Source organism: Synechococcus sp. M16CYN (assembly GCF_040371545.1).
Classification (GTDB): domain Bacteria; phylum Cyanobacteriota; class Cyanobacteriia; order PCC-6307; family Cyanobiaceae; genus Parasynechococcus.
Map to the genome: position 1 here is coordinate 1,265,186 of NZ_AP029048.1, position 57,671 is coordinate 1,322,856.

At 44.8% G+C, this 57,671-nt stretch carries 55 protein-coding genes and 1 tRNA gene (2 of these 56 running past the window's edge); 27 read left to right on the top strand and 29 right to left on the bottom strand.

The window, feature by feature from the left end; all coding sequences use genetic code 11:
• Positions 1-82, top strand: the final stretch of a protein-coding gene (locus tag ABWV55_RS06100) for a 50S ribosomal protein L32 (RefSeq protein WP_353291252.1). Its footprint begins 95 nt before the window's first position; the window shows 82 of its 177 coding nt (coding positions 96-177); its start codon lies beyond the left edge, outside the window; it ends in the stop codon at positions 80-82.
• Here ABWV55_RS06100 and ABWV55_RS06105 read toward each other — a convergent pair.
• The 5 genes from ABWV55_RS06105 to ABWV55_RS06125 are packed head-to-tail and all read right to left on the bottom strand — an operon-like array spanning position 46 to position 2,442.
• A complete protein-coding gene (locus tag ABWV55_RS06105) occupies positions 46-1,020 on the bottom strand; it encodes a phosphoribulokinase (protein WP_353291253.1) in 975 nt (324 codons plus the stop codon). The two genes, ABWV55_RS06100 and ABWV55_RS06105, sit on opposite strands and share 37 nt — an antisense overlap.
• Positions 1,010-1,321 (bottom strand): DUF565 domain-containing protein, encoded by a 312-nt coding sequence (locus ABWV55_RS06110; RefSeq protein ID WP_353291254.1) that lies wholly within the window; start codon positions 1,319-1,321, stop codon positions 1,010-1,012. Before ABWV55_RS06110 ends, ABWV55_RS06105 begins: the two co-directional genes overlap by 11 nt.
• Positions 1,318-2,109, bottom strand: coding sequence for an HAD-IA family hydrolase (locus ABWV55_RS06115; protein WP_353291255.1), 792 nt, complete (start codon positions 2,107-2,109; stop codon positions 1,318-1,320). Before ABWV55_RS06115 ends, ABWV55_RS06110 begins: the two co-directional genes overlap by 4 nt.
• A 13-nt stretch (positions 2,110-2,122) precedes the next feature.
• Positions 2,123-2,296, bottom strand: coding sequence for a hypothetical protein (locus ABWV55_RS06120; protein WP_353291256.1), 174 nt, complete (start codon positions 2,294-2,296; stop codon positions 2,123-2,125).
• The gene (locus ABWV55_RS06125; protein ID WP_353291257.1) at positions 2,281-2,442 is read right to left on the bottom strand and encodes a hypothetical protein; all 162 of its coding nucleotides are present in this window, start codon (positions 2,440-2,442) and stop codon (positions 2,281-2,283) included. The genes ABWV55_RS06120 and ABWV55_RS06125 overlap by 16 nt, the downstream gene beginning before the upstream one ends.
• 920 nt (positions 2,443-3,362) lie before the next feature.
• Between ABWV55_RS06125 and ABWV55_RS06130 the strand changes: the two genes are divergently transcribed.
• A complete protein-coding gene (locus tag ABWV55_RS06130) occupies positions 3,363-3,509 on the top strand; it encodes a hypothetical protein (protein ID WP_353291258.1) in 147 nt (48 codons plus the stop codon).
• 319 nt (positions 3,510-3,828) lie between these two features.
• On the opposite strand, the gene ABWV55_RS06135 is transcribed toward ABWV55_RS06130, so the two are convergent.
• Positions 3,829-3,936, bottom strand: coding sequence for a photosystem II reaction center protein Ycf12 (locus tag ABWV55_RS06135; protein ID WP_353291259.1), 108 nt, complete (start codon positions 3,934-3,936; stop codon positions 3,829-3,831).
• Between the two features lie 108 nt (positions 3,937-4,044).
• Between ABWV55_RS06135 and ABWV55_RS06140 the strand changes: the two genes are divergently transcribed.
• The 11 genes from ABWV55_RS06140 to fmt all read left to right on the top strand — a co-directional run bounded on the left by ABWV55_RS06140 (position 4,045) and on the right by fmt (position 14,109).
• Positions 4,045-4,416 (top strand): YkgJ family cysteine cluster protein, encoded by a 372-nt coding sequence (locus tag ABWV55_RS06140; RefSeq protein WP_353291260.1) that lies wholly within the window; start codon positions 4,045-4,047, stop codon positions 4,414-4,416.
• Positions 4,413-4,751, top strand: a complete 339-nt coding sequence (locus tag ABWV55_RS06145) for a TMEM165/GDT1 family protein (protein WP_353291261.1) — start codon at positions 4,413-4,415, stop codon at positions 4,749-4,751. The genes ABWV55_RS06140 and ABWV55_RS06145 overlap by 4 nt, the downstream gene beginning before the upstream one ends.
• A 3-nt stretch (positions 4,752-4,754) precedes the next feature.
• Positions 4,755-5,072, top strand: a complete 318-nt coding sequence (locus ABWV55_RS06150; RefSeq protein WP_353292632.1) for a TMEM165/GDT1 family protein — start codon at positions 4,755-4,757, stop codon at positions 5,070-5,072.
• A 98-nt stretch (positions 5,073-5,170) separates the two neighbouring features.
• Positions 5,171-7,519 (top strand): RNB domain-containing ribonuclease, encoded by a 2,349-nt coding sequence (locus tag ABWV55_RS06155; protein WP_353291262.1) that lies wholly within the window; start codon positions 5,171-5,173, stop codon positions 7,517-7,519.
• A 12-nt stretch (positions 7,520-7,531) separates the two neighbouring features.
• On the top strand, positions 7,532-8,140 hold the full coding sequence (locus ABWV55_RS06160; protein WP_353291263.1) for a flavin prenyltransferase UbiX: 609 nt from the start codon (positions 7,532-7,534) through the stop codon (positions 8,138-8,140).
• Entirely contained in the window at positions 8,137-8,643 is a 507-nt protein-coding gene (locus tag ABWV55_RS06165) for a hypothetical protein (RefSeq protein ID WP_353291264.1), read from the top strand. The genes ABWV55_RS06160 and ABWV55_RS06165 overlap by 4 nt, the downstream gene beginning before the upstream one ends.
• Before the next feature lie 45 nt (positions 8,644-8,688).
• Positions 8,689-9,105, top strand: a complete 417-nt coding sequence (locus ABWV55_RS06170; protein ID WP_353291265.1) for a DUF2996 domain-containing protein — start codon at positions 8,689-8,691, stop codon at positions 9,103-9,105.
• Positions 9,106-9,174: 69 nt separating this feature from the next.
• Positions 9,175-10,254 carry a magnesium-protoporphyrin IX monomethyl ester (oxidative) cyclase gene (acsF, locus tag ABWV55_RS06175; RefSeq protein ID WP_353291266.1) on the top strand — a complete coding sequence of 360 codons (1,080 nt, stop codon included), beginning with the start codon at positions 9,175-9,177 and terminating at the stop codon, positions 10,252-10,254.
• A 40-nt stretch (positions 10,255-10,294) separates the two neighbouring features.
• Positions 10,295-11,707 (top strand): TldD/PmbA family protein, encoded by a 1,413-nt coding sequence (locus ABWV55_RS06180; RefSeq protein WP_353291267.1) that lies wholly within the window; start codon positions 10,295-10,297, stop codon positions 11,705-11,707.
• Positions 11,708-11,710: 3 nt separating this feature from the next.
• Entirely contained in the window at positions 11,711-13,078 is a 1,368-nt protein-coding gene (locus tag ABWV55_RS06185; protein ID WP_353291268.1) for a TldD/PmbA family protein, read from the top strand.
• Positions 13,079-13,098: 20 nt separating this feature from the next.
• The gene (fmt, locus tag ABWV55_RS06190) at positions 13,099-14,109 is read left to right on the top strand and encodes a methionyl-tRNA formyltransferase (protein WP_353291269.1); all 1,011 of its coding nucleotides are present in this window, start codon (positions 13,099-13,101) and stop codon (positions 14,107-14,109) included.
• Between the two features lie 763 nt (positions 14,110-14,872).
• On the opposite strand, the gene ABWV55_RS06195 is transcribed toward fmt, so the two are convergent.
• Entirely contained in the window at positions 14,873-15,613 is a 741-nt protein-coding gene (locus ABWV55_RS06195; protein WP_353291270.1) for a DUF475 domain-containing protein, read from the bottom strand.
• Between the two features lie 2,282 nt (positions 15,614-17,895).
• Here ABWV55_RS06195 and ABWV55_RS06200 point away from each other — a divergent pair.
• From ABWV55_RS06200 to ABWV55_RS06210, 3 genes are all read left to right on the top strand, one after another.
• The gene (locus ABWV55_RS06200; RefSeq protein ID WP_353291271.1) at positions 17,896-18,093 is read left to right on the top strand and encodes a chlorophyll a/b-binding protein; all 198 of its coding nucleotides are present in this window, start codon (positions 17,896-17,898) and stop codon (positions 18,091-18,093) included.
• An 804-nt stretch (positions 18,094-18,897) separates the two neighbouring features.
• Positions 18,898-22,476 (top strand): transcription-repair coupling factor, encoded by a 3,579-nt coding sequence (gene mfd, locus ABWV55_RS06205; protein WP_353291272.1) that lies wholly within the window; start codon positions 18,898-18,900, stop codon positions 22,474-22,476.
• A gap of 85 nt (positions 22,477-22,561) precedes the next feature.
• Positions 22,562-22,723: a hypothetical protein gene (locus ABWV55_RS06210; RefSeq protein ID WP_353291273.1), complete on the top strand. Its 162-nt coding sequence runs from the start codon at positions 22,562-22,564 to the stop codon at positions 22,721-22,723.
• Positions 22,724-22,803: 80 nt separating this feature from the next.
• On the opposite strand, the gene ABWV55_RS06215 is transcribed toward ABWV55_RS06210, so the two are convergent.
• The 4 genes from ABWV55_RS06215 to ABWV55_RS06230 are packed head-to-tail and all read right to left on the bottom strand — an operon-like array spanning position 22,804 to position 26,385.
• The gene (locus ABWV55_RS06215; RefSeq protein ID WP_353292633.1) at positions 22,804-24,168 is read right to left on the bottom strand and encodes a S41 family peptidase; all 1,365 of its coding nucleotides are present in this window, start codon (positions 24,166-24,168) and stop codon (positions 22,804-22,806) included.
• A gap of 36 nt (positions 24,169-24,204) precedes the next feature.
• Positions 24,205-25,401: a (E)-4-hydroxy-3-methylbut-2-enyl-diphosphate synthase gene (gene ispG, locus ABWV55_RS06220; RefSeq protein WP_353291274.1), complete on the bottom strand. Its 1,197-nt coding sequence runs from the start codon at positions 25,399-25,401 to the stop codon at positions 24,205-24,207.
• A gap of 22 nt (positions 25,402-25,423) precedes the next feature.
• Entirely contained in the window at positions 25,424-25,987 is a 564-nt protein-coding gene (locus ABWV55_RS06225) for a uracil-DNA glycosylase (RefSeq protein WP_353291275.1), read from the bottom strand.
• A complete protein-coding gene (locus ABWV55_RS06230) occupies positions 25,984-26,385 on the bottom strand; it encodes a VOC family protein (protein WP_353291276.1) in 402 nt (133 codons plus the stop codon). Before ABWV55_RS06230 ends, ABWV55_RS06225 begins: the two co-directional genes overlap by 4 nt.
• 82 nt (positions 26,386-26,467) lie before the next feature.
• On the opposite strand from ABWV55_RS06230, the gene ABWV55_RS06235 reads away from it, so the two are divergent.
• Both ABWV55_RS06235 and ABWV55_RS06240 read left to right on the top strand, forming a co-directional pair.
• Positions 26,468-27,646 (top strand): pyridoxal phosphate-dependent aminotransferase, encoded by a 1,179-nt coding sequence (locus ABWV55_RS06235; RefSeq protein ID WP_353292634.1) that lies wholly within the window; start codon positions 26,468-26,470, stop codon positions 27,644-27,646.
• A gap of 149 nt (positions 27,647-27,795) precedes the next feature.
• Positions 27,796-28,482 carry a GDSL-type esterase/lipase family protein gene (locus tag ABWV55_RS06240; protein WP_353291277.1) on the top strand — a complete coding sequence of 229 codons (687 nt, stop codon included), beginning with the start codon at positions 27,796-27,798 and terminating at the stop codon, positions 28,480-28,482.
• Between the two features lie 199 nt (positions 28,483-28,681).
• Here ABWV55_RS06240 and ABWV55_RS06245 read toward each other — a convergent pair whose 3' ends face one another.
• Positions 28,682-29,410, bottom strand: coding sequence for a DUF92 domain-containing protein (locus tag ABWV55_RS06245; RefSeq protein WP_353291278.1), 729 nt, complete (start codon positions 29,408-29,410; stop codon positions 28,682-28,684).
• 88 nt (positions 29,411-29,498) lie between these two features.
• Between ABWV55_RS06245 and ABWV55_RS06250 the strand changes: the two genes are divergently transcribed.
• Positions 29,499-29,936 carry a hypothetical protein gene (locus ABWV55_RS06250; RefSeq protein ID WP_353291279.1) on the top strand — a complete coding sequence of 146 codons (438 nt, stop codon included), beginning with the start codon at positions 29,499-29,501 and terminating at the stop codon, positions 29,934-29,936.
• Here ABWV55_RS06250 and ABWV55_RS06255 read toward each other — a convergent pair.
• Together ABWV55_RS06255 and ABWV55_RS06260 are read right to left on the bottom strand one after the other, a co-directional pair.
• Complete coding sequence (locus ABWV55_RS06255; protein ID WP_353291280.1) at positions 29,926-30,657, bottom strand: 16S rRNA (uracil(1498)-N(3))-methyltransferase; 732 nt, start codon at positions 30,655-30,657, stop codon at positions 29,926-29,928. The two genes, ABWV55_RS06250 and ABWV55_RS06255, sit on opposite strands and share 11 nt — an antisense overlap.
• Positions 30,650-31,099: a DUF3531 family protein gene (locus ABWV55_RS06260; RefSeq protein ID WP_353291281.1), complete on the bottom strand. Its 450-nt coding sequence runs from the start codon at positions 31,097-31,099 to the stop codon at positions 30,650-30,652. The genes ABWV55_RS06255 and ABWV55_RS06260 overlap by 8 nt, the downstream gene beginning before the upstream one ends.
• Positions 31,100-31,137: 38 nt before the next feature.
• On the opposite strand from ABWV55_RS06260, the gene ABWV55_RS06265 reads away from it, so the two are divergent.
• Complete coding sequence (locus tag ABWV55_RS06265) at positions 31,138-31,776, top strand: ABC transporter ATP-binding protein (protein ID WP_353291282.1); 639 nt, start codon at positions 31,138-31,140, stop codon at positions 31,774-31,776.
• 14 nt (positions 31,777-31,790) lie between these two features.
• Positions 31,791-32,711 carry an Hsp33 family molecular chaperone HslO gene (hslO, locus tag ABWV55_RS06270; RefSeq protein WP_353291283.1) on the top strand — a complete coding sequence of 307 codons (921 nt, stop codon included), beginning with the start codon at positions 31,791-31,793 and terminating at the stop codon, positions 32,709-32,711.
• Here the strand turns inward: hslO and ABWV55_RS06275 are convergent.
• The 4 genes from ABWV55_RS06275 to ABWV55_RS06290 form a co-directional block, all read right to left on the bottom strand.
• Positions 32,708-33,403 carry a CPP1-like family protein gene (locus ABWV55_RS06275; RefSeq protein WP_353291284.1) on the bottom strand — a complete coding sequence of 232 codons (696 nt, stop codon included), beginning with the start codon at positions 33,401-33,403 and terminating at the stop codon, positions 32,708-32,710. The two genes, hslO and ABWV55_RS06275, sit on opposite strands and share 4 nt — an antisense overlap.
• Before the next feature lie 44 nt (positions 33,404-33,447).
• On the bottom strand, positions 33,448-33,669 hold the full coding sequence (locus ABWV55_RS06280) for a hypothetical protein (protein WP_353291285.1): 222 nt from the start codon (positions 33,667-33,669) through the stop codon (positions 33,448-33,450).
• 123 nt (positions 33,670-33,792) lie between these two features.
• Positions 33,793-35,439: a peptide chain release factor 3 gene (locus ABWV55_RS06285; RefSeq protein WP_353291286.1), complete on the bottom strand. Its 1,647-nt coding sequence runs from the start codon at positions 35,437-35,439 to the stop codon at positions 33,793-33,795.
• Between the two features lie 9 nt (positions 35,440-35,448).
• The gene (locus tag ABWV55_RS06290) at positions 35,449-36,162 is read right to left on the bottom strand and encodes a class I SAM-dependent methyltransferase (protein ID WP_353291287.1); all 714 of its coding nucleotides are present in this window, start codon (positions 36,160-36,162) and stop codon (positions 35,449-35,451) included.
• A 24-nt stretch (positions 36,163-36,186) separates the two neighbouring features.
• Between ABWV55_RS06290 and nrdJ the strand changes: the two genes are divergently transcribed.
• Complete coding sequence (gene nrdJ, locus ABWV55_RS06295) at positions 36,187-38,574, top strand: ribonucleoside-triphosphate reductase, adenosylcobalamin-dependent (RefSeq protein ID WP_353291288.1); 2,388 nt, start codon at positions 36,187-36,189, stop codon at positions 38,572-38,574.
• A gap of 1,217 nt (positions 38,575-39,791) precedes the next feature.
• Positions 39,792-39,878, top strand: a tRNA-Ser gene (locus ABWV55_RS06300).
• A gap of 2,069 nt (positions 39,879-41,947) precedes the next feature.
• Here ABWV55_RS06300 and ABWV55_RS06305 read toward each other — a convergent pair.
• Both ABWV55_RS06305 and ABWV55_RS06310 read right to left on the bottom strand, forming a co-directional pair.
• A complete protein-coding gene (locus ABWV55_RS06305; RefSeq protein WP_353291289.1) occupies positions 41,948-42,157 on the bottom strand; it encodes a hypothetical protein in 210 nt (69 codons plus the stop codon).
• Positions 42,158-44,253: 2,096 nt separating this feature from the next.
• Positions 44,254-44,949, bottom strand: a complete 696-nt coding sequence (locus ABWV55_RS06310; RefSeq protein ID WP_353291290.1) for an SDR family NAD(P)-dependent oxidoreductase — start codon at positions 44,947-44,949, stop codon at positions 44,254-44,256.
• Between the two features lie 994 nt (positions 44,950-45,943).
• Here ABWV55_RS06310 and ABWV55_RS06315 point away from each other — a divergent pair.
• The gene (locus ABWV55_RS06315) at positions 45,944-46,795 is read left to right on the top strand and encodes an EamA family transporter (protein WP_353291291.1); all 852 of its coding nucleotides are present in this window, start codon (positions 45,944-45,946) and stop codon (positions 46,793-46,795) included.
• Here the strand turns inward: ABWV55_RS06315 and ABWV55_RS06320 are convergent.
• Together ABWV55_RS06320 and ABWV55_RS06325 are read right to left on the bottom strand one after the other, a co-directional pair.
• Complete coding sequence (locus tag ABWV55_RS06320; protein WP_353291292.1) at positions 46,732-47,814, bottom strand: GTP-binding protein; 1,083 nt, start codon at positions 47,812-47,814, stop codon at positions 46,732-46,734. The genes ABWV55_RS06315 and ABWV55_RS06320 overlap by 64 nt on opposite strands.
• A 12-nt stretch (positions 47,815-47,826) precedes the next feature.
• The gene (locus ABWV55_RS06325) at positions 47,827-48,312 is read right to left on the bottom strand and encodes a pentapeptide repeat-containing protein (RefSeq protein ID WP_353292635.1); all 486 of its coding nucleotides are present in this window, start codon (positions 48,310-48,312) and stop codon (positions 47,827-47,829) included.
• A gap of 83 nt (positions 48,313-48,395) precedes the next feature.
• On the opposite strand from ABWV55_RS06325, the gene ABWV55_RS06330 reads away from it, so the two are divergent.
• Genes ABWV55_RS06330 through ilvD form a run of 3 tightly spaced genes read left to right on the top strand, consistent with a single transcriptional unit; the run spans position 48,396 to position 51,036 of the window.
• A complete protein-coding gene (locus ABWV55_RS06330) occupies positions 48,396-48,998 on the top strand; it encodes a uracil phosphoribosyltransferase (RefSeq protein WP_353291293.1) in 603 nt (200 codons plus the stop codon).
• A gap of 39 nt (positions 48,999-49,037) precedes the next feature.
• On the top strand, positions 49,038-49,316 hold the full coding sequence (locus ABWV55_RS06335; protein ID WP_353291294.1) for a hypothetical protein: 279 nt from the start codon (positions 49,038-49,040) through the stop codon (positions 49,314-49,316).
• Between the two features lie 46 nt (positions 49,317-49,362).
• Positions 49,363-51,036, top strand: a complete 1,674-nt coding sequence (gene ilvD / locus ABWV55_RS06340) for a dihydroxy-acid dehydratase (protein WP_353292636.1) — start codon at positions 49,363-49,365, stop codon at positions 51,034-51,036.
• Here the strand turns inward: ilvD and ABWV55_RS06345 are convergent, their stop codons facing one another.
• The 7 genes from ABWV55_RS06345 to glpX all read right to left on the bottom strand — a co-directional run.
• On the bottom strand, positions 51,037-51,402 hold the full coding sequence (locus ABWV55_RS06345; RefSeq protein ID WP_353291295.1) for a hypothetical protein: 366 nt from the start codon (positions 51,400-51,402) through the stop codon (positions 51,037-51,039).
• A gap of 5 nt (positions 51,403-51,407) precedes the next feature.
• The gene (locus ABWV55_RS06350) at positions 51,408-51,968 is read right to left on the bottom strand and encodes a CIA30 family protein (RefSeq protein ID WP_353291296.1); all 561 of its coding nucleotides are present in this window, start codon (positions 51,966-51,968) and stop codon (positions 51,408-51,410) included.
• Entirely contained in the window at positions 51,949-52,662 is a 714-nt protein-coding gene (pgl, locus tag ABWV55_RS06355; RefSeq protein ID WP_353291297.1) for a 6-phosphogluconolactonase, read from the bottom strand. The genes ABWV55_RS06350 and pgl overlap by 20 nt, the downstream gene beginning before the upstream one ends.
• Before the next feature lie 10 nt (positions 52,663-52,672).
• Entirely contained in the window at positions 52,673-54,091 is a 1,419-nt protein-coding gene (gene gndA, locus ABWV55_RS06360) for an NADP-dependent phosphogluconate dehydrogenase (protein WP_353292637.1), read from the bottom strand.
• A gap of 128 nt (positions 54,092-54,219) precedes the next feature.
• A complete protein-coding gene (locus tag ABWV55_RS06365) occupies positions 54,220-55,515 on the bottom strand; it encodes a glucose-1-phosphate adenylyltransferase (RefSeq protein WP_353292638.1) in 1,296 nt (431 codons plus the stop codon).
• Positions 55,516-55,643: 128 nt separating this feature from the next.
• On the bottom strand, positions 55,644-56,936 hold the full coding sequence (locus ABWV55_RS06370) for a glutamyl-tRNA reductase (RefSeq protein WP_353291298.1): 1,293 nt from the start codon (positions 56,934-56,936) through the stop codon (positions 55,644-55,646).
• Positions 56,937-56,966: 30 nt separating this feature from the next.
• Positions 56,967-57,671, bottom strand: the 3' portion of a protein-coding gene (glpX, locus tag ABWV55_RS06375) for a class II fructose-bisphosphatase (RefSeq protein WP_353292639.1). Its footprint extends 300 nt past the window's final position; the window shows 705 of its 1,005 coding nt (coding positions 301-1,005); its start codon lies off the right edge, out of view; its stop codon occupies positions 56,967-56,969.

The window sequence follows — 57,671 nt, forward strand, 5'->3', positions numbered from 1 at the left end:
GTCCATTGGCAAGTCTGTTTTGAGTGGCCGAGCCCAGGGATTCGTTTATCCCGTCGACGAACCCGAAGGTAACGAGTCTTGACGAGAGTTATTTACGTGAATCCGAGTCAGTTGACGGTTCGCATTCACTTCGAGCACAACGTCGGCGGGGATATTCTCGAAGCACCGCGATGGAATCGCGGTGAGAATCATTCGAACGAAACTATCTACTTCAGCTGAGTTTAATGAAATCCCGTATTGCGATTGCATCAAGGACTCCTGTTGACGTTTCCAGAGTTGTGGTGAAAGAAAGTCCACCGCGCGGAGCTGCCAGAGTTGATCGAATTGGCTCCAAATCGGTTGATACCCCAGAAGAAGGTGCTGTATTCGCTCGCGATACCTTAGTTCTTCTTCCGTTGGTTGAGGATTGAGGTGGAGTTCCTGGACCAAAGGATCGAATCCGTTTTTACACCCCACAAACCATCCTTCCAGTAAGAGCAAATCAGCTTTACAACGTTGCCATCCACAACGATCTCCACGGGCATTTCTTAATGCTTTATCAAAACGCGGCAGCAGGACCAATTCCCCATTCCGCCAAGCCTCAAGAGTTGTCATAAGTAGATCAAGTTCATGACTCCCAGGCAGGGCTCGGGGGACGCGCCAAGGATTTCCCTGCATGGCTTCTTCGAGTTGTTCTGCTGCAAAATAAAAGTCGTCGATCGAGACCACCTGAACGGACAAACCCAAGTTGCGCGCAGCCGTTTCGAGCCAGCGACCGAAGGTAGATTTTCCACAGCCTGGAAGAGCACTCAGGCCGATTAGTTGCTTTGTTGCAGAATGAGTGCGCGCATAGCTCAGTATTGGAAGTCCTAGAGACCAAAGCCAATCAACACTACACTTGGGGTGCCAGGCATCAAGGGCAAGATGGACTTGTTCCACCATCCAAGATTGACGCCATTGATAAGCATCACCGAACCCAAGATAATTCAAAAGCATGCGCTGATCAGATGATGAGACCAGCTGTAAATCATTAGGATCCAACCTTAAAGGCCTCCAAGATAATTGCGTACACAAAGCCCAATCTAAAGTAATTTAACCAAGGAGAATGGTGTCTTATCAATGCCAAAAACTCACAGCCAAGAAGGGCAAATAGTGCACTAAAAGTGCGTGCCCCAGTGATATTTTCTAAATGGACAGTGAAGTTGCTGCCAACAAAAAAACCGGCAAGTACAATGATCAACCCCGAACTTCGACGCCACCAAGAACCTGCAAAACCATCATGTAGTTGGCGACCCACTTTGAGCTGAAAGTCTGCTAAACGAGTGCGTTGCAGTGTGCTCATGAACGTGAATTCATCAATAAATATTCCAAGTACTTCAATGTCACAATACGGTTTGGACAAGGGGGACCCTGATTAACAGTTAAGGGAAGATGTGCTTCTCCAAGGTGGTCGAGCACAGCTATAGCCATATGGACCGTCTTCACGAGCTCTCGATCCCACGGGGAAGGAGTGAGAAGACAACGCAGACCAGCTGATACAGCAGCCTTGAGACCTGCGGCTGAATCTTCTATGGCGAATGCTCTTGCTCGATCAATGCCGCTTTGCTCTAGAGCGAGAAGATAGCCATCTGGTGAGGGTTTTCCGCTAGACACATCATCAGATGTAATTACACCATCAAAAATCGGTAAGATATCGGCACCATGATCCAAAATTGCTTGCACCGATGCGGCACCACTGGAAGTCACGATCCATTGCGTAATTTTGTTCTGGTGCAACTCATGCAAAAGGCGTATCACGCCAGGCCTCCAGTAAACATGTCCTTCGCGTACACGTGCGCAATAGTGCTCACTCTTTCGATCGCATAAGAAACGCAGCTGCTCTCGCGTTAGAGTCACACCCTGATCAAACGCATAGCTCGCAACTCGGCGCAATCCACCAGAAATACAAAGGAGCCTGGAGTATAATTCTCTGTCCCAATAGAATGGGATCGATAATTCCTGAAAGGCTTGATTGAAGGCAGGGCGATGTCCGTCCATCTCTGTGTCGGCAAGGGTGCCGTCTACGTCCCAAAAAACAGCATTAAGCGTGGCTGTCAACTGGCAAAATCGAAAGCACAACGCATCAATCATCCTGCTATAAAGATTAGCCTGTCGTTGTTGGTTGGTTCCCAGCTTCGACCTCGGTCATTACTGACTGTAACCGAGGCCAACTTCCTTCACGGTCTTGAGCCGCTTTTCCAGTGCCACGTTTTTCATATGCCAAATCGGCTTCAGCTTCGTGAAAGAGGGTTAACCGACCACTCAGCATTTTCCCCATTTCCTGAGGTGCAATAGGCAGTTTCGGACTTTGAGCAAGCGATGCACCGCTTGATTGAAACTAATCAACGCAACGGTGGTAGCCATTCGCGCCACAATCCGTCGCAAATGGCATAACTGAATTACTGTTGCACGCATTGTCTTCACCTGATGCCCAGCCAGGGGCCGTTATCCTTTCAACATATGGAGCGCTAAGAATAGACCCGACCCTGCCATCGCTGAACGTCAACATCCCAATGGTATTCGGGTTCTTGTTACTGTAAATATGAGTTAGCAACCACTGCGACACCGCGCCGAGCTTAAAACTGGGCCATGGGAGGACAAAGCACGGATCGCCGCTTCATCTTGGCTAATCCATCTGGCAATCATCCTTAACTTTAAAAGGTCGTCCCATCGAGATCCTAGTGGTGCAAATTACTTTTGGTTGCTGGAAGACCTAGATCAGCTTAATCGCCCTGACTGCTGCGGCTACCAGCACCCCAATAACTTATATGGTTTGCGAGAGTGTACGTTAATAGTTCAAGAAAACATTTGTATACCAACTTTTCAATCGATCCGCGGAATGTGCCGCAAAACATCTAGGTGAAACGTAGCTCACAACCGATCTGTTTACTGACTAAAGATGCAACAGCATTTGCAGTTATGACTCTGGGTTTGCTATTACGAACGATTTTAACCGTCAACCACACGATTTTTGGGTTATCACTGGAGTCGGAAGGTTAGTCCTCAGCGAATTAAATAAGCCGAGGTCAATTATTACCATCTCTACTTCTGGCGCGGATCCGTCGGTGCCGCAGCATTGCTGGGAGCATCATTGCTGCTAAGAGTTTATTTATAGATTAAGCTCTAATTATAATGTAGGTACGTCTTGAAATGTTCGGCGAGATATTCAACTACGAACGAACAATTTTACTGTTTTTTCCAGAAAATGTGTGTAATCTATGGACATCTCTGACAAACATACCGATCATTGAATGAAACAAAAGGTAAGTAAGAGCTATGAACTCATTGCATTACTTGGTTTTAGATGAGGTGAATTGGGATTTTACAGAAGAAGATGCGGTCTCTTGCTCCCTTCGGGTGCTTCGATATTGGGCACTACTATTACATTTGGTCGAGAAATACAACGTCGGGGAACAGCGTTGATGTTGAAGGAAGAGCGTCTGGTTTTGAGGCTGCACCAAGGAAAAGCCAAGCGACGCGCAATTACTTAGCGTTGAAATTATGCTAATCCAGTGTCCAGTAACTAATATGGCCTATCGAATTAGCGCGAATCCTTGGCAAGGACGAACAAACTTGTAACTCACAGTTAAAACTATTGAAGCCTGTGGTGACGCCATTGTAACGAAGACGTAACCCCGCTTTCAAATGGGGTCTAGTCACCGTTTAACTCCTTGCCGATAAAAACAGAAAACCGTTCTTAGATCGACAACCTTGGACGATTTTCGCCAGTGAAGGTAGATCGGTAAGGAAGTCGGGAGCGGATTCCGTGACCAGGGAAAGTAGTTACAGATCTTAGGGCGTGGTCTTTGTTCAAAGCGCACCCCGACGATAGAAAAGAATAAAGACCACTGCAGGACCGGCAAGAGCGATGAGTGCGAGAGCGGTGAAATTAGCGATCAGATGGAAATCGAAACCCATAGCGTTTGTGTGTTGTTTGGCGACTGACTCGGCACTAGGCTAAGGGGTCTTCTCTTCTAGAGGACCACTCCGTAGTTTTGTCTGTGATGGCTTGTCACAGCAGCACGCATGAGCAACTTGAATTTAAGCTGGTGTTGCGTTCAACAATGCGGGGCGTGTTGCAGGCTTTGTCCGGAGGAACGCAGTGAAGCCTTGGCAGCTCTAAGCGAGGAACAACGGGTCACCTATCTCAGCATGGTGGGTGATGACGGCTGGTGTATCCACTACGACAGCGGCGGACGCCACTGCAGGATCTACTCAGAACGTCCAGATTTTTGTCGTGTTAGTCAATTGGGGGATTTATTCGGTATCCTATCCGATAGCCTGGAGCAGTTCGCGGTCACCTGCTGCGATCAACAGATCCGCAGCACCTATGGCGGACGTAGTAAGGTAATGCGCAGGGTCAACCGCGTGCGACGAAACCGGAGGCGGGCGAGATGACCGACCAAAATGGTACCGCAACCGAGCGCCCCGGATTTATCGCTGTTCTGTTTAGTACATTCATAACGGTGTTTGTTGCTGAGTTCGGCGATAAGACTCAGCTCGCTACACTTCTTTTATCAGCACAGTCGGGTTCACCCGGACTTGTATTTCTCGGGGCGGCTTTTGCCCTGATTTCTTCCAGTCTTGTGGGGGTTTTGATAGGGCGATGGCTGGAGAAAGCGTTTCCGCCAGAACGATTAGAGCTGATGGCTGGACTACTTATGGTTTGCCTCGGTCTGTGGTTGGGATTGCAAGCAAGCCGTTCGCTTCTTGCGATCAGAACGCACACTTAAATGATGGATTTTGCTCTTCTGATTTCCACCTTCACCACTGTGTTCCTTGCAGAGTTGGGCGATAAGACACAATTGGCCACGGTGGCGATTAGCGGCACGTCCAACCATCCTCTTGCTGTATTTCTCGGTTCTGCTTCGGCCCTTGTGCTGGCAAGCTTTCTTGGTGCTCTCGCCGGCGGTTCAGTGGCTGCCATGATCCCTACTAACATGCTCCAACTGATTGCATCTGTTGGGTTTTTAGTGATTGGCTCTCGACTTCTATGGCCGTTGCTTGGTAAAAAACCATCTGAGCCCAACGAAAGCGGTTCTTCTAACTCCTAAGGTGAATAACTAATTGGACTTCTCTTCAGGCTTGACACATTTGTCGGCTGCTCCATCTTTGCTCCCGGTCCTGTTGACCGGTTTCCGCTCGCGTCTCAATGAAATTTACGGTCGCCGATCTGCTCGACCAGTTGTCCACTGATGTCCCAGTTGAGATAGCTGTTCTAACCAAGGTCCTCAAACTGACAAACAAGATCGAAAAACAGTCTTTGGATCTAGCTCTCAATGCTCTATCTAAGTTGGGGATTGTTTCACAAGATGAAAGCGGCGGTGTTTTGCAATGTCTTGATCATGGATTAATTGATGCGCGACTTCGTTGCAGTAGTAAAGGGTTTTGTTTTGCTATTCGCAATGATGGTGGTGAAGACATTTACATCCGCGATCACCAACTCAATCACGCCTGGAATGGAGATCGTGCTTTCGTTCGCATTACTCGCGAAGGAGGACGTCGACGGTCTCCAGAGGGAAGCGTGCAATGCATCCTCGAACGTTCTACAACGTCCTTACTTGCTCAGGTCGAACGTCAAAACGATCAACTAATCGCTGCTCCCCTGGATGACCGAATGCTGACTACCATTCGATTGCCCGATGAAGCAGCTGAATATCTTTCAGCAGAGCAACCCACAACTGTGGTGGAAGTCCGAGTTAGTAGTTACCCAATTGCTCAAAATGCGGCCAAAGGATTTGTGGTTCGCCCTCTCCCCCTAAATGGTGGCCCAACAGCAGATCGTGATCTCTTGCTCACAAAGGTCGGCTTACATAATCGTCCGGCACCACCAAGAGGATTGGGGAAAGCGCCTATAACAAAGGGTCGGATCGATCTCACTGACCAGCCAGCCTTACTGCTTGAAAGCTGGATGGATTCCAATGCTCCAGGCCTTCCGGCAGTTCACGTGGAAGCCCGTGATGGGGGTTGTCGCCTATGGGTCCACTCCCCTGCAGTGGCTGAGCGCATCGGTGGAATCAACAGCCTTGATCTTTGGCTGAAAGAGCGCATGGAAGCGCTTTGCCTAGGTGAAACCTGGCAACCTCTTTTACAGCCATCACTCAATAAGGTCACGCGTTTCACAACAACAAAGGTTTCCGAAGCAGTCTCTGTTCGAATGGATGTCTCGTCAGAGGGTGAGCTCACTGACTGGGAATTCATGCTTACAAGTGTGAAACCTGTAGCGACAATTGGTTCTGAACAGTTGAAAGCATTAGACGAACGTAAACCAAAGACGAGGACCATCCCGACGGCCCTTAAGGCAATCAAGGGTCAGATTAGTCAACTGGAAACCCTTCGCTTTTGTGCAGGCTGTCTACGTGCTCATGAACATATTCAGGGTCTGGTTGAACTTGATTTACGGCCTCCTTGTTTAGAAGCTCTAGGTGATCTCCGATGGGCCGATCCCAGCGGACTGCGACACCGGTGGATTGATGCGCCTAATGCTATGGATCCGCATTCCCTGCTTCAAACGTTTATTCGTGCGGCGGATCGAGCATGGGAATTCCATCGGGCATCGTTGCAACTTCCTGGTATTACCACGCAAGCAGGAGATCTGGACCCTTCAGTGCTTGCCGATGTAGCTAAGAGTGCTTTCGCTCTTGATTTACCGCTAGAACTAGATGAGGAAGGCGGTAGCCCATCAGCTCAAGAGTTGATCAGTGTGTTTTCTGCATCAACCCATCGTCGGGTGCTTGAACAACAATTGAGTCATGCATTACCGACTATGGATTTTGTGGCTGTTATGGGGGTCAACGATCAGGTGAAATACCGAAAAGATGCCGCCGACGATACTTTATTCAGCTCCGGCAGCAAGTCGGTTGAGAAAGTTAAACCTTCAGCACTGGCTCCCTGGTGCTGCGCCACTATGACCTATGCCCATGTGGTGAATCAACAAGTACTGGTGTTCTTGCTACAAGAGGGGAAAGATCGACCCACAGTCCGCCAAAAAAAGCGTTTGATCCTTGGCCGAAAAAACTGTGTAGCCGACCTCAGTTGGGGATTGTTTACTGGGAGCCAAAATGACAAGCTTCGATCTCTAGTGAGCGATCGCCTAGTTCAAAGGATGAATAACAGGCGCCGGCAGGTTTTAGAACTAGAAAAGGATCTATTGGCTATGGTTCAAGCCCGTGCTGCCCAGCCGTTGGTTGGGCAGCAAGCTGAAGGTCGTATTAGCGGAGTTCAGAGCTACGGGTTTTTCGTTGAAATTGGCGAAAGCCGTTTTGAGGGTTTGGTTCACGTCAGTTCTCTTAATGACGACTGGTACGAATATCGGTCTCGCCAGAATCGCCTGGTTGGCCGTAAAAACAAGCGCGTCTATCAACTTGGCGACAGTGTTCAAGTCCGAGTGCTCAAGGTTGATGTTTTACGCAATCAGATCGATCTTGAAGTGAATTCTTTTCTACAAATAGAACACGACACCGAGCAAGTTGACGCAGCGCCGCTTCTACCGGTCCTTTGAACGACCGCTGATATGCACCCGTATGTTTTGGCCGTTACTGGCGCCTCTGCGCAACCTCTGGCGGAACGTTCGCTAGAACTCCTTTTAGCCAATGGACGAACCGTCCATCTTGTGCTTAGTCGTGGAGCACATGCAGTATTTCGAGCCGAGCAAGGATTGACTATTCCCGTCGATTCAAAAAAACAAATCTCATTTTGGCGTCAGCGACTCAACGTCAATAAAGGAGAGTTGATTTGTCATAGATGGAACGATCAGAGTGCCTCCATAGCTAGCGGGAGTTATCGCACAAAGGCAATGGTGATTGTTCCCTGCAGCATGGGAACGGTAGGCCGAGTCAATGCTGGCGTTGCTATGGATTTGATTGAGCGGTGCGCAGATGTGCATCTCAAAGAAAAACGTCCACTCGTGATTGCTCCACGGGAAACCCCGTTCAGCTTAATTCATCTCAGGAATCTCACCGCGCTTGCTGAAGCCGGCGCCACTATTGCACCGCCGACCCCCGCTTGGTATACCCAGCCCAGAACCTTAGAAGATATGGTTAATTTTCTAGTAGTTAGACTATTTGACGGATTAGATGAAGATCTAGCTCCACTCCAGCGCTGGAGTGGCCCTTTGCGATGATGCTAATTCAACGCATCTTGCTGATTTCCAGTCTGCTGCCTTTGTTGGTGGTTCTTGGAATATCGACGGTTCAACGAGGCCAAGTGACACGTATTCATTTACTGACTTGGTCATCGCCTTCGTTACCCCTTGGAGTATGGACAGCGATCGGGGCAGTCAGCGGCGCTGGCTTGGCCGCTTCAACAACTCTTTTTGTATTGCCCCTAACCAGTACAACCTTACGGCGGATGCTTTACCAGCCCTACACAGCTACTCCTGCTGTTCAAGATCAAGAGGTACTGATCCAGGATTCATTTTCGTCTGGACTTCAAAGAGACCCACGCGATCCTGCGCCAACTATTGCAACTCCTTATCGCGTAATTCAACGCGGAAAGACTCGGAGTGAAAACACTGCATCTGCTAATAAAACTGTGTCTTTGGGCGACGACCGGAAGCCGACATCTGTTTCAGCAAGGTGGCCATCGAATTCAGGTTGGGGCAATGATCCGAATCGGGACTGGTGAGGATCCGATTCGACTACCTACAGTTGTTCCAGCAACCTCGACCTTGTGAGTACAACGCCTACTGATAAATCAAAATCAACCACTAAGCCCAAAAGCCCCCCCAAGCCTGAGGACAGGCCCTTCTCGGAGTTCATCGATACGTTGTTCTTGCCAGCGGTGGAGAAGCAGTTGGCTAAAAATGGAATAACTGCCGATCGTCTTGAGCGTATTCACGGGGAGCGTCCTGTTGTTGGGGGGGATTGTCCCATGGTCGTAGGAGATTTGCCCGGCGATCGACGCTTCTGGCTTTGCTTTGCTACGGATGACATCAACAGCGCCAAGGTAATTACCCTTGCCGATCCTGGTAGTAATCCAACTCTGTTGGAGAGCTTTTTGATTGATGAAAAGCGTATATCCTTGCCATTGCTAGTGTCTCGTCTCTTGCAACGTCTAAATGGCCAGAAATGGTTGGGGGTTAATTAAGACGAGAGTATAACTTCTCGACGCATACGCCGACACGCCTACATTGGTACCAGAGCAAAACCAAAACTGATGGTCCCTCCCACCGCAGTGGCTAATCAGGCGGCAGACAAAGTTGTTGCCGTTAAGGAGCCAGTCCAAGACACAATCCTGACACCACGCTTCTATACAACCGACTTCGAGGCCATGGCAGCCATGGATCTTCGTCCAAATGAAGCGGAACTTAAAGCAATCTGTGAAGAATTCCGTAAGGATTACAACCGTCATCACTTTGTCCGTAGTTCAGATTTCAACGGTGCAGCTGACAAGCTCGATCCCGAAACCCGTCGAGTTTTTGTTGAGTTCCTTGAGCAAAGCTGTACTTCTGAATTCTCTGGTTTTTTGCTTTACAAGGAGTTAAGCCGTCGCATTAAACAAAAGAACCCACTATTAGCTGAGTGTTTTAGTTATATGGCTCGTGACGAAGCACGTCATGCAGGTTTCCTGAACAAGTCTATGGGTGATTTCGGAATGCAGCTTGATCTTGGCTTTCTTACTAAAAATAAGAACTACACATTTTTTAAGCCAAAGTTTATATTTTATGCCACATACCTTTCTGAAAAGATTGGCTATTGGCGTTACATCACGATTTATCGCCATTTAGATAAAAATCCTCAAAACAAAATTTTTCCAATTTTTAATTTTTTCGAGAATTGGTGTCAAGACGAAAATCGTCATGGTGATTTTTTTGATGCTCTAATGAAGTCTCAACCAAATACTGTACGTGGGCCGATAGCAAAATTGTGGTGTCGCTTTTTCCTCTTGGCTGTTTTCGCTACGATGTATGTCCGTGACTTAGATCGCAAAGAATTTTACGAATCACTTGGACTTGATGCTCGCACTTATGATAAAATAGTGATTGAAAAGACCAATGAAACCTCAGCTCGGATTTTCCCCGTTGTTCTTAACGTAAAAAACCAGAGATTTTGGATACGCCTTGAACGCTTGGTAAGCAACAATGCTGCCCTTAAAGCAACTGATGCGAGCAGTACCGTGGCACCTTTAAAACTGTTACGCAAAATTCCTTTATGGATTAGTAATGGCGCTGAGATGGCAAAGCTTTTTCTGATGCCTGCTATTGATAGCTCAAAATTTCAGCCCGCTGTGCGCTAAAAATCCCCTATTCCCACCATACTTAAGATCGAGATCATCATTGACTGACACCTTCTCTGACCACTGGAAAGATCTTCTGGAAGACCTGTTGAATCGCGGCGCCGAAGCGGGAGCTGATCTCGTGGAAATTTTCCTTGAGCGTACTGACCACATTGGGATCCTTGCTGAACAAGACCAAGTAACTAGCGTAAGTCCCTCCTTCGCTCGAGGATCTGGTCTTCGAGTCTTCCGAGAAGGTCGCGATGGTTTCGTGAGTACCAACGACCTCACAAGTTCCGGTCTTACGCGTGCGCTAGATCAGGCTCTTGCAATGCTAGGACTTGATGTAAACCCACTGTCCGGTGGTCGAGGTCAATTCAATGGATTAAATAACCTTATTGACCATGGTCAATCAAAAGGAGATTGGCTAACACGTTGTCCTTCCCTGATCACCGCAAGCCAACAACTCTTGCGAGGAACAAGTCAACTTAACCGGATTGGTCAACATCTTCAAGTGCGTCGTGGTAGCTACTCACGGGATTGGCAAGAGGTTTTGGTCGCTGCATCGGACGGAACTTTTGCCCGTGACATCCGCTTGCATCAATCCACCAGTCTCTCCGTTCTCGCTGCTGATGGTTGTCACCGATCTAGTGTTGGCCGTCGCTATGGCAGCACCGACCGACCCGATGACCTGACTCAGTGGAATATTGAAGCTAGTGCGTCAGAGGTGTGCGAAAGCGCGGGCACTATGCTGCGCGCTGACTACGTCGATGCCGGCCAAATGCCAGCGGTGCTGGCTAATCGCTTCGGCGGGGTGATCTTTCATGAAGCCTGCGGTCATCTGTTGGAAACCACTCAAATTGAACGTGGTACTACACCCTTTGCTGATCAAGTAGGTTCCTTAATTGCTCACCCTTCGGTAACAGCTATTGATGAAGGTCTTAGTAGCGGAGCCTTCGGATCTCTATCAATGGATGATGAGGGAATGGAAACCCAGCGCACCACTTTGATTCAGGACGGTATATTGCAGCGTTTTATCAGCGATCGCGCCGGAGAGTTAAGAACAGGCCATAAGAGAACAGGCAGCGGTCGACGTCAAAGTCATGCTTTTGCTGCTGCCAGCCGTATGAGAAACACTTTTATTGCGGCAGGTCCCCATACTCCGAAGGATCTCCTTGCCTCGGTCGACCATGGCCTTTACTGCAAGACTATGGGGGGAGGGAGTGTTGGACCGACAGGTCAATTTAACTTTTCTGTAGAAGAAGGATATTTAATTGAAAATGGACAGCTAACGAAGCCAGTCAAAGGGGCAACTCTAATTGGTGATGCTAAGGAGATCATGCCAAGAATTTCCATGTGCGCAAACGACCTTGAGTTAGCTGCTGGTTTCTGTGGGTCCGTCAGTGGGAGCGTTTATGTAACGGTAGGTCAGCCTCACATTAAGGTTGATTCCATCACCGTGGGGGGCCGTTAGTATATGGAGACTAATAACAAACTTAACGCCGTCTTACTACGTGATAAGTTGCAAGAGCTAGCAACTCAGGCGGGGATTTATCAGTGGGATCTTGGAGCTGCTTGTAGTGATGACTGTTCCGTACAGGTAGATTGTGGTGAAGCTAAACAACTCAAAGCAGCCCAACGAAGTTCTATTACGGTACGGGTTTGGAATAACAATGGTCTTGTGGGAATCACAAGTACAACAGATTTGTCTGATCAGGGGCTAGAACAAGCTCTGGCGGGTGCTCGCCAAGCCAGCGCTTTTGGCAATCCAGATGATATTCCTAGCTTTTCGCCGCTGGCGGATGCACCGTTACCAGAGTTAGTTCGGCCATTGAAAACCCGCCAAGGGATTCGTCTACTACTAAAGACACTGTGCGATGCAGAAGCTGACTTGCTTGGACGTCATAAAGCGATTCGAACTGTTCCCTACAACGGATTAGCTGAATCACTGTCTCAGAGTCTTTATCTTAATAGCGAAGGTGCTTTACGTTATACGCAACGCACACAAGCCAGTCTTTATCTGTACGCACGAGCTGAAGAAACGGGTAGAAAACCTCGCAGCGGTGGCGCACTTCGACTTGGTTTTAGCAGCGCAGAATTAGACGTGGCTGGTTGCATTGACGAAGCTGTTAGGCGCACTATAAGTCATCTTAATTACCGTCCGATCGAGACTGGTACTTATAGGGTCTGCTTTACTCCAGAAGCATTCTTATCGCTGCTAGGAGCCTTTAGCAGTATATTCAATGCGCGCTCCGTTCTTGATGGTGTCAGCCTGAGTCAGCGTAATTCTCTCAACCAAGCTCTAACAGTACCCTTTCTGTCTCTTCACGATGATGGATTACATCCAGGACACGTCGGTGCAGTAGCCTTTGATGGAGAAGGGACACCAACCCAAAGGCTTTGCTTAATTGATGGGGGGGTACTCAATAGTTTTCTCCATTCAGAAGCCACGGCTCGTGCCTTTAACGTTCAGCCCACAGGTCATGCCGGTCTTGGAGCTAAAGTATCAGTCAGTCCGGATTGGTTTGTAATTAGCACTAAGAAAGGTTCCTCTAGCGGGAGTAGTCTTGATCAAAGTACTGAGCAATCTTCTTTTGTATTGATCGAGAGCCTCTCGGCTTTGCATGCAGGAGTGAAAGCAACACAAGGCTCGTTTTCGCTCCCTTTTGATGGTTGGTTAGTGAGGAGCGGTGAACGTATTTCTGTGGAGGCAGCTACTGTTGCTGGCGATATACAGACGGTTCTAAATTCTATCCTTCATCTCGAAGCAACTGCCGAAGTCACGCATCGAGGTGTTTCACCTCATGTTTGGGTTGATGGTCTATCAATAACCGGTGAAGCTTAACAGTTTCATCCTTTAGATCCATGAGAATTTTATATTGGGGCACACCAATATATGCAGTGCCAACCCTCAAGGCATTGCACCAAGCCGGTCATCAAATTGTTGGTGTCGTCACTCAGCCCGATCGACGGCGAAGACGAGGTAACAAACTTCAAGCTTCGCCGGTCAAGGCTTGTGCGGAAAGTTTAGGCTTAAAAGTATTTACACCAGAACGCATTAAGACAGATCTAGAGTGTCAAGGTGAGTTAGCAAAGCTCAATTGTGATATATCAATTGTTGTTGCTTTTGGACAGATACTACCGAAAGTTATGCTTAATCAATTTCCACTTGGTTGTTGGAATGGACATGGTTCACTTTTACCTCGTTGGCGAGGAGCCGGTCCTATTCAATGGGCGCTCATGGAAGGAGATACTGAAACTGGTGTGGGAATTATGGACATGGAGGAGGAATTAGATACCGGCCCAATCTTGATTGAACAACGTATTCCCATTGGGATACGCCAAAACGCGTTTCAACTGGCGGAGCAATTAAGCCAACTCACAGCACAGCTGATGGTGAAAGCAATTCCATTAATTGAAGCAGCGGGACCTGGGCCAAAAGAGGAACGTTTAGCAAGACTGGCAGTAAAACCTCAGACACAAACCATGAGTTACGCCAGGATGCTAAGGAAGAAGGATTTTGAGATTAACTGGGGTAACCCAGCCTTGACTATCCATCGGCAAGTTATGGGGCTTTACCCAGGAGTATTGACTTACTGGCGTGGAAAACGGCTAAAAATTCTCGACACAGAACCACTAACTAATCAATTAAAAAATCAACTTTCAGATGAGGCACGGTCTTTACTCGGACGTTGGCGGGTTGATGAGCATGCACCAAGCACAGTATTAGAATGCATCAGCAACCTTGGTATTGTAGTGAGTGGTAACGGTTGCCCGTTGTTAATTCGGGAAGCTCAGTTAGAAGGAAAGGCTCGAAGTTATGGACAATCACTCATCCAAAGTTTAACTGCAACTCCAGGAGATTTGCTTAGTTAAGTTTTATTTAAGATTGACTAAATATTATTTATTCTCTGTTTCTTTACAGAATGCAATTACAAATTGTACAAAATGTTAGGAGAATATCCTGTTAAATGATTACGGAACCATAGGTCGATTTTGTTGTTGAATAAATAGTGTTGACATGCTGAAATATAGGATTTTATAAATTCCAGTAATTTTAGATTAGAGCATTTAATATCAAATAATTTAGTATACTTACTTAAATCAAAGTTTTTTGAGTTAAACAATTAACTATTAGATTAAAAAACAATAATTAATTAAAAAGTTGAAGATAATTGATGCTATTATTTTAGCAACTAATTTAATGTAATTAATCTATCTTTTGATAAATTAATATATCTCAAAAATAATATTAATTACACGATCAAATCTTGACTATCATAGTCATTTTGTTTAGCTAACCATAATCTATGGCAAGAAAATTCACTACGGCTATGATTGTATTAATGGCTAAAGACTATTAAAAACTACGTATTATAAAAATGTATATATTAAAATAATTAATAATTACAGTTGCCAATAACTTACTTTTAGCACTAAGTACTTATTAAGCATTCTCAAGACAAGATCATCCTAGAAATTTATCAATGTAATCTCGCATACTTTATTTAGAGAGACAATGATAGAACAGTAAATAGCTAAAAAATTTTTATTCAGTCTAAACTATTAATCTGATTAAGGAAAATAGTTTAATTTAACATGATTTAAACAAGAGAGTTGCTAACAAATATACTTAGATTCAACTAACACGATGAGATTCCATAATAGTTACTGTATTCTTTGCTGAAAAGCCCCAACCTAATAAGATTAGAACAACAACTAGGGTTAACCAATCTGGTTGATTAATAAAGGGCAGAAATGCGTGAATGATTAGACGAAGTGCTACAAATGCTATTGATAAAAATCCAGCTGTTTCTAAACGTGGATACTTATCAAGCCAACGAATAAATAATCCCGATGTAAATCTAAGCGCTATGATACCGACTACAGCACCAGTAATAATTAAAATTATCTCGTCGCTGATGGCGACTGCAGCAGCAACGCTGTCGATTGAAAAAGCAAGATCCGTAAAAGCAACTAATATAATTGTGCTGGCAAGACTGCGTGAGGTCTTCTCTTTTTTATTAGTATCAGCTAATCGATCAGAGGTTACTGATAATTCTCTTCGAAAATGATTAATAACAAGCCAAACTAAATAACCAGCAGCTGTAAGTTGAACCCAAACAAAATGTAAGATCCATTGAGCGGATATGATTAAACTGATACGAAATACTAATGCAATCGCAATTCCAATATCCAAAGATAAACGTTCTCTATCAGGGTTTCGACCATTACGTGCAATAGCAGCCAACGCAACAGCGTTATCTGCCGAAAGCAGAATCTCCAATAAGATAAGAACAGGCAAGAGCACTAAAACCTCCTGCCACTGATTGACTCCATCCAAAAAGTCTGACAAGAAAGGAAGCCCAGTAATATCCATGACAACAGCTTAGAAAATGAAAGCGTTGATCTACGGGCATACAGATCCGGGTTGACTTGTGTCATATCAATACTCTTCGGTACGTTGTGCAAGTTAAAGCCTGAGAGGATAACTGCTTACTAAGCAGCCGTCTTGGGCAGAAGATCGAATGCTGAGGAGATTGAAGACTGTATTCAATAACGTCTAAATGAGTTTTCAGACAGTTATATGAGTTTCTCACCTACTACATACTGCATATAAGGCTGCATCAGTTAGATTTGTTGATTTATTTAGCATAATCAGGTGCACCATTAGGAGTATTATGTCAAGAACTTTCTACAATTAGCGATGCGATTTAGCTTTTAAATAGCGAAAGTATAAGATACTAAACTGTAGGAAACTTCTGACGATTTGATTGTTTAGTGTAACTTATGATCAAAAGAAGTGGAGTGAAGATCTTACAACAGTCGAGCTGGAAAACTTAAACGACTTGACTAAAAGAGAAATCAAGAACGTCAGTACTTAGGATAGGCTTTAGCTATGGCAGTCGTTATCGTTTGACGCATCAAGTGGATGTTATAACCTATCATTACAAGCTCTAACAAATCTTATCCGGTGAGGAATATGATTAAGCATTCGTCTCACTTGCAGGAAAAATTTGATTGCACAAAGAGATAAGATACTTATATTTCTAAAATGATTTGACAAACAAGCCTGATTTTCCTCTAACAACATTCGTGCGCTAAAAGTCGGCAACAACTGAACGATGAATAATTGCTCTGGCTCAATATATATTGCTAGAAGAACAAACCTAAAAACTTTATACTGTAAAATCTCTGACTATAATTAGCTCTAAAGTCATTACTAATTATCAATAAAAATAATATATTGTAACTGCAAATAAGTAATCTAGAGTTTAGAAGATCAGCAATATAAAGTTGTTATGTCTAAAATAAAATATTAAATTTGATAATTTCTATGTGATAAATCTAATGCATTATACTGATTTTCTTTAATCAAAGTTTAATTGTTTTATTAATCAGAGGTTTATATTAATTAAGTAGAAAAGTTAACTAAATTAGATTACTCAATAGAGTTAATTTAGCATAAAAATCTTGAGGTCACTTATTTATATATACTATTTTGGATACTTTTTATAGCACATTACTATTATTTACTTAAGATGTAGAAGAATAATTTGGATTATTTATAATGCTTTTAAGAGCTAGATTAATTTAATTGTTAATATTAGATAGATATTTAGCAATAATCATGAATTATAAACTATTGACGAAAGAAAAACTACGTATTGTAATAGACAACTGCAAAAAATTTTTAAATATATTCTTAACAAAAGATTATATATCTCAGCTGGTAAGAAGTAAACAACATTTAACAGCTATATAAAACATCAGGATTTACTTTTAAAGCGAAAATATTAAGATATTGCAATAATAAATTAAATCTTTATCAGATTTTACCTTTTTTAGGATCCAATAACTGATTATTAGTTAACAATTCTCGCGATAATTGCCTCAAGAATAATCTTATTAAGGAAATATCAGAATTCATACCTACTAGTTTCACACTAGTAATCAGTGATCTTACTATTACCTAAAGGTAATAAAGTAGATAAGGTTAAAGATTATTATTTAGATAAAATCTTATATAAGAATATCAGCTTATCTTTATCTTAATTAGTAACAATCATCAGTTTTCTGGCCATTGGCTAAAAATATTTTGATATTAGTCTCTACTAAAACTTTTAGAATAACTAAGTATTAAAAGTTGCAATTTTTCCATAGATTCACTGTTTTTATTTAACATTATCGACACAATATTAACTGATATATAAAACTTAAAACTAATTAATAGCTTTGAATCAAGATTCTGCGTTTAATGTGGAGCTACTTATTTTTTCAAAAGCAAAATAATACATTCAGGCTATTTAAATATATTATAAAGGATAATATTAAATTTTTAAGTTAAAGGCATATATCTATGCTCTGAATATCAAAGATTTAATCTTTTAATGGTAATACTTTATAAAAGATTCAGATATAAAGGTAGCTAAGCTGAAGTAATGTAATTAAGTACATCTTAAGCTTAATAGATATTTGTTGGCACTATATTTGAGCTTTGGATTAATTTATATGTGCTTGTTTGGATTATTATCTGATAGCTAATTATAATAGGATGTTTAAAATCACTACCAAACGAAGAAGATATAAACGCTTGGTGCGGGAAACCGCACTTTATTCGATAAACTGTATCTTAATATTTGTACACGTAATAAATTCGCGATGTCTTCTTCATCCTCTAACGACTCTTGGTACCAGGACGTTACAGCAACGCAAAACGGATCTGAACATTTTGAGAAGGCTGAGCTTCTTAACGGTCGGCTCGCCATGCTAGGACTGGTCATTGGGCTTTTCACGGAAGCGATCACTAGTCGCGGAATTGTGGACCAAATTGTTTTCGGTATCTTCGGTTGTAATTGACCGATGACATTTACTACTCAAGATTTAATCGTTTTGTTTGCCAGCTTTGGTACAGCGTTATTTGCTTTAAACATTTATAAAATTCTTATTACATCGAAGACTTAAAATTTCCTGGTATTATCATTGTGTATACATATTGCAGTCTTTTGCATGTTACAGTACTGAACTACGTCAATCTTAGCTCGGTGAGGAGTAGTCTTTAGTGCATATGAATGGTACCTAAGATTGATAAAAACTAAAGTGAGCTTTTAAAATATTTCTACAAGCAGAAGGTTTTGTTTGGTGGAATTAGCAACAAGTAATCATAAGCCTAATAGTAATATGATGCTACTAAAGTTGAAATCTTACAAGCTAAATGTTCAGCTCTCTAATTCCAAACAATTTATATTTGTTATAATAGTAACACTTAACTAAACGTCTCATCGGGTCTTGACCTAGTTAAGATTAACATTCAAATTATTCTTGCTTACAAACTCTTATTTGAGTGCTGGCATCTTTGATCTGCTTTTGGTTATGCAGATTGCAAATAGAGTAGTATCACGATATTTCGCATAATCAGTATCTAAGCGTAAGGTTGGTAGTATTAAACTTTTGTATAATCAAACTAATCTGATTATTTTGCTTTGAGTATCTTTAAAGATAACATTTATTGATGCAAAAGTTGTTAACATGGCTATATGATATGTATCTACAAGAAGAACTGTTTTTTATTCAATTAACTAGAATGAGCACTAACCTTGTTCAACGTGGTCAACGCTTCTCGTCTTTGAGTTGCGAAAATTAAGCATCTTCGTCTTATCTTCCATGACTCTCCGATCTTTGGTGCGTCAACTTCGTGAGGCGGCATTGACCGGCAAGTTGTTAGAGCGCAGTAGACGAGCCGATAGGCTATTAATACGTGGGGCTGGTAGAAATGGCCGGGCGCTTGTAGCCAGCGCCATGGCTCAAAAAGGTGGAGCGCTACTCTTAGTGATAGTTCCAACCCTTGAGGAGGCCGGACGTTGGGCCGCCCTTCTTGAGTTGATGGGCTGGCCTAACACCAGTCTCTATCCTACAAGTGAGGGATCACCCTACGAACCTTTTGACCCTACAAGTGAAATTGTCTGGGGACAATTACAGGTGCTTAGTGACCTGTTGAGTAATTCTGAGAGCGAAGGGTGCGCCATCGTCGCTACAGAGCGGTGTCTACAGCCCCATCTTCCACCACCACAATCTCTAAAACAAACCTGTCATGTCCTCAAACGTGGTGACGAAGTTGACTTGGAACAACTTTCCTCAACTCTTGCGAGACTTGGTTATGAACGAAGCTCCACCGTTGACCAAGAGGGCACCTGGAGCCGTCGCGGAGACATTATTGACATTTTTTCAGTTAGTAGTGAACTACCAGTGCGTCTTGAGTTCTTCGGAGAAGAGTTGGTTAAATTACGGGAATTTGATCCGTCCACACAACGGTCATTAGACCCAATTGATGTAATTAGGCTGACTCCAACTGGGTTTAATCCCTTAATTGCTAATCGGCTGCGTGAGACGATGCCAGACGGTGTAGTTCGGTTGCTTGGGGAGCAGGATACAGAGAAACTTTTAGAAGGCGGAACTCCAGAAGGCATGAGACGCTTAATGGGACTGGCTTGGCAGCAACCGTCGTCTCTGCTCGATTATTTACCGCAAAGCACCACGGTGGTGATTGATGAACACCGTCGTGGTCTTGCTCATGGTCAGCAGTGGTTGGATCACGCTACCGAGCACCATAAGGAAATGGCCTCAGAAGCGGGTTTAAGCGATAAAGAGCGTGAGTTGTTCTGGCCCGGTGTTCTCCACCGAGATGTCAAAGATGCTTATGCCTTGGCGGAGACATTTGATGGATTTGAACTAGCCGAACTTATAGAAGAAGACAAACACCCCAATTCATTTGATCTAGCCAGCAGACCCGTTCCCGCCTATCCAAATCAATTTGGAAAACTTGGAGAACTGATCAAGGGTTTTCAAACGGATCGGATTGCCGTCTGGCTTGTATCAGCACAACCAAGCCGTGCTGTTGCTCTATTGGAGGAACATGACTGCGCTAGTCGTTTTGTACCAAATGCCGGGGATATCCCAGCGATTAGTCGACTAATCGCTCAAAATACCCCTGTTGCACTGAAGGCTAAGGGGCACGCAGAACTTGAAGGCATGTTCCTTCCCGCTTGGCGCATTGTTCTAGTTACAGATCGAGAGTTTTTTGGGCAACGGGCATTAGCCTCTACCGGTTACGTTCGACGTCGACGCAAAGCCGCCAGCCGAACGCTAGATCCCAACAAAATGCGTCCTGGCGATTTCGTGGTGCATCGGAACCATGGAATCGGGCTTTTCAAAGCGATGGACAAGATCGCCGTATCTGGTGATGTTCGTGACTACCTTGTTGTTCAATACGCTGATGGGATTCTTCGAGTAGCTGCTGATCAGCTCGGCAGCCTTGGCCGTTATCGGACCCTTAGAGAATCGCCACCTTTGCTCAGTCGAATGGGGGGGGAGACTTGGATCAAGGCTAAAGAGCGCGCCAGAAAAACCGTTCACAAGGTTGCTCTTGACTTGGTGAAACTTTACGCCGAACGAAAACAGTCGAAAGGCTTTGCTTTCCCAACCGACGGCCCTTGGCAAAGGGAACTCGAGGACTCATTTCCTTATGAACCAACACCAGATCAGCTCAAGTCCACAACAGATGTGAAACGCGATATGGAGAAGGCTGAACCCATGGATCGCCTGGTGTGCGGCGATGTTGGCTTCGGGAAAACCGAGGTTGCAATTCGGGCAATTTTCAAAGCGATCACTGCAGGAAAGCAGGCGGCAATGCTAGCTCCCACCACCGTATTGGCACAACAGCATTGGCGAACCCTCTCAGAACGTTTCGCCCCATACCCTATTAAAGTAGCCCTGCTTAATCGTTTTCGTACTACCTCCGAACGCAAGACAATCCTTGAAGGATTGAAACAGGGCACCATTGATGTAGTAGTTGGCACCCATCAGCTGCTCGGCAAAGGAACCAGTTTTCAGCAGCTTGGCCTGTTGGTGATTGATGAGGAACAAAGATTTGGCGTGAACCAAAAAGAAAAGATTAAGGTGCTACGTAAGGACATTGATGTCCTAACGCTGTCCGCAACTCCGATTCCGCGAACACTTCATATGAGTTTGTCCGGCGTGCGAGAGATGAGCTTGATCACAACACCACCACCACTTCGCCGACCCATTAAGACGCACTTGGCTACTCTTGATCCTGAAACCATTCGTAGCGCGATTCGTCAAGAGTTAGACCGTGGTGGCCAAGTGTTCTATGTGGTCCCGAAGGTAGATGGCATCGAAGATGTAGCCAATAGCCTCCGGTCAATGCTCCCAGACCTCAAACTTTTAGTGGCTCATGGCCAAATGGCTGAGGGGGAACTGGAAAGTGCAATGGTGGCCTTCAATGCTGGCGAAGCCGACCTGATGCTTTGTACGACGATTGTTGAAAGTGGCTTAGATATCCCTCGGGTTAATACGATCTTAATTGAGGATGCGCATCGCTTTGGCTTGGCTCAATTGTATCAGCTTCGCGGTCGTGTCGGCCGTAGTGGAATCCAGGCTCATGCTTGGTTGTTCTATCCGAGCAGTACTTCGTTAAACAAAAGTGCGAGACAGCGACTCCGAGCTATCCAGGAGTTCGCAGAACTTGGAAGTGGATATCAATTAGCCATGCGCGATATGGAAATTCGTGGGGTAGGCAATCTGCTTGGAGTAGAGCAAAGCGGTCAAATGGAAGCCATCGGTTTTGATCTCTATATGGAAATGCTTCAGGAGTCGCTAGCAGAAATTCAATGTCAAGACATCCCAAAGGTGGATCAGACACAGGTAGATCTGCCGGTGACAGCCTTCGTTCCCGCTGAGTGGATCAAGGATCCAGACGAAAAAATCTCGGTTTACAGAGCAGCCGCTGACTGTACATCATCAGAGGCTTTAGTGGAGTTGGCCGCAAGTTGGGCAGATCGTTATGGAGCAATACCTGCTCCCGTTCAGTCTCTATTGCAATTGATGAGACTCAAGCTTCTAGCGAAACGTTGTGGCTTCTCGAGAATCAAACTAGAAAAGCCAAACATTGTCTTAGAAACCCCCATGGAAGAACCAGCATTTCGCCTGTTGCGGCAGGGGCTGCCGCAACACCTACACGGTCGCTTTGTGTACCAGGTGGGTTCTGGTACGCAACATAAGGCGTTAGTGCGTGGACTAGGCATGCTTCCAATAGAGAAGCAGCTGGAACAGCTTATGGAATGGCTCAAACTCATGGTATCTCAAATCCCAGATATTAATGGGCTCACATCTGCTCAAAAAGAGCTCCAGCAGTCAGAAAAAAATAACAAGGTTTTAAGAATTTAGACCAAACTGGTTAGATTTTTCTGAGAGAAAACCTCACAGGCACGCAATTCTTTGTTACGATTAATTTAGTTTAAGAGGTAGTTCCATGGGCGAGTTCATCGAAGTTGGTGCCGGTGGATCCTCTTTTCAAGTGGTCAGCGGCGTGTTTTGCGTTGCAGCGATTGGTCTGTACGTCTGGTTAAAACCCGATGCCTCGGACGACGACGACTCCAATGGCGGCGGCGGTCTAATGCAACCAATTGCCTAGCTTATAGGGTCTTTCAACCTAATGCATTGACATTATCCTTTAATATTTATTAGTTGTGTTAAGTCCCAGTTCTTAATACGTCAAGGGAAGAGGCCAATAACAGCACTTGATCCTGATCTACTTGGTAGATTATTCTTATCGGTTTTTGTTTTGACGATATCTATATATTTTAAGAGAATAATTTCAGCATCACGATACTGACTATCCTTTGAAGTCCCTAGATCTTTAATTGTTAGGTCCTTGAGTTCTTCTTTGCTCATTGAAACTTCAAAATCTGGTTTGATACCATTCTTATGAATGTCTGTTCCTTTGGGAGTAAGGTATTTGGCAACAGTTACAGTCACGCCTGATCCGTCTGAAAGTCTTCGGACAGCCTGTACCAACCCCTTACCGAAAGTTTTCTGTCCGACCAGTTTCGCCCGTGAGTTGTCCTGAAGAGCGCCCGATAAAATCTCGCTAGCACTAGCTGATCCTTGATCGATTAAAACCACCATTGGTTTATTTGTAATAGCGCTACCTGTAGCGCGTCGTACATCACTAATACCCTCTCGCGTTCGTGTACTCACAATGACTCCTTTGTTTAGCCATTGGCGAGCGATATCAACACTGGCCTCCAGTAGTCCACCAGGGTTGCTACGCAAATCAAGGACGTACCCTTCTGCACCCTGTTGTTCAAGACTTCTTGCAGCCTCACGCATTTCTCGTGAGGCATTTGCATTGAATTGTTTCAAGCGAATGTAACCAATTTTGCGTTGATTAGGGGTTGTATTAAGTGTTGATGTTACTGCATTAATCTCAATCCGAGCCCGTGTTAGTAACAGGTTTAAGACTCGATCGCTGCGGCGAAAACCAAGCACAACATCCGTACCTTCTGGACCTCGAATTAGTTTAACAGCATCCTCAATGCTCATCCCTTTGGTGGAAACGGCATCAATACTTACAATCACATCTTTGGATTGAACACCTGCCCTAAAGGCCGGTGTTCCTTCAATTGGAGAAACAACTATTAACTCTTTCGTTATTTTATCGAGACTGAGTTGAATTCCTACACCCATCAATTCTCCAGAGGTATCGATCTGCATCTCCTTAAATTGTTTAGGATCTAAAAAACGCGTATATGGATCATTGAGACTGGCTAGCATGCCACGGATAGCCTCATATGACTCGGTACTGTCTGCAAAAGACTGTTTCAAAAGACTGTGACGTAATTGACGCCAGGCAATTTCATCGTACTCACCACTTGAATCAAGGTAATCTCGATAGATAATCTGCCAAACCTGATCGATAACCTCCTTCGGACTATTAGTAATCGAGTCACCACCTGTGCTAGGGATTGTTAACCCTGGCATCCCAAGAACTACCGCTGTTGTGACACTGCCAAGCACGAACATTAAGAGCAGCGGAGTGGAACAAAGAATCGAACGCAAGCGCTGAGTCCCAGCCATTCCCCTCATTAGGACTGATTCCTTACTCTAGCTAGATTAAAAAGGATCAACCCAAAGCCCATCCTCTTTTATCAACTGAATTAGAGCTTGGACGCTCTTTGTCTCAGGAACTTTGCAAATTTCTTTACGACCTCGATAAAGTGCAATAACTCCTGGGCCTTTACCAACATAACCGTAATCAGCATCAGCCATCTCACCAGGACCGTTAACGATGCAGCCCATGACTGCAATATCAAGGCCTTTTAAATGAGACGTTGCGTCGCGAACTTTATGCAATACATCTTCGAGATTAAACAATGTTCGTCCACAGCTTGGGCAAGCAACATATTCAACCATCGTCTTGCGTAAGCCGAGCGACTGAAGGATTGAATAACAAACCAGAATCTCCTTCTCCGGAGCCTCAGTTAGTGAAACTCGAATGGTGTCGCCAAGTCCATCAGCTAACAGCGTTGCAATCCCAGCAGTGCTTTTGATCCTTCCATAGTCGCCGTCACCAGCTTCTGTAACACCGAGATGAAGGGGATAATTGAAACCCTCCTTATCCATGGTGGCCGCCATCAAGCGATATGCTGAAAGCATCACAGGTACCCGAGATGCTTTCATCGAAATTATGATGTTGTGGAAGTCAAGATTGTCGCAAATGCGCACAAACTCCATTGCCGACGCCACCATCCCCTCTGGCGTATCTCCGTAAGTAAATAACATGCGCTCGGCCAAAGAACCGTGATTAACACCAATTCGTAAGGCTTTATTATGATCACGCAAGAGCTTAACCAAGGGCTTAAATGTTTCCCTTATACGCTCGCCAATTTCTGCAAATTCTGTCCCAGAAAACTCTTGGCGATCAGGGTCTGGTTTATCAAAGACGAATAGACCTGGGTTTATACGTACTTTATCGACATGTTGTGCAACTTCGAGGGCGATTTTGAGCCCATTGTGGTGAACGTCGGCAACCAAAGGTACTTTATATCCTTTAAGTGAAAGTTGTGTCTTTATCTCACCCATAGCCTTAGCGTGGCCAATAGACGGTGTAGTGACGCGAACGATCTCACAACCCGCCTTAACGAGGCGGATAATTGCGGCGACCGAGCTATCTATATCAAGCGTGTCTTCGTTGATCATTGATTGCACTACTATCGGGTGCTTGCTTCCTACCGGGATATCACCGACCATCACGGTACGCGTGACGCGACGATGAATCTGGGTGTCGTAGCGCTGATCTAAGACGGTCATATTCATCCGTTCCAAAAGCACATTAAAGCTCGCACAGCTTCTGCCTAATGACCGTAAAGTCACGCCGTGTGAGTTCGATTGGCCCCTCCGCGTCTGTCGATGCATGACGCAGTAAATAAGCTGGGTGGAAGACTGGCATGACCGATCTTCCTTGCCAGAATTGCCATTGACCCCGTAACTGTCTCATAGCATCCCTCCTTCCTAGCAAGGCTTCTACAGCTGTAGAACCTGTGAGCACGATCACAGCGGGATCAACCAGAGCAATTTGCAAGTCGAGCCACGATCGACAGGCGGCAAGTTCGTTTTTTGTTGGACGTCGGTTGTTAGGTGGCCGGCACTTTATCGCATTGCAAATGTAGACATCTCGGTCGAGGTTAAAACCCACTTCAGACAACATCCGATCTAGGACTTTGCCCGATCGACCCACAAATGGAATGCCAAGTTGATCTTCCTGGGCACCCGGTGCTTCTCCAATCAGCATCAATCGGGCATCTGGATTACCGCGACTCAGTACTACGGTTTGCCGAGTTTTCGCCAAATCGCAAGCAGAGCAATCCAGACATTGATTCAAGTCAGATGCCGTCATGAAGGTTCTAGCGACTTGTGATTGGGAACCAGCAACAAAATCGCGTTGCCCTCAGGGTCAGCGATCCAAGACTCAGCACCGAAGACTTCCACCTGAGGTAGTTCCAGCACCGAAGCTCCGATTTCCAACGCATTCCTAACGTAATGACGCAGCTTGGAGAGAGGGGTTGCGTGAGCAGGAAATCGCAAGCAAGTAGACAGCACACGCCCTTGTCTTGGAAATGGGCGCTGACGAGAGGGCCGATAAATGTCGAGTCTCAAGCCACCATTAAGAATGAAGACTCGGTGATGATCAGTTTCTCCAGGACTGGGTTTTGCACCGAAAAGTTTCGCATAAAAATCGCTTAAAACACCCAGATTGCGGGCCGCGAGCACCAGGTTGATTGGAGTTGAGTTCATAGCCCGCGTAAAACAAGGTTGTCCGTGCACTGTTTAAGGCAAGATGAGACGTTTAAACGCGTCGCGGGAAGGTGCGTTGAGGATGTTGTCCCCCCCAGAGCTTTCCCATCGGGCTACAGCCCTAAAATCATCGCTGACCCTCGAGATCAGTGCTAAGGCTAAAGCGCTCCAGGCCGAAGGCCGCGATATTTGTAGTCTCAGTACCGGAGAACCCGACTTTGATACACCCAGATTCATTGTGGAAGCAGCTCGAGAGGCTCTCGCCCAAGGTGTTACACGTTACGGACCTGCAGCGGGTGATCCGGAACTCAGGTCAGCTTTGGCCGATAAGCTAAGTCAAGAAAACGGTATAGCCACTCACCCTGAGCAGGTCCTAATTTGCAATGGGGGCAAGCAAGCAGTCTACAACCTTTTCCAAGTCTTGCTGAATCCGGGAGACGAGGTTCTACTCCCTGCGCCGTATTGGTTGAGCTATCCAGAAATGGCTGCCCTCGCAGGTGCCAATACAGTTTTAATCCCTTCTACAGCTGCCGACGGTTTTAAGCTTGATCTCGATGCCTTAGAGGCAAGAATCACCTCCAGGAGCAGGCTTCTGGTGATTAATAGTCCCGGAAACCCCACCGGTCGCGTGATGCAGCGTCAGGAGCTAGAGGCGCTTGCAGAGCTTGTGGCACGCCATCCTAGGTTGCTTGTAATGAGTGACGAAATATATGAGTATCTACTTGGTGAAGGAGAGAGCCACATTAGTTTTGCAGCTGTTTCTGATGAGCTCAAAGAACGTTGTTTTACGGTGAACGGTTTCGCCAAGGGTTGGGCCATGACCGGTTGGCGTCTTGGATACCTTGCGGGTAACGCTTCGGTAATCAAAGCCGCTTCGGCTCTTCAAAGCCAGAGTACAAGCAACGTCTGCAGCTTTGCTCAAAAGGGCGCCCTTGCTGCGATTCAGGCTTCACGCAGCTGTGTTCAAGAGATGGCCCTCATCTACAACCACCGTCGCAGCCTTTTGATTGAAGGGCTTCGAGCGATACCGGGCATCACACTAATCCCACCAAAAGGTGCCTTTTATGCTTTTCCTCAATTACCCGATCACGTGAGCAATTCAATGGACTTTTGTCATCGTGCGTTGGAAGATGAGGGATTAGCGGTTGTCCCGGGTGTTGCATTCGGCGATGACAGCTGCATTCGTCTTTCGTATGCGGTGTCACATGGGACTATTTTAGACGGAATCAACCGTTTGAAGCGTATGCTCAGCAGCTACTAACCACTAACACTATTTCGCTGACAGCTTGTCTTCTGGTCAGTGGCAATTTACAATGCGTCGACCTTGGCTGGTGGGGCTACGGGTGCATGAGTAGGCGATAGCAGCAACGCTTGAACTGCAAGACTGTGTTGCTTTAGTGCTGGCGGCTCATGGGACCAAGACAGTTAGTCGTCCTAGGGGATAGCGGTGTTCTTGGCTGGGGTGATAGAGACTGTGGTGGTTGGTGCCAACGCTTGCGTATGGAGTGGATGCAGCTTCCATTGGCACCCGTTATTTATCCGCTCGGGGTTCGTGGAGATGGGCTTGAGCGGGTCGCTACCCGCTGGCGTCAAGAATGGAACTGTCGTGGCGAACTACGACGTCAACAACCAGATGGATTATTGCTAAGCGTTGGGCTCAACGATACGGCCCGTGTCGGCCGCATCGATGGTCGTCCTCAACTAGATGTAGAAGCCTTTGCTTTTGGGATTGGTCAACTACTGGCAGAGATGACCTCGGTAACCAGTGTTTTCGTTTTGGGGATCACTGCTGTTGATGAGCACGTCATGCCTTTCGCCGACTGTCTATGGTACAGCAACGCGCAGATACACGCCACAGAAGCAGCTTTAGCGGAACGCTGCCAGGAAGCCGACGTGCCGTTTTTGGCCATACATGAGGCAATGCAAGCTGAGCAGGAATGGTTGCGGTGGATGGAAGCCGATGGCATTCACTTGAATGCTAATGGTCATACCTGGATTTATCACGCGGTACGACGCTGGAATCCGCTTCTGCAATGGGCAGGTTTTCATGCCTTAAACATGCAAATACCTAATCAGTACATAGAGCCTGGCTGCTAAGGTAGCTAATCTACGGTCGTGAAAGTTTGGGCAAGTAAGAAACTAAATAGAGCTTGATCATTGGTCAAATGCACCCAAAAGTAGCCTTTGGTTGCCCTAAAAAACACCTTAGACTGGAGCTAAGACGGCAACTTCACCAACCGTTAACGTGGCGTGCTCGCTGATTAAAAATCTGCGCCTGCTAATTATGAGAGGTGCGTCAGCCAGCCAAAATAATAGCCGTTGTAGCCGCTAAGAGCGTTTGCAAGGCATTGACCAGCTCATTACTAAGCCAACCCACGCGATTTTGAACAATCGCTCCCAACAAACTTTCAGCGAGGGTAGCCAGCAAGCCCACCATCATCACTAAACCCGCAGCACCCAAACTCGGGATTAACTGGAGAGCCCACAGCACCATTGTCATCACAATACTGCCAACCACACTGGCAAGTGTTCCTTGAAGACTGATGGCACCCTCGGTCCCAGGGGTGACTGGCCGTAGCGAAGTGATTAACACTGTGGTACTACCCCATCGCTTACCGATTTCGCTGCCGAAGGTGTCGGCAAGCTTTGCGGCAAGACTGGCAGAAAAACCAATCATTAAAAGTATCTGTAGATCTGCCGCGTCCGGCGGCAAAGCAGCAATCCATAGGCCTAAAGCTGCTCCCACCGCCGCAGAACCCCATACATTTTCGGGCCCGCGGCGTCCGCCACGGGCTTCTGCTAGTCCACGTTGTTGCTTGTTCTTTAAGCCGATGTGTGTCGCCAAGCTGCCCAACGCTAGATAAATAACCACAGCCAACCAACCGCGCCAACCAAGACAACCCCACAACATCGTTCCAAGGACTGCGGCATGAACCCAACCCTTCGGTGTTAACAGAGGTATGCGCCGCGCTAGACTGATCAGGACTACGTTTACCAAAAGAGCTTGTATCCAAATCCAGGGCATCACGCTTGTTGAAGTGTTCTAGGTATCTTCTGAGAACAACTGCTACAGGGAGAGAATCAACGTAGATTTTCTACTATCGGTTGACCGGATGGTATTCAACAGCGACAAGAACTTTTTTCTAACTCTCGATGACAGTGCTGTACCGGCCAAGATTGACCTCCTGGAACGGCAGGTTGATGATGCTGATACAGAAACCATTCAGGAAATTTCATCACCGGCACCCACGTTGAAGGTGGCTCGTTCTGATCAGGACCCGCCGACAGAACCTATCTTAGATACCAGAGCTACGGCACAAGTAGCCCCGAGCCCAGAAGCTCCAGCCAATGACGTTATGCGTACGCTTACTACCGCTGAGGTTGTAGCTGCCGAACTTGCAGCAGCAGAGGCGGCGCGTCCGGAGGTAGTTTATACCACCTATGCGCCAAATAATCTATTTCCGGGAAATGGACTACGTCAAGGTAAACGTCGTCCCGGCGCTGCAATCAAGAACTTTCGTACTATCGCGGCAGATTTATTTAAGAGTTGATTTGCAGCTCTCTCCAACGAACAAGCTCGACGGCGCCTGCTATGGCAGCCGTCGAGCTTCGCAAAATAAAGGGACCAAGATGAACCAAGGATGCGGAATGAACAGTAAAACTTTCCTGTTCAGCCTCAGTCCATCCCCCTTCTGGACCCAAGATCAACCATATGGTTTGAAATGGATCGGCTTCACGGACTAACCAATCTCCTAAGGCCAAAACGTCGTGCGAGCGAGTCACGCCTACTGCTATTTGACCTGTAGTCTTCGCAAGCCAAGTTTCCAGTGAAGAGAGCTGTGCAATTTTTGGGCACCAAAGTCGCTCACACTGCTCCACTGCTTCCCGAAGAATGTTGTCCCAACGTTCCGGACGATACTCAGCATGAGGAACGGAACGCTCGCACTGAAGTGGCTGGATGACATCAATGCCCAACTCGCAGGTCATCCGCACGACATCATCAAAACCATGGCGAATCACGGACACCGCTACGCCAAGGGTTGGTCTCAAATTGTGTTGGTGTTCACATGACTGTGTATGGATCATGACCCGCTGCTTGTTCACAAGGGATCCCTCCCACAAATGACCACAACCATCGGTAATTGCTAAGGAATCTCCTGTACGAAGTCGCAAAACCCTCTTGAGATAGTGACTCTCATCTCGATTAAGCAACAAAAATCTTGTTTCAATCAAACGAGTGGGGGAAATCAGAAGTCGTTTAAGTTCAGCCACTAGTCGGGAAAATACTATCGGGATGGTTTTCTACAGGCCAATCCTCATTCACTCCACCCACGATTAACTCTTCTATCCGAACTACATCGGTATCAAGTTGGCGCAAGGTGTTAATCAAAACGTCGATGGACATACCATCACTTGTGCCAAGATCAATCCAACATCTCCCCCATTCCTGTCGGTATTCAAGTTGGCCCATGTTGTGCATGAGAGCCGGCATCACTGATTCCGCCTCCTCGTTGTTGTAATTGATCCAACTCAAACCAGCTCCTTCCTCGTGAACCTGAAGGTTTTCAGAATTGAATCCTCCGAGACGACCGATGACGTACCAGCTATCGAAAACACCATCAACATAATTGCGCTCGCCTTGGCTAAGAATCTCGGTAAATCGAAGCCAAAGCCAGCAATTAAAGGGATCAATCTCGCGAAAACGAACGTTCATGAACCCAACACAATTTCGTTATCATTCAAGCCGACATAATGCTCGAACTATCTGAGGTCACCTACGCACCAGCGACGGTTGCATCCCCGATACTACGCGGTGCAAGTTTTTACGCAGAAAAAGGGTGTCCGCTGTTGATTGCAGGATCCAGTGGCTCAGGAAAAACATCGTTATTGGAGGTCATCAGCGGATTGTCATCAGTACAGTCCGGGTCGATTTTCTGGCAGGGAAATGCAATGAGTCGACGCCAGCGTCGTGAACTTTGCGGCATGGTGTTTCAGTTTCCGGAACGCCACTTCCTTGGACTAAGCGTTAGCCAAGAACTTAGACTGGGTCACCGGCGCTTGGAGAGTGAGCGAGAGGATCGCGTGCTTCAAAACGTCGGTTTGCAAAACATCCCACGCAACACAGCACCAGAACTACTGAGTGGCGGACAACAACGCCGTCTGGCACTAGCTGTGCAACTTCTTCGCGGAGCCGAAGTCCTTTTACTAGACGAGCCGACAGCAGGACTAGACTGGTCCATCCGAACAGATGTATTAAATCTGTTGTCGGATTTGGCCCAAAACCAGGTGCTGATTGTGGTTACACATGAACCCGAACTGTTCAACTGCTGGGAATCACGTCGTTTGCTATTGCAAGACGGCCGGCTGACTCAAATGACTACATTGCCTTGAGCATCAGACTCGATATGGCCGACCGGCTGGTGAGGGCAACAGCCGCCGGGGGTGGCATCAGGCTTGTCGCGGTTTCAACAACAGAAGCCCTACGAGAAGCACAACAACGACATGGTTTGTCCCTTCTAACCACTGTGATGCTTGGGCGAGCAATGAGTGCATGCTTAATGCTTGCCAGTTCGATGAAAGCACGCCATGGTCGAGTGAACTTGCGGCTGGGGTCAGATGGTCCCATCAAAGGCTTGGTGGTGGACGCCGGACGCGATGGAACTGTTCGGGGCTACGTGGGGGAACCAGCGCTTGAACTAGATCCCGTGCGGGACAAGACCGGCCAATATAGTTTCGACTTCAAAGCTGCTGTAGGCACGGGATATCTTCACGTTATGCGCGACGATGGTAAAGGTGAACCCTTCACCAGCACTGTAGAACTGGTGGGTGGCGGAATCGGTGAAGATGTAGCATCGTACCTTCTGCATTCCGAGCAAAGCCCTTCAGGTGTGTTCGTGGGAGAACAACTAAATAACGAGGGAATACATTGCAGTGGTGGGTTACTAGTGCAGATCCTTCCCAAAGCGGCAGAAGAGCCAACCTTGGTGGAGCTTATCGAACAACGATGTCTTGAAATAGATAAATTTAGCCAGAAGCTTGCTACTTATAACAACAATCTTGAAGACTTAATCACTAACATATTTCCAGATCTTGATCCTCAACCTTTGTCAAATGTTGCTGAAATCAGCCAAACGGTTAGATTTACATGCCGCTGTACCCGCCAAAGGAGCGTAGCAGCTCTCCTACTCTTAGGACGTGCAGAACTGATGGAGATGTTGAAAGTAGACGGAAAAGCTGAAATAACTTGTCACTTCTGCAGTAACCGCTATGAAATTAATAGTGAAGAGTTGATGAATCTCATAAGAGATTTTCCTATTGCTGTTTAAGTAAGCAGCAGCGCAGTAAGCCATAACAACAGAGCAGCAGGCAAAGCCTGAATTTGCGGAGGTCTCAAGGAGAGCTGCTGGAGGGCTGTAGGAGATAAGGCCATCGTTAACAATGATCCAACTACCAACCCAATCAAAAGCGCTATGAGCGTCCAACCTAAAGAAGCTAGGGGCTGACGTCCTCTCCTGACTTGGCTAAGAAAAGCACCAATACTTGCTAAAGCTAGAACAAGTTGAACATTGGCTACTGAAATAGCAAGTAAGCCCAGGCCGACAAAACCTGCAATGATTCGAACGACACGACCCGGACCCTCAACCAAAGACCATTGAGGTGTCAGAGAAGCTAAAGATTGACTTGGATCTGAAAGATTTGTTCGCAGATTTTGCAGGACGCTAGTGCCGGGGAATGATGAGCCAGATACGGAAGCCGAACCCAAGCCTCCTTCGCGTTGCGATGCTGTTGCTGCCGCTGCGCTGATTCGTCCCTGCTGTCGATCGCGTAAACGAACCATCAAAACAGCGTCGTAAGCAGCTTCGATCCGAGCACAGGCTTTTTCATCGCCTTCGACTGCGGCCATACAGCGATCGCGAGCTGACTGAACTTGCTCAAAACTCGCCTCTCGACCTAATCCAAGATGGATATATGGATCATCTGAACCAAAATCAGCATTTGATTCGCTCACCGCTGCCATGACCTAAAATTGGTTCACTACTGACACAGAATATCGAGGCTTGCTTAGAATAGGGGAGTGCCGTGATGGTACCCCTCGCTGCGCTCTAATCGATGTCTACGGGTTTGAGCCTCGGCCCGGTTGAGCCACAGACGCCGCTTTATAAAAGGCATCTGAGGAGGTAGATGATATCCTTCCAGCACCTCAACAGGTTCATCAACACCGCGGAAGATCACGTAGTCCGTTCCACCATCGTTGCTGCGTCGTAATAACCAGAGGGTATCCAATTAGGATCACTTAAACAGTGTCCATTCTGGTGACGAAGAACCCTCGCCGTGGATGAATGCTTGCGAGGAACGTAGCAAAAACCCAACAAATTTAGTAACCAAGCTGATTATCGGCTCCCAAAGTCAAAGACCAATGGGTTCTGCCCCACTGACTACGGGAGCTACGTTACTTAATCGAAACTCAGGATGATCTTGACTGAGTTGATTGAGATTCCACTCATTTTTAAACAACAAAACCGGCCGATTCCAGGCATCTCGAACAGTTTTGCAATTGAAAATCCGACCTAGCTTTTTTAGCTCGGGCCAACCGTCTGTAACCCAACGAGCAACCTGAAAACCAAGTGGTTCTAAACAAGTTTTAACGCCGTACTCGTTTTCCAAACGATGTTGAACCACCTCAAGTTGAAGTTGTCCCACCGCAGCAAGGATCGGGTCACGTTTGCTCTCGTTAGTGTCGTAAAGAACCTGAACCGCACCTTCTTCTCTTAATTCATTGACCCCTTTGCGAAAATTTTTGAATGCTGAGGGATTTGGATTGCGCAACCAGCTGAAGATTTCAGGACTAAAACACGGAATCCCTTCAAACTCCACTTTTGACCCCACGTACAACGTGTCACCAATGGCGAACATTCCCGGATTGTTCAAACCAATCACATCTCCAGGATAAGCATCTTCAACAACCGCACGATCTTGACCAAATAATTTCTGGGGGCGAGACAGGCGAATTGTTCTACCACTGCGTGCGTGTTTCACTGTCATATCTCTTTCGAAACGGCCACTACAAATACGTACGAATGCCACACGATCTCGATGACGAGGATCCATGTTTGCCTGCAATTTGAATACAAACCCGCTGAAATCTTCACGAAGCGGATCGATGATCCCGTCACTACTTAACCGGGCAGTCGGACGTTGGGCTAATTCAAGAAAAGTATCCAGAAAGGTGCGGACTCCAAAATTTGTCATTGCTGATCCAAAGAACACAGGTGTCAACTCACCTGAATGCACCGCCTCTAAATCAAGATCAGCCCCAGCTGTTTCCAGTAGCTCAGTCTCCTCAACCGCCAGGTCAAGCAAATCTTCCTCCACCAAATCCCGAAGAATCGGGCTGTTCAACGACAACTTTCGTTCCTTGGCTTGTTGGCCTCTTACTGCTCTATTAAAGAGAATCACTTCACGGCTACGGCGATCAATCACACCGCGAAATTGATCGCCGCTACCGATGGGCCAGTTCACAGCCCAAGGTATAAGTCCAAGCTCAGATTCGATTTCGTCCAACAGGTCGAGCGGTTCGCGTCCTGGGCGATCCATCTTGTTAATGAACGTGAAAATCGGGATTTTTCTCATGCGGCAGACTTCGAATAATTTGCGGGTCTGCGGCTCAAGTCCTTTAACAGCGTCCTCCAACATCACAGCGTTGTCGGTAGCTGCCAAGGTGCGATAGGTATCTTCTGAGAAATCCTGGTGTCCAGGCGTATCAAGAAGATTGATCGTGATCTCGCCGTAGTCGAACTGGAGTACAGTCGAAGTAATGGAAATGCCGCGTTGCTTTTCGAGTTCCATCCAATCGGATGTCACTTTTCGTTGTTCACCCCTTACCTTCACAGCTCCAGCCTGTTGTATCGCGCCCCCGTAAAGCAACAATTTTTCGGTGAGGGTGGTTTTACCAGCATCCGGGTGGGAAATAATGGCGAAATTGCGACGCCGATCAACCGCCTTGGCCAAGTGCTGAACTAGATCAATATCCAGAGGGTCTGGGCTGCTACTCATCTGCTCTCGTCAATTTACTAAGCCTGACACCACTAGATAACGATCTTCCTCTGGCGTGGCCACTAAGTATTTCATTTCAGCCTTGCGAAGCTGATGGGTCACTTCTTCAGGAGTGTAAGCAGCGATAAGAGAGGCTGTGAAGTCTTGAACTAGCACTGATGGAGCATTTGGAAGTTGCCGTTGTTGCAAGCAATGCACTTCGGCCAAGGATGAAGGTCGACACAAATCACGGTGTAGCACACGGCAGCCAGATTTTCCAATAGCTCGGGTTGCCTTCCAGAGCAAACTTGGATCCTGCAAATGATGTAGAAGACTATTACTGACAATTAAATCTGCCGAGTTCTCAAATACAGAGATCGCTTCTTGTAACAAGAGACAGTGGAACTGTATATTACATGGGTGGTGAGAGCCCGCACGTCGTCGCGCTATGGCCAGCATTGGATCTGAACCATCGATTCCGATTAGCTTTGCACTCGGCAACAATTCAGCTAGACGGAATGTGATATTGCCAGGTCCACATCCCAGATCTACCACAGAAGGGTGTTTTGGTAGTGGACCCGTTTTAGCTAACAATTGTTCGATCCAGACCAGCACCTTGACATCTCCGCTGCTGAAATCGGCGGCCGCATAAGCTTCCACCTGTTCTGTAGTTGTCATTAACTCTGGCTCAGGAATGCGCTGTATCTGTTGCTGCCAAATTGGAGGATAGTTTGAGCTAGACACTACTGATGGTGGTAGAAGGAACTTATGCCCACCACGCGTGGGGTTAGTGTTTTTGCAATACTTGTACTCTTATTGCACGTGACACTGACGCCGAACCGCGTGGAGCCCGATGTAGAACACTGCCTTGGCCTTGACGAGTTTCCCACTACAGCTCCAGCTGCAAATCCGGTTTTTTATCGAACTTACAGTCGATGCACTCCTGAAGGACGGGAAAGCTGGGGCCAAGTCAGCTTAAGAAACCTTCATGGTCTTCACAAGCTGGGGAATCTTACAGAGGCCGAGATCGTCCTGATGGCACGAATGCAGGCCGAAAAGAAAGCCCTTCCATCTGGCCGGTGGCTGTGGATTGGAGGCACGCCTTGGATCGAACGGCCTGAGAACTTTTCCGGATCTTACAATTGCACCTCAACCAAGCTTGTGGATTGGAAAGCATTCGGTCTCATGATGGACCTTGCTATGATGGGCTGCGGTACGGGTGCCGTTATTGAACCGCGGTTCATTAATCAATTACCCATTATTCGGAACACTCTTACAATTCTCTCCGTCAGCGATATCGGAATCACCCCCCCCGGCTCACGGCAGGAGGCCTGTAGCCACAACATCAAAGGTAACAACGTCAAAATCAAGGTTGGTGATACTCGACGCGGTTGGGTCGATAGTTATCAGCTTTTACTTGAACTGAGCAGTGACCCTCGTTTCGAGAAAGGAATCATTGAAATTGAAATTGATCTGAATGATGTTCGCCCTGCTGGTGAAGCGCTGAAGGGCTTTGGTGGTATGGCTAACCCTGTCAAATTGAAGGATCTTTATGGCCGCGTTACCAGACTCCTTAACGGGGCAATTGGACGTCGACTCACTTCAGTAGAATGTTGTCTGCTGATTGATGAGGCTGCCGTTACAATCGTGGCTGGTAATATCCGTCGCAGCGCGGGCATGCGGCAGTTCGCTGATGACGATCACACAGCTGCATCAGCGAAGGATAACCTCTGGCAGCAGGATTCTAACGGCGATTGGCGAATCGATCCTGAGCGGGATGCACTTCGGATGGCTAATCACACTCGCGTGTATCACAGCCGTCCCAGCAAAGAGATGGTTCATGCTGCAGTCACAAAGCAGTTCATGTCTGGTGAAGGAGCCATTCAATTCGCGCCCGAGGCGATCGCGCGTTCCAACGCCGATTTACTTCGGACCCCTGAGTTGCATCGCGAATTTGTCGAGGTGTATTGCGATCAGGGACGTGAAGAAGCTGGTCTTTGGCTTAGGTCTAACTATGGTAGCATCAGCGACGCCGAGCTGGAACATCGCCTCAGTCGTTATGGTTTGAATCCTTGCGGCGAGATTATCGGAGCTGATTTTCACTGCAACCTAGCGGAAGTCCACCTCAACCGGATTGATCCTGATGATAACCAAGGACAAGCTGATGCTTTCCGGGCCGGAGCTCTTTCTGTTGCTTGCCTGTTGAATCATCGCTTTGAAGTAAAGCGGTATCGCCAAAGCCGTGAATGGGATCCCATTGTTGGTGTGAGCTTCACCGGTTTATTCGATTTCTTTGTTCATGCGTTTGGTACCGAATGGCTCACTTGGTGGGAAGCTGGTCGTCCTGACAATAAACAGGGATTTACTTTTAAAACTAAAGAGGCCAGATACCTAAGCTATTGGAAGCAAATCGTTAATGAAACTGTTTGGGAATATTGCGATCGTGAGGGTTTGCGCCGCCCAAATCGCTGCACCACAGTTCAACCAGCTGGCACTAAAAGCCTCCTCACAGGAGCAGCTCCCGGTTGGCACCCCCCTCAATCACAGCGTTTTATACGTCGTATCACATTCAAAAAGAACGATCCTGTCGCTATGGCTTGCGTTGATTACGGTTACACCGTGGTTCCATCCCAATCCGACAAAGATGAAGCAGGGCGCCTATTGAACGATCCATTTGATTCACGTTGTACCGAATGGCTAGTTGAAATCCCTACTGAAGTGAGCTGGGCAAATCTTCCCGGCGCCGACGCCATTAATATCAATAGTTTTTCAGCATTAGCGCAATTTAGCTTCTACATGCAAGTTCAGAAACATTACACTGCCCATAACACTTCAGCTACGATCGAACTTCGCTCGGACGAAATCGAGCCAGTTACCGAAGCATTATACAGATCGATAAATGAAGGTGAGGGGTATGTCTCTGTTGCACTCCTTGCGCGCTTTGATACTAGCAACGCTACTTTCCCCCGCCTTCCTTTCGAACCAATTGATGCAACAACTTACAAGCGGCTGCAATCCGACGTGATCCAACGACGGGTTAGCAACGACTTCTTTGAAGCGTTACAGCGTTACGATCAGGGCGACCTCATGGGGGCCGGTCCAGCTAGTTGCGATTCGGATAAGTGTCTATTTCCAATCTCGAAACCCGGTCGTTAGGTGAGCCTAAGTTTTATGATTAAAGCCATCAAAAATTCAAGAAAGCATTAATCCTAATTATATAATTAGGATTAACAAGGAGATAAACCTGTTTTTAAGAACTTAAGATAAGTCAAAAATAGTTTGTTCTGGAATACTATTTTATTTCAAAGCAATACATATCTAGACTATATATCATTCTTGTTTCTAAAAAGGTAGATTAATGACCGAACTAACAAAATATTTTTATGTATAAGTCTTAATCAAAAATTGTTAAAACTTAGCAGAGAAGCTTAAATGTTTATAATAACTTGATATAGTTTAGATACTAATCAAAGAAAGAGAAATTATTTTTAGTGAAAATAAGTTACAGCACAAAGGTATCAAACTTTTTAAGTAATTAATAAATTGCTATATGCTTTATGAATGTCCTTAACAAGGAAACGTTTGTTTATTTTTGAAACATTATTTCTATAATCTAGGAGATAAGATCACGATAATTATTAAAACTAATCAAAACTAGCATGAGGAATGAAAGCAAAAAAATAATTACTAGTAAAATTCTTTGATTTTTAAATACGGACTTAATACATTACTCTAGATATTTTAAATATAGTAGACAGCTTAGATGTTAATAATATATGCTATTAGCATCGTGAATGCAAGAGAAATCCTAATGTCTATCGACAAAAACTAATAGGTTCTAGATAAACTTGACAAATCTATTTACGTTCACTAATATAATTAGCATAAGGCTTTATACTTTCTGATTAGGTAATCATCTTGTAACAGCTAATTTAGGCTTAAAAGCCACAGCCAAAAATCGAATAGTACAAGAAGTAAATCTTGTATATAAGGCAGGTATGATTGATGTATTATATCTCTTGTTTTAAAGAGTTTTGGTTTCTGCAAATCTAAATAACGTTAATGCTCTATCTTCACTTGGTAGTCTTTTGCTCTAACCTCGAAGTGCGTAGAGAGACGGGGCAAGAATGCTTAAGAAAATAAAAGCTAAGAAATGGGTATTGTATTTTTTTAGATTAATTCAGCTTAGTAGCGACTTGAAAAGCGCTTCTAAATTTGGAAATGCTTGCAATAGAATTGCTTGAACAAACTACCTTGTAGCTTTCCTTTGCTTTAGTTACTAAGACCCTTGACAGATGCAAAGTCTGTGCCACAATGGACGACTAGGTACACTAGGGAATACCTATTGATCAAGTAGGTAGATGCCCTGGCCTGGAGAGGTGGTCGAGTGGTTTATGGCTCTGGTCTTGAAAATCAGCGTGTCTGCAAGGGCACCGTCGGTTCGAATCCGACCCTCTCCGCTCTAATAATATGGTATTAAGTCTAATAATATAGTATTAAGACCTAGAAATTTCTGAGTTTTTATCGTGTCGTTGCTGGATCAGACGACAATTGGTCAATATGGCTGAGCTCACTTGAAAATATTCAATGTATCTGACAGCAGAATAAGCTTTCTTTGGGAAAATAGCAAAAATTGATCGTAATAATGTCAAACTTCAGTTAAGATAATAAAGATAACTCACTTAGTATATAAAGACTTGCTAAGTGAGAAGACTATCTAAGAACTCGGAGCGTTAAAATAATCACAGATTATGAAATAATTATAATACTCGCATATCAAACGTATTAACAAAATAAATATTTGAGATGCTCATAAAACGTATTTTCTAGTATGCAGAAGCAATATTTTTTAGTTTGTGTCGGGATTTAGATAAATATTTTATTGATTAAGTAACTCAATAACTTAAATTCTTTGCAGTTTTTAATCAGTAAATAGTTCGAATCGCTCGTATAGTATATGCACCCTAATAAGTCAAGATAGTGTATCAACGAGGAAAAAGTTTAAGTATTGACATATTAAAGTTAAATTTTTATCTTATTATTCAAAAGTTTTTAACTTAGACGAGGTTAAATTAATTTAAGAGACCTGAGTATTTAAAACCAAAAAATTTAATACTTAATCTTTATTACTCAAAATATCTTAATTAAAATTTAATAAAATTAGTCGTCAAATCTGTACAGTTCTCAACGATCTTACTAAGATGCAGTTATTATTGGCTTATTTAAGCCTAGCTAAAAATTTTACTGAAATAGCCTTCAAAATAGTTATATTTAATTGATCAAAAAATGTAGGGTTGAACCTGCTAAATATCTGATAAATCTTTGCTTAAATCAAGAATTTTTACTCATTATTTTTTTATAGTTTTGAAAAAATTATCAAGCAATATAATTTCGTAGAGAGCATATACAATCAATACTTTTATCTCTAAAATCAAGAAACTGTACAGTTTATATAAGATTTTATTTGTCTATACAATGCAAATTACCATGACCTTCGGAGCTAGCTTTTACATGTTTTACAAGTAAATATTCTTTTGGCCCAAAAAAATCATCACTAATAATTAATATTAAAAAACTAAGTATTATTGCATCTTGCTTTAACTAATTGCTAACGTTTCAAGCTTCTGAAGGTATTGTAAAACCCGAAGAACCTCTAAAAATTACTTGATTCCTACTGCACACACAAAGCAAGAAATAGTTCGGGGTAATAGCCTATTTACAAGGATGTAAGATTGTTAACATTACAAAAATTCTTGTTCAAGCTATACACAGCTAGTTTGCTAAAATCTAAGGTGATTAAGGGACAGTGTAACATCAGTGTGGTTAACTCAGATATAAAGCTAACTCTGCCTTAAGTATCTTGTAAATAGTATCCCCGTTAATCACGACTATCGATTAAGTTATTCTACTTATTTCTGATGAGTCAAGCGGCTTTCTTGCCCCCGTATTGAACACTATTTTTATGGTAGATCTGAGAGATAGGTTAATGATAATGACAACTAAAATAACTATGGTGCTAAGATAATTTCCCTTAGAGTTTTCATAGCAAAAAATCAGTTAAATTATCAATCACTCTTGAGCAAACACAGAGTCGCTAACAGCAGTTAAAAACTGCAGTATTTATTTTATGCTTAATAAGTGTCTACACAAATTTTGGTTTAGCATATATTATTTTAGTAGTTTATGTAAGTAAAATATGATAATTATCAATTTCGTACACACAAATTTAGATAGTAGTTACCACTAATATATAGTAATTTAGATTTTATCGTTGCAGCTCTAATAGTTTAAGATGATTAATGTCCAGACATAAATTACTTCGAGCTTACAAGACTATAAAACCAAGAGAAATAATTTTTATGCAGTCAAAAGGAACCTGATCAAAACTGCGGGGCTAAATTTAAAGATCATCTATATGACGAATTCAAATACATTTAGGTTAAATTTTTATAATTGATAGTTAAGAATCTTTTCCTATATGGGGCCAAATCACATTAACCAGGAAAACTCTTTTCACTTGTAGCACAAATTAGATTAAACCAAGTGCTCGAAGAACATCAAGTCTAATCCCACCTAGTTTTGACCAAGCCCTTAAAGCATCGCTTTGTGAGAGATATGGTTTCCAATCATTTTCAACGATACGCCGCTGCATATGCCGAGCAATTCGTACAGCGACGGCATGATCACTAGGCACTGTGAGACGAATCGGTTTGCCGTTGAGTAAAAAAATTTTAACCATATGATTTTAACTTATACCTTAGTTTTTGTGTCATGGAGATGGCTGTTGATATTTTATTTTCTCAGCTTAGCCTCTATTGAAAAAATTGTTTGAAAATAAAATGATAATTTTTTAAAAAGATTTATGTAACCAAAAGCCAAGCACATATATTAATTAAATAAATATTAAATTTTTAAGCGTTAGAAAATTATTCACCAGATAGATATGATTTAAAAAGATATAATCTAGGGATTTAATAGTTTTAATTGAAAAATTAAGTCATGCAAAGATTGCATAATTTTATAATAAAAATTGTTGAGTGAGTCAAGCAACTTAAAATCTTTGACATACCTTATCTTAATAGATAGAATAAATAGAATAAAATATTCCATAAACAGATATAATAAAGCAATTAACTAATATTTTGTTATTAAATTACCTACTATTCATAATAGTATTTAGTATACAATGGTTAATAAGTAACTTAATATTAATTGATTAACTTTGGTTTAATAGATTAGTTAGTAGTAATTTTTAATTTATTTTGTGTGCTTATATTATCTAAGCTCAAAAATCACTAATAGCGAATTATAACTAAAATATTTTGCTTGATTATCTTTGAAGAATTGATTTAAATTTGACATCTGAATAAAATAATACTGCAGTTTTTACTGCTATAAAATTATTACTCAGAAGGGTTACCATTTAATATTAGAGAAACATTTATAAAAAATTTAAAAGATTGCCACTAATTTTTGTAAGTACTTTAATAACTAGCCTTGAATCAAAGATTCAATGAATTTGTTGTGGCTAAATTAACTATCTATAAAATTAACTTTTATATTTTACTGTATAATTAGTCTAGTTTAAAAATAAAAAGTTTATGAATTTAGTCCTCTAGTATCTTAGATTGTTAGTCAGATAGTTACGAGCAATAAACTTATTCTTTAAATTATGATTATTATACAGCCTATATTAATACTTTACTGCCGACAAATTATAATTCTTATTATTGAACTAATAAATAAAATCCTACAAATAGTAATGATACATGCTGTAACTAACTTAATAAAATATTCTTAATTATTAAAAATGATACTAGGTATGTACATGATAGTTATGTATCGAAATAAAAATCATGCATTATTAATTAAATACAATACTTAATTAAATTTAATTGTTATTATTTATCTTAGATTTAGCTAAACTAATAATCAGCAATAATCTTTATTTTCTTATCAAAGGCAAAGTATTTACGCACGCTTATTATTTAAGACAATTATTTGAATCATTTGATATATTAAAAGTATGTAATATTTGAAAGAAATAGTCTTATGAAAAAATATTAATATGTAATTTAAACTAACAAACTTATAAAAATTGAGATAATTTATGCTATAATAATCAATCAGACTAAAACTGAGTCAGATGTCTAAGTATGCACAAAAATGTTTAGATTTCTGGTCAAATGCAATTTTATAGAATTTATTATACTATATAAACTATCAAACTAAAATGTTACTTTTTGTATAGTTAAATTCTTTTAATTTAATGCTTAATCTAGAAGACAAATTCTTAAATGATATAAATAATGTAAAAAATTTAAATAGTAATTGACTTATTAATGACTAGACTTTTAATAGCAATATAAAGTTCAGGATTATATTATTTTAATCCTATAAATATTTTACTAGTAGATTTTATTATATAAATAGCAGATTAAACAAATTATTAGTATATGTGCTTATTTATATAATAAAAATTAGCAAGAAATAGTTTATTATTGAAACTATCTAAATAAAAGTGTTGTCTAGTAGTGGGCAAGAAAAGTCTTTAAGAACATTAAAAATCTTATTATTAAAAGCCTGAAACTAGTCATTTCATAGTTAATAAAGTATTCTAATATAAGTCCACTTATTAATCAGTTATACCAAAACTAAAAAGTTAATCATACTAACATTAACTTATGAATAGGCTGAACTGTTAGATTAGTTTTCCGTACATAATTTTCGAAATTAACTATAATAATCTCATTATTTACTGCCTAAAAAGCATGATTCATAGCAAAATAAATTTAGAGCAGTGCTCTAAATAATTCAAAGTAGGTGAAAGAAAAATCAGATTTCTAATGAACAATTTAAAGCCAACTCAAAAGGCACAGCTGTATTGGGAAGTGTTAATAGATTGCTGCTAAGCATTGCTAAATCGTCTGGCTGTGTCATCGCATCTCGAGAGATATGGCTCTGTCCATTAGCCATATCGGTATTTACCCAACTTGGACATAGTGCAGTAACACGAATGCCTCTTTCCCAACCTTCATTACGCATACTTTGGCAAAGCGCCATTAAAGCGAATTTACTGACAGAATATCCAGTCATGCGTCCCTTAACACGCTTTCCACTCATGGAAACAAAAACTTGAATACGACCCTGGCCAGAAGAGCATAAAGGCTTCCAAGCAGCTCTGGTGAGCCACCAAGGACCCATTAAATTTACATTCCACAAAGTATTTAAATCAAGTTCCTCACCATCGGCAAAAAGAAGAGGCGTGGATCGAAGAATACCGGCGCAGTGAATTAAACCATCAATCCCACCCCACTGCTTAACTGTAGCATTAACCCAGGCTAGTGCACTTGTTGGATCCAAGGCATCATAGCGATGGTAAAGCACCTGACTACAATCGAAGGAGCTCTCTTTCGACTGATATAAATCGCGAACGCCAAGGCTTAGTTGATATCCATCGGCAAGCAGTTGTTTGGCAATGGATTGACCAATTCCGCGGTTAGAACCACTGATTAGAATTGTTTTGGGCATTAGAGCGACTGTTTCATTAATCTGCAACGCTGCCTAGCTTCTAAAGTTTGATGTAAAAATTGTAATTCTACTTAAAAATTTTTACTGTGTTGCCTAAACCAAAAATGTTAATGATTTATCAAAATAATTAACAGACACTAAAAACGTCATAAAGAGCATATTGCAATTGTTATGTAACAATTATATAACGATGTCAAATAATTTCTTCTTTAAGATTTGGCAGCCACATGGTGGCATGGTCATGTTATTGATTCTAGACATGGTTTAAATCTTATGCTCATATTTATGATGAATTAGCTGTTTATTCTACTCTAGATAACAGATACTTAAATTCGCGATCGTTTATTTCTGATTTTTTTAGTAATGATATGATAAGTAATTTTACTTTAAGTTTTAATTCAGGAAGTTAAATCCCTAATTTAATAAGTAGTTTTTATAAAAATAAATAAGCAGATTGCTGATGATTAAAGCTTTAATAGCTTACTTATTATAAATATTAATTTCTATTATGTTGATCATAACTCGTTATTATATTGAATGACCACAACAGTTTGCAAAAACTAGAAACAATCACAATAAATATAGCAGCTATCTCAACACCGATAAAGCTTACAAAGTATGTTAATTTCTTCGCTTAGACCTTGTTTAGCTTCTTCGTTAAACAGACATCTAAGCTAGCTAATTTAGTTGTCCAGAATAGATAAATAATCTTCTTATTTTCTTTTGTTTTCATTCTTTTATTATCAGTCTCGATTATTATCATTAATTAAACTGTTGGAATAGCAGTCTACTAGTACTGTCTCATACAGAAGACATTTGATCTCGCCTCAGTGATAGCTAGCAAATAGCAATAAAACTCATTAGCTTTTGCTTTTGAGTGAAGATATCGTTAACATAATCCTTTGAAGCGCACATTTAGCGCGGTTGTTGTCGCTATTTATGCTTAAGGCAAAAGAAAAAAACTAAATCCAACTGATCAACTAGGAGTTGAGCCGTGATTTCAGGACTTGTTGCTGCCCTTGGGGCAGCCATGGCGTGGACGGGAGCCAGTAGTATGTGGCGATCCTTATCGCTATTTGGCACAGCCGTTGAACTGAATGGTCTAAAAAACGGACTAGCAACTCTCCTCTTTCTGCCCCTACTGATTACTCTCCCATGGACTAATCAATTTGGATCTGTGTTGATGTTATTATTCAGCGGGTTGATTGGAATCGGTGTTGGCGATAGCTTTCATCTTGGAGGACTAAGGCGACTGGGGACACAACGTGTGCTGACCGTGGAAGCAAGTGAGCCCGTATTAGCCAATCTGGGTGGTTTTCTACTAATGGGGGATACACTTCAGCCCACATCTTGGTTGGGGGCCATTTTAGTAAGTTGCTCCGTAGTATTAGTTGCTAGTCAAAGCGATGTGTCGAAAAGTGGGCGTGGCAGAAGATTAGGACTTACGTTTTCGATATTGGCGGTACTGTGCGGATTGATAGGAGCCTTTATGGCGCGGCAAGCACTAATAGTCAGTAATTTTACACCGTTTCAGTCGGCGGCAGTTCGCTTGCTGGGTGGATGGTTAGGTCTATTGCCAGTATTGCGTGGACGTCTATACCCTGAAGCATTACCACCTCGGATAATTCCCAAAATACTGTTAGCTACTGTAATCGGCACTAACATCGGCATTGTTCTTCAGCAGGTTGTTTTTCAAACATTACCTGTTGGTGAAGGCGTTACTTTAATGAGCACTGCTCCTGTGATGGCCTTGCTAATTAGTAGGATGGAGGGAGAAATGGTTCAATGGCGCGGAGTCGCAGCAGCAGTCTTTGTTGTTTTTGGCGTAGCGTTGAGTAGTCTTTGAAGCCCTGACTCAATAGCGAAGGCTGCAGAATCAGTTAAAGCAAGGACCACTAAATCAACACCAGCGCCAGACACCGGTTGCCATAGGCTATGCGGCGCTGCTTCAAACCAACTGTTTAAGCGAGGGCCGACCATTTGGAGCTGTAGTGGAAGAGCCTTACCAGTAAGCCAAACGCGTCCTTTAAGGCGGATCACCTGGTGATCTCGCACCAACTTTGGGAGCAGTGCTTCCAATACGCTTCGATCCAAGTCACCTTCTAAACGAACGTTACTTTCAATTACTGCTACATGACTATGATGATGTTCATGGTCATCTTGAGCATGAACTGGTGTCTGGTGCTCAAGGCCAAGGATTACCGTTGCATCCAATGAACCGTTCGCAACCGCCAAGAGCGCCGTACCGTCGCGAACGCCAGGCAGAAGTGATACTTTGACTTCATCAAGTTGACTCACCGATAGGGTGTCAGCTCGACTGATAAGCACCAGGTCAGCAGCCTGTAATTGGTTCTTGAATAATTCATCGATCGCATTAATGTGATCGAGGCTGGGATCCTCTAGCCGTTGTCTCTCAAGCGCCTCAGGGTCTGCCACTGGGCTGCCAGCGGCAAGAGCTTCGCCATCTACCAGCGTCACCACACCGTTGATATGTACCTCGCTTCTAATCTCTGGCCAATCCAAAGCTTGAAGCAGGGGACGAGGCAGAGCCAAACCACTGGTTTCGATAACGATGCCGTCTAATTGATCAGATCGCTTCAACAGCTTCTTCATGGTTGGCAGGAAATCATCCTGCACTGTGCAGCAGAGGCAACCGTTATTGAGCTCAACTAACCGATTTTCCACTTCTTCTTCCGAGCAAAAGCCGCAACTGCGAATCAACGCTCCATCAAGACCAATGCTTCCAAACTCGTTAATGACTACTGCAAGACGTCGGCCACCATTAACAAGTAAGCGACGGATAACAGTCGTCTTACCGGCGCCGAGAAACCCTGTGATGATAGTTACAGGAAGTCGTTTTGCCATATGAGGACTGTTTTAAGGACGACACCCGAGACTTTCACGTGTCGATACGCCACTGCGAGGGTTGACACCGTCAGCGCTACCACAAAGCGCCCTTTGCTGAGGCAAATCGAGAACTGCGTCGGTGAAGTCAGCACCCTCTATACGAGCGTTCGTGAAACGGCTCTGCATTAGCATAGCATTCTTCAGTATGGCTCCACGGAGATCTGCGCCATCAAAACGACTTGCAAACCCCACAACGTCTGAAAGATCCGCATTACGCAAATCAGCACCCTGAAGTTGAGTGGTATTAATCACAGCACCGCGAAGATCCGCCCCACTGAGATTCACTTCTCGCAGATTCGCTTTCAAGAATTCTTGTTCCTTGAGATCCATTCCGTGCATATCGGCTGTGATTCCTTGGTAAGCACTGCTACCTCGCAGTTCAGGAGCGGTAATCGCTTGCACTACATCGATCCTCCAGAAAAGCGCTGTGGTACCAACCAGAAGAGCCGCGAAAATTGAGACCAAATAAAAGAGAAATTGCACCTAGACAAGTAACTCGACCGTTTACGTTATTGCAGCTCCGAATAGAGCGTTGCGTTATGGCTACGAGCCTCCGCGTGGTGGTGCCACCTCATCCCCTGATTGGTCATTGGCTCACCATGCTTCGACACCGGGAGACACCACCAGCGTTGTATGCAACTGCGATACAAGAACTCGGCCGTTGGTTGACCTACGAATCCCTGCGGGATTGGCTCCCCCATCGGCGCGAAATTGTACCCACAAGCCACGGCAACACCGAAGGGCTCGTAGTGGAAGCAAGAGTGCCCCTTTTGGCAGTCCCTGTTCTGCCAGGGGGCTTGGAACTGTGGCAAGGCGCTCGACAGGTCCTACCCGATGCAGCCCTATGTTTAAACGGCGTTCCCACAAACATCGAAACCAACGCGGGCGTGGTGTTGTTTATCGATCAAATTACCAATGGGGAAATCACCTTGGATCTCGTTCAACAGCTCCAGAATCAAGATATCAACGGGAATCAACTGAGAGTGATTACAGTGGTTTGCGCAAGTCCTGGTTTAAGGACTCTGGGAAGGGCAGTACCTGAACTTACTTTATACACCGCTTGTATCGATGAAGATTTGGACGATTCAGGACAAGCCAATCCCGGCATCGGTGACCCTCTGCAAAGACTCAACATCAGATGAAAAGGCTGTGACTAGATTTTAGAAATTATCGATCCGACTATGGGGCAGAACCATGACAGCGGCTTTGGCACACTGATGTCTCTCATGACAGGCGCAGTGATTGGAGCCACCGGTCTCGCTTGGTTGCTACTGAACAAAGCAGATCGTCGTCGTCGTGTCAGTGGGCAAAAAGCGATGCTCTACGCCTCACGCATGCAAGACGGGTCTGAAGCATTTGAACCCACTGATAATGGCCACTTAGAGCAACGGATTGAAAAGCTCAATGCCGAAATTGCGCGAGTACGAGCTCAGTTGGAAGGCCTCGGAAAAGACAACTGAGTTCTTGATTTAAGTTGATTGAATGACTGCAAGTCCAACCTGCACCATGCTCCGCTCTGATGTCATCACTAAGGGAACTCAACGTTCACCCAATCGCGCCATGTTGCGGACAGTCGGATTTAGTGATGCTGATTTCGGCAAACCAATCCTTGGAATTGCAAACGGCTATAGCACAATCACGCCCTGTAACATGGGCCTGGACGCTTTAGCAAAATGCGCCGAGGAGGCGGTTCGTGCCGCTGGAGGGATGCCGCAGATATTCGGGACTATCACAGTAAGTGATGGTATCTCAATGGGCACAGAGGGGATGAAATACTCCCTAGTGAGTCGTGAAGTCATCGCGGATGCTATTGAGACAGCTTGCAACGGTCAAAGCATGGATGGCCTGTTAGCTGTCGGCGGTTGCGACAAAAACATGCCTGGAGCCATGATGGCCATGGCACGGATGAACATCCCTGCGATATTCGTTTATGGGGGAACGATTAAGCCTGGAAAGCTCGGCGGCCGTGATCTCACCGTGGTGGACGCTTTCGAAGCGGTGGGTCATCTGGCCAGCGGGAAGATCGATGAAAAGCAACTCATTGCCATCGAGAAAAATGCCTGTCCTGGAGTAGGAAGCTGCGGTGGAATGTTCACCGCTAACACCATGAGTGCTGCCATTGAAACTATGGGTCTTAGCCTTCCTTACAGTTCCACGATGGCGGCAGAAGACGCAGAAAAAACCGAAAGTGCTGCTCGATCAGCAGAGGTGTTGGTGAATGCCGTTAAGGCTAACATTCGACCGCTAAATCTTCTTACTAAAGAAGCCTTCGAAAATGCCATCAGTGTGATCATGGCGGTGGGTGGGTCCACTAATGCTGTTTTGCATCTATTGGCCATTGCCCGAATTGCCAGGGTCGATTTAAATATCGACGACTTTGAACGAATCCGCCAACGCGTTCCAGTGATCTGCGATCTCAAGCCCAGCGGGCGCTTCGTAACAGTTGACTTACATCGAACCGGGGGAATTCCTCAAGTAATGAAGTTGCTGTTAGATGCCGGATTACTGCACGGCGATTGCCGCAATGTAGAAGGCAAAAGTCTGCGAGAGCTGTTAGCAGACGTGCCCTCCACACCACCAGGAAGTCAGGATGTTATCAAACCTCTTAGTAATCCTATTTACAATAAGGGGCATTTGGCCATCCTAAAAGGTAATTTAGCTCAGGAAGGCAGCGTAGCTAAAATTAGCGGTGTTAAAAGGCCAGTTCTAACAGGTCCTGCTCGGGTCTTTGAAAGCGAAGAGGATTGTTTGGCAGCTATTTTGGACAAGAAAATCAATACGGGCGACGTTGTGGTGATTCGCTACGAAGGGCCTGTTGGAGGGCCCGGTATGCGTGAAATGCTGGCTCCCACCTCCGCTATAGTTGGACAGGGCCTTGGTGATAAAGTGGCCTTGGTCACCGATGGGCGCTTTAGTGGTGGTACATACGGGCTGGTGGTGGGGCATGTGGCACCAGAAGCTGCTGCTGGCGGGACAATCGGGCTTGTTCGAGAGGGAGATAGCATCACTGTAGATGCCGATAGATTACTTCTTCAACTCAACGTTGATGATACGGAACTGGCTAACCGCCGTGCGACCTGGTCACGACCGAAGCCCCTTTACACGACAGGTGTTTTGGGCAAATACGCCAGACTGGTTTCAACATCCAGCAAGGGAGCAATAACGGACCAGTTAGATTGATCAGCATGATTGTAAGAGGGAGTGCAGTCGACGTCCGAATGCTTCCAGTTGCCTAGCGCCCTGAGGCATATCTATACGTTGACCTGTCACCCCATGCATCCAAACCGGATGCCTACCCTGCCAAAGTAGAGGGCGCTCAGACTGATTCCACCAACCCAGCATCAGGTTGATGTCGCCACCACTCCGATAGATCTCTAATTCGAGATCTCGGTCGGGACAGTGTTTTCCGTAGCTATCGCGGCATTCGATTCGCACGTTTAAATCGTCAAGAATCGCCGGTACAGATGGATCGATGGGAATGACGGTATGAGTCCAGGGTTTTAAACAAGCATCCGCCGCTTTAGCAATCAAAGCCAACAGTTCCACGACGTCTAAGACAGAGCTCGAATAGAACGAATCAATAGACGAATCGCACCAGCTCGGAAACCGGGATTCGGGGAACCGCTATCACCAAACTTTGAGTGGAGTACCTGTAGACGGGTTATTCCGCTGACATCAAATCGCAAAGGAAGTAGCACGGGTCTAGCCCGAATCATGGGACGTAAATCAGCAAAAGAAATCATGATCTGGGTCGTCCCGACTTTTTGGGTCGGAGCATCAATAACCCAGCGCAAACCTCCTGGTATCAGTTCGGTAAGACCTAATGCACCATCACGGCAACCCAAGGCTATTTTTAGTGTTCGTCCTTCCCCATCCACGTCTAACCGAAGAGCCGAAAATCTAGAGAGATTTAAAGGTGGCCGCAGTCGCGGCGATCGACAACTCACAAACCCACCACCTGCTTCGATTAACTCTCCTTTGAGCAATAAGCCCTCAGTAGTGATTTGACAGTCTGCACGGGACGTTCCTCCCATAACATCATCATTTAAACTGGTCCAACCAACAAATTCACTGTCTTTGAAAAGAACCTGCTCAAAAACCGGCGGTTGCATCCTGATCGGCGATTATCAGCACATCATTAGCAGGCTGCACAAGACGAGCGGGCGTACGTTTTGATAATTCTTGTGGATCAAGAAGCCGTTTCAGAGCCACCTGTTTATTGGCACCACTCACCAAGAATATTACTTGACGAGCAGCGCTTAGCACAGGAGCAGTGAGTGTGATTCGATCAACGCCCTTGCTATGACTCACCGTTGTCCACCGATCCATCACTAGTGGAGCAGCGGTTCCAGGGAACAATGAGGCAGTGTGGCCATCCTCGCCCAATCCCAGGAGCATAATGTCAAAGACAGGGGGATTTGAACTACATAGCTGGGTAATCATTTTTGCCAAAGCTCGAGCACTGGCATCAGCATTCATAAGCTCAACCGTAGGCACGGAATGAAACACTGCCATGGATGCGGGACCCGCTGAAAATAGGGTGTTATGGAGCATGCGCGCGTTGCTCGACTTATCATCAGTCGATACCCATCGCTCGTCCCCAAGCACCACATCCACCCTGTCCCAGGGAATATGTTCTTGCCCCAATAATGAATAGGTTTTTGTTGGAGTAGACCCTCCAGACAAAGCGATTCGGCAACGATCGCGTTGACCGAGGACAAGATTGATGTAACGGGAAATGGTCTGAGAAGCTCGGTAAGACAGGTCTTGAGGATTGCTCGCCCGAACAATGCGATAGGTCGTCATGCCCCAGTTTTTAGGAGAGCCACTCGGTATGAAAACTACCGTCTTTATCAAGACGCTGGTAAGTATGTGAACCGAAGCAGTCACGCATGGCTTGTACCAAGTTCTGGGGCAAGCGGCCTGTACGGTAGCTGTTGATGTAATCCAATGTGCTGCTAAAGCAGGGCACAGGAACACCAGCCTCAGCCGCTCCTGCCACCACTTTCATTAACCCTGGCAACCTTTGATTTACTTGATAAACAAACCAGGAATCCATCATTAGATTAACTGGCTGAGGATCAGTGTTGAAAGCGTCTTGAATGCGTTTCAGCAAGCGGGATCGAATTATGCAGCCCCCCTTCCAGATTTGCGCTATAGAAGGCATGTGTAAGGAGTAATCCAAACTACTTGAAGCAATCCGCAACAGCTCCATTCCCTGCGCATAGCTCGCCACACAACTGAGTACAACAGCATCCATAAGAGGTGACATGGCATCCGAAGAAGACCCCAAATCACAATCCTTCACCGCAGGTCCCTTAAGGCTGGATTCAGCCGCAATGCGTTGAGATTTCATGGAACTCATAACTCGGCTATTAAGTGCTGCATAGATAGTCGGTACCGCAGCCCCCAGCTGCAGAGCTGTAACCACAGTCCACAAACCAGTTCCTTTTTGGCCAGCCTTATCCATAATTTTTTCTACCAGATCAGCACCATCAAGGGAATCCTTCGTACGAAGGCAGACCTCAGTGATCTCTACCAAATACGAGGACAGTTCTTCCGTAGAGTTCCATTGAGCGAGAATGTCGGCTATCTGATCACCTTTCATCCCCTTAATCCGCTTCATCAGGTCGTATGCCTCAGCCAGAATCTGTTCGATTCCGTATTCAATGCCATTGTGAACGGTCTTCACGAGGTGACCAGATCCCCCCGGCCCGATATAGGTAACACAAGGACCGTCCTCTACTTGGGCTGCCATCCTGGTAAGCAAACTCTCAACGGCGAGATAGGAGGCTTTAGTTCCGCCGGGCATCATGCTAGGCCCCTCCAATGCACCTCTGGCTCCACCAGAAACACCCATTCCAATAAAGCCAAGGTTCTTACCCTCAAGCCTTTTTACGCGGCTCTCTGTGTCTTGATAATCGGAATTACCGCCATCAATCAGAAGGTCACCTTTTTCTAAAAAAAGCGAAAGTTGATCAATCACTGCGTCCACCGCAGCACCAGCCTTAACCATTATCAAGATGCGGCGAGGACGCTCTAATTTTCCAACAAAATCTTGAAGATCAGTAGCACCCTGAATGTTTTTGCCCTGACCACGTCCTCTTAGAAATTCCTCGGTCTTAGAACAAGTGCGATTATAAACAGCGCTGGAGAAACCATTTCGCTCCGCATTAAGGACGAGGTTCTCACCCATTACACCGAGACCAATTAAGCCAAAATGGGACTTGAGCATGTCCTGTGAATTCACCACCAACTCTGGTCATAGTGTGAGCATTTAGACTCTAACTGGCCGCATACCCAACAACCTATGTCAGGGATGGAGGATTAATGAATGGCTTACCCTGATTTTGACTAACCCGTTTAGATCACCGCCCCATCCTGAACGGTAGCATTCTTCTGAACCACAACAATCCCATTGCGGATATAGAAGCCTAGGTCTGAACGATCGGCCTCTTCAACGCGGTCTTTGTTAATGATGGATACGTTAGAGCCGATACGAGCATTTTTGTCAAGAATAGCACGCTTTACTGTTGTTCCCGGACCAACGCCAACAGGAATACCACCATGCGTTCGAATTGTATCTCTTTCCTCGTTAGATTCGAACAAATCCGCACCCATCACAAGGGTATCTTGCAGGACAACATCAGTTTCGATACGACTCCTAACTCCTAGGACACAATGATAGATACTGCATGACTTTAGAATTGAGCCTTCGCCTACAATAGAATTAATAATTTGGGCATCAACTAGTTTAGTAGGCGGTAGATAGCGGGGACGAGTGTAGATAGGAAATTTCTCGTCGTAAAAACTAAAGGGAGGCGTTGGCTGTTGAGTAAGGGCAAGATTAGCTTCATAGAAAGCACCGATTGTTCCAATATCTTCCCAATAATCATTAAAAATGTAGCTCTGTAATTTATCCCCTCTTTTCAAAGCTTCAGGGATGACTTCCTTGCCGAAATCTTTGTGACCAGGGTATTTATCAAGAAGTTCAAAGAGTGTGTCATGACTGAACACATAAATCCCCATCGATACTAAGTATCGACGCTTTTTAGCAGCTTCGGGAGTTAAACCAAAGCGCGTTGTATCAATAGCCATCTGACGAAGGGAATCTCCCTTGGGCTTTTCGCGGAATTCCTGGATGCTACCTCTTTCATCAGTGCGCATCAAACCGAAAGCTTCTGCCTGCTTTGCATCAACAGGAAGAGCCGCAATAGTAAGGTTTGCACCTGTACGACGATGATGCTCAATGAACAAACTGTAGTCCATGCGATATAGCTGATCGCCAGAAAGAATTAGATATTCATCTACATCCCATTCCTGAAACAACCACTGATATTTACGCACGGCATCAGCAGTACCTTCAAACCAAGACGGACTATCCGGAGTTTGTTGGGCAGCCAAAACCTCGACAAAACCTCCTCCAAAAGAATTAGATAGATTGAACGTCTGACTGAGATGACGGTTTAACGATGCACTATTGAACTGAGTCATCACGTATATCTTATGGATGTCGGAGTTGATACAATTGCTAATTGGGATATCGATTAAGCGATATTTACCAGCCAAGGGGACAGCAGGCTTGGCCCGCATCTTTGTCAGGGGATAGAGGCGGGTGCCAGCACCGCCGCCAAGAATAATCGCCAAAACCCGCTTCATGCCGCTACCCAAAGTGGCGTTGTCGCAAGAACTTAACGGAGAGTTCGACCGAAAAACCACTCCCAGTCTTTAATTAGTAAAAATCGCTAAAAGCTAACCTTAGATAGCCGCCACCAAAGTAGCTAGGGTCAGTCAAGATCAAAGAGTCTTTCAACTACACGTAGGACTTGTTTCCGTTCGGTGCGCGTTTGAGGAGCTCTTAGTTGGGTGACGGGGGTATGAAGAATCTTGTTGACTATTCCCTTGCTTAGTGCTTCCACTACTTTGCGTTCTCGTGCTGAAAAATCGGGTCCCATTCGACTAAGGGCTTTTTGAAGTTCCTCGATTCGAATGATTTCCATAGAAGATCTTAGCTGATTAATTGTTGGCACTGCCTCTAAACTTTCCCACCAATCCAGGAATAGTTGTGCCTCTTCCTGGAGGAGTTGTTCAGCTTCACAAGCAATAGCCTGACGAACTTCCTGATTTCGAGCTACGACCTCCTGAAGGTCATCAACATCATGAGAATCAACACCATCGACATCTGTTGCGTCAGCAGCAACGTTTCGAGGAACACCAATGTCAATCAGCCTAAGTTTGCTGCGGCGGTTCAGGGATTGCAGGCGAGCCGCATCAACAATAGGATTCTTCGCTCCGGTGCTCATGAAAACGAGGGAACACGTGCTTAGAAATTGATCAAGATTTGTAAGCGGTCGACATTGAATCGGAAAACCTGGAAAATCTTTTGCAAGAAGCTTGGCCGTCTGAAGGGTACGATTTACTAAGACAACCTCTGAAGCACCCTTGGCCTGCAGGTGCTGCAAAAGTAGCCGACTCATTTTGCCAGCGCCGACGATAGCAATCTGCTCATTTTCAAGGGTTACTAAATCATTGAGACCGCAGGATTGGCCAAGTTTCAATTGCGCTAATTCAACAGCAGCAGAACTAATTGAAACAGCACCGGTGCCCAAATTAGTCTCACTACGAACCTTTTTACCCGTCGTGACCGCTTGAGTAATTAAACGGTTTAAAATCGGGCCGAGAGACCTATGCTCCTGACCTAAACGCATCATCTTTTTAACCTGGGAAAGTATCTGCCCTTCTCCAAGAACGAGACTATCCAAACCAGCCGCTACTCGTAATAAATGGTCAACGGCATCTTGATGGTGGTAGTTAAATAAATGAGGTGATAGCTCATTAATCTGCAAACCAGAGTATTTGCTCAAAAAACCTCTAACAGCACTAACCCCAAGATCAGGATGGCGAACCAGAGTGTAAATCTCTAGACGGTTGCATGTGCTGAGGATCGACGCTTCTAACACCTGGTCATTTTTTCGAAGCGATCGAAGAGACATTTCCATGCTCTGCTCAGGGATACTGAGCCGTTCCCTGATTTCTACAGGGGCCGTGCGATGACTAAGGCCGACAACGGCAATGTGCATGGAAATGTCCCTCTCAACCGGATATGACGATTAGTTCAAAGCGATGCTTTGAGCTCCATCCTTCATATGAACCGTGTTGGTGAAACGGCAAGTGTTATCCACATTGCTGATTACTAGGCTGCTCGTACGGGTGCAATCGGTTTCAAACTTAACGCCATTGAAAAGAAGGCCGTCAGTGATGCCGCTACCAGCAAAAACTACATGTTCGCCACATGCAAGCTCATCAGCCTCGTACACCTTATCTGGGTCAGTGATGCCCATATCAGTGAGACGTGCAAGATTACCCTCTTTAGTCATGTTTGCCCACTCAGAAGTTTGAGCGATCGCAGGGTCGTAAACCAGCTGACCCTGGAAATGACCACCCAAAGCACGCATAGCAGCTGCAGAGATCACACCCTCGGGAGCAGCGCCAATGCCCATAAGGCAATGGGTGCCTGTACCAGCAAAACCACAAGCAATCGCGGCCTGCACATCACCATCAGAAATAGGCTGAATGCGGGCACCAGTTGCGCGAATTTCAGTGATCAGATCTCTATGACGTGCACGATCCATCACGACAATCGTGAGTTCATCAGAAGTAAGTCCAAGGCACTCACTGAGAATCTTGATGTTTTCAGTCGCAGACTTACGAATATCAACCTTTCCTTTGGCTGACGGAGGCGCTGCTAATTTCTTCATATAAAAGTCGGGAGCATTAAACAAGCCATCGCGATCAGAGGCCGCTAAAACTGCCAT

What these genes read in the sequence shown, in the direction of transcription:
- ABWV55_RS06235 (WP_353292634.1), top strand. Translation starts at nt 26,468, where the DNA reads ATGTTGTCCCCCCCAGAGCTTTCCCATCGGGCTACAGCCCTAAAATCA.
- ABWV55_RS06135 (WP_353291259.1), bottom strand. Translation starts at nt 3,936, where the DNA reads ATGGGTTTCGATTTCCATCTGATCGCTAATTTCACCGCTCTCGCACTC.
- ABWV55_RS06165 (WP_353291264.1), top strand. Translation starts at nt 8,137, where the DNA reads ATGATGCTAATTCAACGCATCTTGCTGATTTCCAGTCTGCTGCCTTTG.
- ABWV55_RS06365 (WP_353292638.1), bottom strand. Translation starts at nt 55,515, where the DNA reads ATGAAGCGGGTTTTGGCGATTATTCTTGGCGGCGGTGCTGGCACCCGC.
- ABWV55_RS06110 (WP_353291254.1), bottom strand. Translation starts at nt 1,321, where the DNA reads ATGAGCACACTGCAACGCACTCGTTTAGCAGACTTTCAGCTCAAAGTG.
- ABWV55_RS06260 (WP_353291281.1), bottom strand. Translation starts at nt 31,099, where the DNA reads ATGAACGTTCGTTTTCGCGAGATTGATCCCTTTAATTGCTGGCTTTGG.
- ABWV55_RS06210 (WP_353291273.1), top strand. Translation starts at nt 22,562, where the DNA reads ATGGGCGAGTTCATCGAAGTTGGTGCCGGTGGATCCTCTTTTCAAGTG.
- acsF (WP_353291266.1), top strand. Translation starts at nt 9,175, where the DNA reads ATGGTCCCTCCCACCGCAGTGGCTAATCAGGCGGCAGACAAAGTTGTT.
- ABWV55_RS06305 (WP_353291289.1), bottom strand. Translation starts at nt 42,157, where the DNA reads ATGGTTAAAATTTTTTTACTCAACGGCAAACCGATTCGTCTCACAGTG.
- ABWV55_RS06320 (WP_353291292.1), bottom strand. Translation starts at nt 47,814, where the DNA reads ATGGCAAAACGACTTCCTGTAACTATCATCACAGGGTTTCTCGGCGCC.
- ABWV55_RS06250 (WP_353291279.1), top strand. Translation starts at nt 29,499, where the DNA reads ATGGTATTCAACAGCGACAAGAACTTTTTTCTAACTCTCGATGACAGT.
- ABWV55_RS06310 (WP_353291290.1), bottom strand. Translation starts at nt 44,949, where the DNA reads ATGCCCAAAACAATTCTAATCAGTGGTTCTAACCGCGGAATTGGTCAA.
- ABWV55_RS06225 (WP_353291275.1), bottom strand. Translation starts at nt 25,987, where the DNA reads ATGACGGCATCTGACTTGAATCAATGTCTGGATTGCTCTGCTTGCGAT.
- ABWV55_RS06195 (WP_353291270.1), bottom strand. Translation starts at nt 15,613, where the DNA reads ATGGATATTACTGGGCTTCCTTTCTTGTCAGACTTTTTGGATGGAGTC.
- fmt (WP_353291269.1), top strand. Translation starts at nt 13,099, where the DNA reads ATGAGAATTTTATATTGGGGCACACCAATATATGCAGTGCCAACCCTC.
- ABWV55_RS06155 (WP_353291262.1), top strand. Translation starts at nt 5,171, where the DNA reads ATGAAATTTACGGTCGCCGATCTGCTCGACCAGTTGTCCACTGATGTC.
- ABWV55_RS06150 (WP_353292632.1), top strand. Translation starts at nt 4,755, where the DNA reads ATGGATTTTGCTCTTCTGATTTCCACCTTCACCACTGTGTTCCTTGCA.
- ABWV55_RS06215 (WP_353292633.1), bottom strand. Translation starts at nt 24,168, where the DNA reads ATGGCTGGGACTCAGCGCTTGCGTTCGATTCTTTGTTCCACTCCGCTG.
- ABWV55_RS06350 (WP_353291296.1), bottom strand. Translation starts at nt 51,968, where the DNA reads ATGCAACCGCCGGTTTTTGAGCAGGTTCTTTTCAAAGACAGTGAATTT.
- ABWV55_RS06265 (WP_353291282.1), top strand. Translation starts at nt 31,138, where the DNA reads ATGCTCGAACTATCTGAGGTCACCTACGCACCAGCGACGGTTGCATCC.
- ABWV55_RS06370 (WP_353291298.1), bottom strand. Translation starts at nt 56,936, where the DNA reads ATGCACATTGCCGTTGTCGGCCTTAGTCATCGCACGGCCCCTGTAGAA.
- ABWV55_RS06185 (WP_353291268.1), top strand. Translation starts at nt 11,711, where the DNA reads ATGGAGACTAATAACAAACTTAACGCCGTCTTACTACGTGATAAGTTG.
- ABWV55_RS06230 (WP_353291276.1), bottom strand. Translation starts at nt 26,385, where the DNA reads ATGAACTCAACTCCAATCAACCTGGTGCTCGCGGCCCGCAATCTGGGT.
- ispG (WP_353291274.1), bottom strand. Translation starts at nt 25,401, where the DNA reads ATGACCGTCTTAGATCAGCGCTACGACACCCAGATTCATCGTCGCGTC.
- ABWV55_RS06330 (WP_353291293.1), top strand. Translation starts at nt 48,396, where the DNA reads ATGGCTACGAGCCTCCGCGTGGTGGTGCCACCTCATCCCCTGATTGGT.
- ABWV55_RS06140 (WP_353291260.1), top strand. Translation starts at nt 4,045, where the DNA reads ATGAGCAACTTGAATTTAAGCTGGTGTTGCGTTCAACAATGCGGGGCG.
- nrdJ (WP_353291288.1), top strand. Translation starts at nt 36,187, where the DNA reads ATGCCCACCACGCGTGGGGTTAGTGTTTTTGCAATACTTGTACTCTTA.
- mfd (WP_353291272.1), top strand. Translation starts at nt 18,898, where the DNA reads ATGACTCTCCGATCTTTGGTGCGTCAACTTCGTGAGGCGGCATTGACC.
- ABWV55_RS06115 (WP_353291255.1), bottom strand. Translation starts at nt 2,109, where the DNA reads ATGATTGATGCGTTGTGCTTTCGATTTTGCCAGTTGACAGCCACGCTT.
- hslO (WP_353291283.1), top strand. Translation starts at nt 31,791, where the DNA reads ATGGCCGACCGGCTGGTGAGGGCAACAGCCGCCGGGGGTGGCATCAGG.
- ilvD (WP_353292636.1), top strand. Translation starts at nt 49,363, where the DNA reads ATGCTCCGCTCTGATGTCATCACTAAGGGAACTCAACGTTCACCCAAT.
- ABWV55_RS06285 (WP_353291286.1), bottom strand. Translation starts at nt 35,439, where the DNA reads ATGAGTAGCAGCCCAGACCCTCTGGATATTGATCTAGTTCAGCACTTG.
- ABWV55_RS06335 (WP_353291294.1), top strand. Translation starts at nt 49,038, where the DNA reads ATGGGGCAGAACCATGACAGCGGCTTTGGCACACTGATGTCTCTCATG.
- pgl (WP_353291297.1), bottom strand. Translation starts at nt 52,662, where the DNA reads ATGACGACCTATCGCATTGTTCGGGCGAGCAATCCTCAAGACCTGTCT.
- ABWV55_RS06120 (WP_353291256.1), bottom strand. Translation starts at nt 2,296, where the DNA reads ATGGGGAAAATGCTGAGTGGTCGGTTAACCCTCTTTCACGAAGCTGAA.
- ABWV55_RS06275 (WP_353291284.1), bottom strand. Translation starts at nt 33,403, where the DNA reads ATGGCAGCGGTGAGCGAATCAAATGCTGATTTTGGTTCAGATGATCCA.
- ABWV55_RS06240 (WP_353291277.1), top strand. Translation starts at nt 27,796, where the DNA reads ATGGGACCAAGACAGTTAGTCGTCCTAGGGGATAGCGGTGTTCTTGGC.
- ABWV55_RS06200 (WP_353291271.1), top strand. Translation starts at nt 17,896, where the DNA reads ATGTCTTCTTCATCCTCTAACGACTCTTGGTACCAGGACGTTACAGCA.
- ABWV55_RS06160 (WP_353291263.1), top strand. Translation starts at nt 7,532, where the DNA reads ATGCACCCGTATGTTTTGGCCGTTACTGGCGCCTCTGCGCAACCTCTG.
- gndA (WP_353292637.1), bottom strand. Translation starts at nt 54,091, where the DNA reads ATGCTCAAGTCCCATTTTGGCTTAATTGGTCTCGGTGTAATGGGTGAG.
- ABWV55_RS06145 (WP_353291261.1), top strand. Translation starts at nt 4,413, where the DNA reads ATGACCGACCAAAATGGTACCGCAACCGAGCGCCCCGGATTTATCGCT.
- ABWV55_RS06245 (WP_353291278.1), bottom strand. Translation starts at nt 29,410, where the DNA reads ATGCCCTGGATTTGGATACAAGCTCTTTTGGTAAACGTAGTCCTGATC.